The organism is Bartonella sp. CM86QHHN (genome assembly GCF_042194695.1).
In the GTDB taxonomy this organism is placed as follows: domain Bacteria; phylum Pseudomonadota; class Alphaproteobacteria; order Rhizobiales; family Rhizobiaceae; genus Bartonella.
The window spans coordinates 57,672-115,342 of the sequence record NZ_JBHIND010000024.1; the positions used below are offsets into that span (position 1 = coordinate 57,672).

The following is a 57,671-nucleotide window of genomic DNA, read 5'->3' on the forward strand; positions in this document are numbered from 1 at the left end:
AAAATGGATAAGGTGGATATCATGGTGACGCGTGCAGATAGAGATCCAATTGCTAATTGGTGGTGGACGATTGATCGCTCTGTCTTTGCAGCTTGTTTAATTTTAATGGGGATTGGCATTATGTTGTCTTTTGCTGCCAGCCCCACGATTGCAAAAAAAATCGGAATTGCTGATAGTTTTTATTTTGTTCGGTGGCATATCATTTTCAGCATTTCAGCATTTTTTACGATGGTGACTATTTCTTTTTTTTCAATTCCTAATATTCGTCGTTTATGTGCTCTTTTGCTTATTGTAACGCTTGCTTTTATGGTTGCAACCTTATTTTGGGGTCCAGAATTAAAGGGAGCACGGCGGTGGATTGTGCTCTTTGGTTTTTCTGTACAGGCTTCAGAGTTTATGAAGCCAGCTTTTGTGGTTATGTCCGCTTGGCTTTTTTCGGAACAGATACGCAGGAGGGGAATTCTAGGTTATACGTTAGCGATTGTACTTTATGGCATTTGTTGTGTGCTTCTGGTTTTGCAGCCTGATATTGGACAAACACTTTTAATAAGTGCAACATGGGGTGGTTTGTTTTTTATTGCTGGTGTGCCTCTAGCCGTTATTTTTCTCTTTCTCATTTTAGGTGCTGGAGGAATTGTTTTAGCTTATCTTTTTCTGTATCATGTGCGTGAGCGTATCAATGGTTTTTTGACAGGTGAAGGAGACACCTTTCAAGTAGATGTTGGACGTGAGGCTATTTTGAATGGTGGTTGGTTTGGGCAAGGTCCTGGGGAGGGAACAGTAAAACGTATTATTCCTGATAGCCATACAGATTTTGTATTTTCCGTTGCTGCTGAAGAATATGGTATTATTCTTTGTTTATTAATTATGATGCTTTTTGGTTTTATCGTTATGCGTTCATTGTATATAGCCATGAATACACGTGATTGCTTTATACGTCTTGGTATTACTGGCATAGCAATGATGATTGGCTTTCAATCAGCTATTAATATGGCCGTTAATCTTCACTTAATTCCTCCAAAAGGCATGACATTGCCTTTTATTTCTTATGGTGGTTCTTCGATGGTGGCGATTGCGTTTTCAATGGGCATTTTGCTTAGTTTAACACGTCGTTGGCCAGAAGCGCGCCTTTCAGCTTTTTCTTCCTCTTCTGCCTTGGATACTCCTTATGAATGATAAAAAAGTTATTGTTTTGGTGGCTGGTGGTACAGGTGGACATCTTTTTCCTGCTGAAGCCCTTTCTGTTGAATTAAGGCAGCGTGGATATGATGTTCATTTAATAACAGATGAAAGAGCACGCCCTTTTGTTCGGTGTTTTGATGAAGAGCATATTCATATCGTTTCATCGGCAACATTTACACGACGCCATCCTTTTGCTCTGATAAAGACGTTTTGGTCTTTGCTAAGGGGTATGGGGCAATCGTTGGCGTTGTTTTATAAATTACGTCCTGTTCTTGTTGGAGGATTTGGGGGGTATCCGAGCTTTCCTCCTCTTTTTATTGCGGCTTTAACGAGGCGTGTGACATTTATTCATGAACAAAATGCTGTTATGGGGCGTGCCAATCGGATGTTGGCAATTTTTGTGCGTGCAATCGCTGGTGGTTTGTTGTCACCAAATGGCGCTTATGCTCATAAAATACTTTTGACGGGGAATCCTGTCCGTGAGGCTGTGTTGAAGGCGGCCAAAATTCCTTATCATTCTTCAGAGGGAGAAAAGCCATTTAATTTTTTGATTTTTGGAGGTAGCCAAGGGGCTTCTGCTTTTTCACATATTGTTCCAGAAGCTATTGCTTTATTTGATGATAAGAACCGTAAACGTTTACGAATTGTACAGCAAGTCCGCGGTGAAGCAGGAAGGTTGATCAAAATCTATCGTGATATGGAGGTACAAGCAGAAGTTGCTCCTTTCTTTGATGATATGGCTGAACGTATGGCACATGCTCATTTTATTTTGTCGCGCGCTGGGGCTTCGTCCGTTTGTGAGATAGCGGTGATTGGTAGACCTGCTCTGCTTGTTCCCTATCCCCATGCTTTAGATCATGATCAGGCTGCCAATGCAGCTTTGCTTGCTCGTGTGGGGGGAGCGCAAATTATATCAGAAAAAGATTTAAATGCACAAAAGCTTTCTTCTCTTTTAATGCACGCTTGTTGTGCGCCCCATTTATTGGAAAAACAAGCGCTTGCTGCAAAAAAAGTTGGACAACCTCATGCAACCCGTCGCCTTGCTGATATGGCTGAATCCTTAATTGCAGGGCGATTGTTGTCAAATATAAAAGAGGAGCTTTTTAATGAAAATGCCACTTGATATAGGCGTTATCCATTTTATCGGAATCGGGGGGATCGGTATGAGTGGAATTGCGGAGGTTTTTTATAATCTTGGCTATAAAGTTCAAGGGTCAGATCAAGTTGAAAGTGCAAATGTTGAACGTTTGCGGAAAAAAGGAATTAACGTTCATATAGGTCATTGTGCTGAAAACTTAGGGAATGCAGAGGTTGTTGTTTTTTCTACTGCCGTTAAAAAAACAAATCCTGAGTATATTGCTGCAAAGGAAAGACATTTGCCGCTTGTCAGACGTGCAGAAATGCTGGCGGAGCTGATGCGGTTTCGGCGTGCAATTGCGGTGGGTGGTACACATGGTAAAACAACAACCACATCAATGGTCGCAGCCCTTCTTGATGCTGGTCATTTTGATCCAGTGGTGATTAATGGCGGTATTATTAATGCTTATGGTACGAATTCTCGTACAGGAGATGGCGATTGGATGATTGTTGAAGCTGATGAAAGTGATGGTACATTTTTAAAGCTGCCTGCTGATATTGCTGTTGTTACCAATATTGACGCTGAGCATTTGGATCATTATGGAAATTTTGATGCTGTGCGTGAGGCTTTTCGGCAATTCGTAGAAAATGTTCCTTTTTATGGTTTTGCTGTTTTGTGTCTTGATCATCCAGAGGTTCAGTCATTGGCGGGCCGTATTGATGATCGTTGGGTGATCACTTATGGTGAAAATCCACAAGCGGATGTTCGTTTTCTTAATCTTTCGATGGATGGTCAAAAAACGCATTTTGATGTTCTTGTTCGCTCACGCAAAACAGGAAGAAAGATTGAGTTAAAAAATTTGCTTTTGCCCATGGCAGGGCAGCATAATGTTGCCAATGCAACGGCGGCGATTGCTATTGCGCATGAACTTGGCATTTCAAATGAAGCTATAAAAAGGGGCTTAGCAGAATTTGGCGGAGTAAAACGGCGTTTTACGCGAACAGGAAGTTGGCGTGGCATTGAAATATTTGATGATTATGGACATCATCCTGTTGAAATAAAGGCAGTTTTGCGTGCTGCACGTGAGAGTGCAAAAGGGCGTGTTATTGCGATTGCACAACCCCATCGGTATTCGCGTTTGTATCATTTATTTGATGATTTTGCTGCTTGTTTTAATGATGCAGATACAGTGTTGATTACGCCCGTTTATGCGGCTGGTGAAGAACCTATTGTAGGATTTGGTTCTCAAGAATTGGTAGAGCATATTAAAATGGCTGGTCATCGTGATGTGCGCTTGATACATGGTCTGGAAGATGTTGTGTCTCTTGTCTCAACATTTGCTCAGGCAGAGGATTATGTGGTTTTTCTTGGTGCTGGCAATATCACACAATGGGCGTGTGCTTTGCCTCATCAGTTAGCGGTATTGGATGGTCATGATAAATTTTCAGCACATTGATGGTGAGGCGCTATTGGCGCAATTGCAACCACTGTTAGGGGGTATAAGAGGCAAGCTTACACCTAACGTTGAGATGCGTAAGGTGACGTGGTTTCGCACTGGTGGGTTGGCAGAACTTTTTTATCAGCCTGTTGATGAGGAAGATTTAGCTCTTTTCCTTCAAAATTTGCCTGAATTTATTCCTGTCACAATTGTCGGTATCGGTTCTAATCTTCTGGTGCGTGATGGGGGGGTTCCTGGTGTTGTGATTCGTCTTTCGCCAAAAAAATTTGGGCAAGTGAAACAAGTTTCTCCAAAAGGCTTTTTAGTTGGTGCTGGTACGGCGGATAAACATTTAGCTGCTGCCGCTTTAGAAGCTGAGATTGCAGGTTTTCATTTTTATCATGGTATTCCTGGAGGTCTTGGGGGAGCTCTCAAAATGAATGCGGGTGCGAATGGTGTTGAAACCGCAGCGCGTGTTGTCGAGGTCTATGCGCTGGATCGTAAAGGGCAACGTCATATCTTGAGTGTGAAAGATATGCATTATTCCTATCGCCATTGTGATATTCCTAAAGATTTTATTTTTACGGCTGCTTTATTAGAAGGAAAACTCGGCAATAAAGATGATATTCGTGCTGCTATGGATGAAGTTGCCCTCCACAGAGAAACAGTGCAACCTATTCGCGAAAAAACAGGGGGATCAACTTTTAGAAATCCTGAGAATGGATCTGCGTGGCGCGTGATTGATGAAGCAGGGTGTCGTGGTTTACGGATTGGTGGCGCTCAAATGAGTGAAATGCACTGTAATTTTATGATCAATACAGGGCAAGCAACAGGATATGATCTTGAAGCATTGGGAGAAACAGTGCGTGCGCGTGTTTTTGCAAATTCAGCCCACCTTTTACAATGGGAAATAGAGCGTATTGGTCAATTTGAGCGTGGTCGAAGTGTTCCTCCTTTTGATCCATTTCATTGATTTATTGTTCACTAAAAAAGTGAAAATAAAAAATTGAGTCATTTCAAAGAGATAATAAAAAATTTCTATTAAGAATCAATAAATTAACAAAGAATCTCTTGCATCAAGCTTTTGAGTCTGATTCATTATGCAAAATGCTAGGTTATTGATTCGCAAGGATAAACTTTGTTTTTCCTGTATGTAGTGCTGATGTATTCTATATAGACTACATATAGTATGCGAAAGAGGGTGATTTATTATGAAAGATAAACATATAGCTGTGTTAATGGGAGGTTTTTCTTCTGAACGGTCTATAAGTTTATCTTCAGGGGCGGCGTGTGCTGATGTTTTAGAGGTGCAGGGGTATCGCGTGAGCCGCGTGGATGTTGATGCTCATATTGCTTCTGTTCTTGAACAGTTGCAGCCCGATATTGCCTTCAATGCGTTGCATGGTCCATTTGGTGAAGATGGCCGGATTCAGGGGATTCTTGAATATTTAAAAATTCCTTATACTCATTCTGGCGTGATGGCATCTGCTTTGGCAATGGATAAGGGACGTGCAAAAATTATCGTTGCAAATGTTGGGGTTTGTGTTGCTCCTTCTCGTATCATGAGCCGCTTTGCTTTGGGTCGAACGCATCCCATGGAGCCTCCTTATGTAATTAAACCTGTGTGTGAAGGATCAAGTTTTGGTGTTGTCATTGTTCAAGGAAATGAAATTGCGCCGCCACATAATATTGGGGGAGCTGAGTGGGGGTATGCCGATGAGGTGATGATTGAAAAATATATTCCTGGTCGTGAATTGACTTGTGCTGTTTTGGGGAACGAAGTGCTGGATGTGTGTGAAATTCTTCCCGATAAACACTTTCCATTCTACGATTATGACTCAAAATATAAAACGGGTGGTTCTCTTCACATTTGTCCTGCACAACTTTCACTAAATATTTACCAAAGTGTGCAAAGAATGTCTTTAGCAGCCCATCAGGCGATAGGGTGTCGAGGTGTTAGCCGTTCTGATTTTCGTTTTGATGAAAAAACGGGAGAATTGGTTTGGCTTGAAATTAATACGCAACCAGGTATGACCTCGACGTCTCTTCTTCCTGATATTGCAAAAGCGAGCGGCCGTACTTACGGCGATATTGTTCAATGGATGGTGGAGGACGCATCATGTATGCGTTGAATGTTAATAAAACAAATGTTCCGATGGAGGTGCTTTCAGTGCCGGCTTTGCCACGTCTTTATCGTCGTTTTCTTCGGTTTATGTTTGAGTTTGTTTTTGTCAATATTCATATTCCACGCCATTTTGGCTCTTTTGCTGTTGTGTGGTTTTTCTTTGTTACGGCTTTTTATGGACTTTCATCAAGTGGTCAGATGGCTGTGATCGTAAATACGATCATATTGGATAGTAGTTTTGTGGTCACTCATGTCGATATAAGCGGTAATAAGCGCTTGGCAAAGCAGGATATTTTTAAAATTTTAAAACTTGATGTTGCGCCTTCTATATTCACTTTTGATGTTGAAAGAGCGCGTTCTCTGTTGGAAAAACAGGCTTGGGTGCAATCGGCTAATGTTCAGAAAATTTATCCCAATAGAATGCGCATTTCCATCGTGGAGCGTGAACCCTATGCCATTTGGCAACATGATGGCATAATGGATATTGTTGATAATACAGGTCGTGTCATTGTGCCTTTTAAAGGGGAAATTGTTCGGGATTTACCTCTTGTGGTTGGGCAGGGTGCACAAAATGCTGCTAAAGTGTTTATTCAAGCGCTGTCAGTCTATCCGGAAGTATATGATCGTATTCGTGCTTTTGTGCGGGTAGGTGATAGACGTTGGGATCTTGTTTTGAATAATGGAATGCGCGTTATGTTGCCTGAAAATGGTGCTCTTGAAAGGCTTTCTTCTCTTTTTTCGTCCGGTATAATGCAAGATCTTTTATCTCGCGATATTCTCAGTGTTGATTTACGTCTTGCTGATCGAATTACTGTTTCTTTATCAGATGAAACGTTGGAGCGTTATCATACTACTGTAGCAGAAGAAGAACGTATTTTAAAAGCGCGAAAGGCAGGAAGCCTATGATGCTACTCAGATCACATCATTTGAAGGGGCGTAAAACACGTTTTTTAACGGTACTTGATGTCGGTTCAAGTAAGATTGTTTGTCTTATTGCTTGTTTGCGTCCTTTGAAGCATGCACACTATTTACATGGTCGTACACATTCTACGGAAATTCTAGGCTTTGGAGTGCAGCGTTCACGTGGTATTAAATCCGGTGTTGTCATGGATATGTTTGCAGCAGAACAATCAATAAGATTGGCTGTTGATGCGGCAGAAAAAATGGCGGGTTTGGTGGTGGATTCAGTGATTGTGAATTTTTCCTCAAGTCGATTACAAAGTGCTTTGATTAATGGAAAGGTTCATTTGAATGGTCGTGAAGTCACCAAGCGTGATATGCGTATGGCCTTTTCAGATGTTTCGCGTAAAGCCTTTGATGCTGAACGTCATGTTATGCACTCAGTTCCAGTTTCTTATGTATTGGATGGAGATAAAGGAATTTTTGATCCTATTGGCATGGCAGGGGAAACATTTGGTGTCGACGTGCATGTGGTAACAGCAGAAACAGCCTCTTTGCGTAATTTGGAAACTTGTATTAATCGTGCACATTTGAGTGTTGAAGCAATGGTTGCTACTCCCTTTGCAAGTGGTCTTGCTGTCTTGATGAATGATGAGGCGCGTTTAGGGGCTGCATGTATTGATTTTGGTGGTGGAACAACAACATTTTCAGTGTTTTTTGAGGGGAAATTTATTCATGCAGATGCTCTTGCTGTTGGGGGGCATCATGTCACTCTTGATGTTGCGCGCGGATTTTCTATGTCTTTAACAGAGGCGGAACGTTTAAAAGTTGTTTATGGTTCAGCACTTTTAACAAGTGCTGATGAGCGGCAAATGATTAATGTAGCAGAAATTGGGAGTGAACAGCGTGAAACTCAATATCCTCGCGCGGTTCTTGGGCGTATCATTCGTGCGCGTGTTGAAGAAATTTTAGAAATGGTCCGTGATTGTTTAAATCGTTCTGGTTTTGGTCACATCATTGGTAAACGTGTTATTTTGACTGGGGGAGCAAGCCAGTTAACAGGATTGCCAGAAATGGCACGTACTATATTAGGAAGAAATGTTCGTATCGGGCGGCCTTTAGGTATTTCGAGGCTTCCTTCTCTTGCAAAAGGGGCGGCGTTTACATCTGCTGTTGGGTTGTTAATTTATCCGCAATTGGTGGGTTTTGAAGAAAAAACAATGCAGGCGGCAGGAAATCATTTATCGATGGGCACGCGTGGATATTTTCAGCGTGTTGGTCAGTGGTTGCGTGAGAGTTTTTAGTTAAGTCTAGTTGGATAAATTTCATCGCTTTGGCTTGCGGTGTCTTATGAGAAGGAAAAGAAAATGACGATTAATCTGCATCGGCCAGATATCGCGGAATTGAAGCCACGCATTACCGTTTTTGGTGTTGGAGGTGGTGGCGGGAATGCCGTGAATAATATGATAAATGCTGGTCTTCAGGGAGTTGACTTTGTTGTTGCAAATACGGATGCACAGGCTTTGGCTATGTCAAAGGCTGAACGTGTTATCCAACTTGGGGCAGCTGTGACAGAAGGTTTGGGTGCTGGGGCTTTGCCTGAAGTTGGACAAGCGGCGGCGGAGGAATGTATTGATGAAATTATTGATCATCTTGCAGACTCTCATATGGTTTTCATTACTGCTGGTATGGGGGGAGGAACTGGAACAGGGGCTGCTCCCGTTGTTGCTCGCGCAGCGCGTGAAAAAGGTATTTTGACTGTTGGTGTTGTGACAAAGCCGTTTCAGTTTGAAGGCGCACGTCGTATGAAAACGGCAGAGGCTGGTATTGAAGAATTACAAAAGTCTGTCGATACATTGATTGTTATTCCCAATCAAAATCTTTTCCGTATTGCAAATGATAAGACAACGTTTGCTGATGCTTTTGCTATGGCTGACCAAGTGCTTTATTCTGGTGTCGCTTCCATTACGGATTTGATGATTAAAGAGGGTTTGATTAACCTTGATTTTGCTGATGTTCGTTCTGTTATGCACGAAATGGGTCGAGCCATGATGGGAACGGGTGAGGCATCTGGTGATGGGCGTGCTTTGGCTGCGGCTGAAGCTGCTATTGCAAATCCATTGTTGGATGATACCTCTATGCGTGGGGCGCGTGGTTTATTGATTTCTATTACGGGTGGTCGTGATATGACTCTCTTTGAGGTTGATGAAGCTGCTAATCGTATTCGTGAAGAAGTAGATGCTGATGCGAATGTGATCTTTGGCGCTATTGATGATGAGTCATTGGAAGGTGTTATTCGTGTTTCTGTGGTTGCCACCGGTATTGATCGTGAAGTTAGTGATGTGGTTCAGTCCTCTCATCCTCAGATTCAAAGGCCTGCTTCTTCAATACGCAAGAGCGATCCTGGAACGTCACATAGTTCTTTTCATGTTCAATCATCGCCTCTGCGTTCTGAGTCAATGGTAGAAGTGATCGAATCACTTGAAATAGAGAAGGGTAAATCAACCGGAGAACAGTTCCGTCCCAAAAGTCAAATTTTTGCACAACCTGCAGAAGCAATGACGACACGAAGTGCCACGAATGCTGTTGCGTATGGTTCAAATGCTGTTCAGGAACAGAGATCAAATGTGCCTCGTATGCAAGTAAGCCGTGGTTCTCAACAGGCGATGACGGCTCCTGTGAGTATGGAGGCAACAGCGCATGTTCTTGATGAGATGACAGGGCTTGTGAAGCAAAAAGAAAAGCCAGTGCAACCAAAACAAATGCAACAAATGCAAGCGCGCGCTCCAATGCGTATGCCTGAGTTAAAGGATTTTCCTCCTGTTGCTCATGGACAAAGCCAAAGAACATTTGTGACGGATCAGGGTCCTCGTAATCTTTGGCAGCGTTTGAAACAGAGCTTGACACATCGTGAAGAAGCTGAGCCAGAAGCGAGGCTGGAGCCTGCTGTTAGATCGTCTCAGCAGAAAGATTCTCATGTTTACAATAAAAACTCTCAGGCGCTTTCTCAAGATGCTTCTGTTTATGTTCCACGTCGATCTGGTGAGCTGCATCCTCAGGTACCACAAGATCAGCGTACTTTTATAAGTGAAGAAGATCAGTTGGAAATACCAGCATTTTTACGTCGTCAGGCAAATTAATTGATGAAAAATGAGGTAAAGTAAGAAATTTTATTATTTCTTTAATGCTCAGTTAAAAATTATACAGTAAAATATATTACTGTTTTTGGATAAAATACTTTGTTTTAAAAAGACCGCTTACAATAAGCGGTTTTTTTTTATTATTTACTATGAATATTTTTTATAGTTTTATAAATTTTGTTAAAAGATGTACAAGCAATTTAATAAAATGATATGATGAATTTAGTACCAAAATATCAGTCTACTCTTAAAAAAGCAGTAACATTTAAGGGGATTGGCGTTCATAGTGGCTGTTTGTCAGTGGTAAAGGTTTGTCCAGCGGATGTTGGGTGTGGTATTGTTTTTAAGCGTTGTGGATTAGACGGAACAGAGAAAATATTTCAAGCCCATGCATCGCAAACAGGAGAAACTGAATTATCAACAGTACTTGGAGATGGAGATGTAAGGGTTGAAACAATTGAACATTTGATGGCGGCAATTGCTGCTTATAATTTGGATAATCTTGTTATTGAAGTGTCACATAATGAGATTCCTATTTTGGATGGTTCAGCGTGGCTATATTGCCAAGCTTTTGAAGATGTTGGTATTGTACAGCAAAATGCGTTGCGTTCTTATTTCATTATAAAAAAGCCGGTGCGGGTTGAAGGAGCTCATGGTGTTGCAGAGCTTTTGCCATTCGATGGACGTCGTTTTGATATAACGATCTCTTTTCCTTCTTCTGTTATTGGTAAGCAACATTTCAGTTTTGATCTTACCACACGAGGGTTTAGGGATGATTTGTCACGTGCGCGCACTTTTGGTTTTATCAAAGACGTGGAAGAATTAAGGCTTTCTGGAAAGGCGAGAGGCGCTTCTTTGGAAAATTCTCTTGTTATCGACCTTAATGATAAAATTTTAAATCCCGATGGTCCTTATTGGGAGAATGAATGTGTTCGGCACAAGATGCTTGATGCGATTGGTGATACTGCTTTGCTTGGGGCACCTTTTATTGGATTATTTCGTTCTTATTGTAGTGGGCATAGAATTAATGCGCAATTGGTGAAGGCTGTTTTGGCAGACGAATCATATTATGAAAAAAGCTTTTTAGAGAAAAAGTAAAAAAATTGGCAAGATTTTTTTATCGTTTATTTGATTTTTAAGGGGATGATTGACCTAAACTGCTAAATTGGTTATGTGGATTTTAAAGTGATATGGTATAAAACCTTTGATAAATTGTTTTTGCTACAAGGTGATATTCTGTGGAGGCCGGAAAAACTATGAAAAAATCTCATGTGTGCATTGGAAATATGACATATAGAAAATCTAACATTGTACGCAAGATATTGGGGGTGGTGCTTTTGGGAAGCACCTGTATGTTAGCGGGATGCCTCTTTAAAGAGAAAAATACCCTTGATCCATCTGCTTATGTTTTGAAAATAGAGCCACCAGATGTTCTCTATAATCAGGCGCTTGCTAGCCTTGAAAGTGGGCGGCTTGGGGATGCATCGAAGAAGTTTTTGAAGATTGAAAAACAGTACGCTTATACAGACTGGGGACGTAAATCTTTGGTCATGGGTGCTTTTACTAATTATCGACTCGGAAAGTATGATGATTCAATTAGTATGGCTCAACGCTATATTACTCTTTATCCAGGGTCGACTGACTCGGCTTATGCATACTATATTATTGGTCTTTCTTCTTTCCGTCGGATTCCTGATGTTACACGTGATCAACGTGATACGAAACGTGCTATTGCTGCTATGCAGCTTCTTATAGAGCGTTATCCTAATTCTGAGTATGTCAAGGATGCTAAGGATAAAATCCGTTTTGGTCGCGAACAGCTGGCTGGTAAAGAAATGCAGATTGGCCGTTATTATGAAGAGGGGCGGCGCTATCTTGCGGCAAGTAGACGGTTTCGTACCGTAGTTGAAGAGTATTCTGATACAAATCAAATTGAAGAAGCACTTTTCCGCTTGACTGAGGTTAATCTTGCTCTCGGCTTAACGGCGGAAGCACAGACGGCAGCAGCTATTTTAGGACGTAATTATCCCAAAAGTGAGTGGTATAAATTTTCTTATAATCTCTTGCAGAAGAATAAAATATCACCACGTGAGCATAAATCTTCTTGGATCTCAAATGCTTTAGGTGGTGACAAGAAGAGGGTACGTTGATTCTCTATGTTGGTACAGCTTTCGATTCATAATATTGTTTTGATCGAAACGCTCGATATTCATTTTACAGCGGGGTTGACGGTTTTAACTGGAGAAACGGGTGCGGGGAAGTCTATTCTCCTTGATGCTTTATCACTTGCTCTAGGGGGGCGGGGTGATGCTTCGCTTGTGCGTCATGGGGCTGACCGCGGGCAGGTCACAGCTGTTTTTGATGTGTCTGTTTCACATCCTGCACGTCAACTTATTCGTGAGAATGGTCTTGATGATGAGGGTGATATTATTTTACGACGTGTGCAATCAAGTGATGGACGTAGCCGTGTTTTTATCAATGATCAGGTGTCTAGTGTTGCATTGATGCGGAGTGTTGGCCGTTTGCTGGTTGAAATCCATGGACAACATGATGATCGTGCGCTTGTTGATGTTGCTACACATCGCCAATTATTAGATGCCTTTGGTGGTCTTGAAGATGAAGTGGAAAATTTGCGTCAGTGTTATCACACATGGCGTGAATGTGAGGAGCGTTTGCAACAGCAGCGTCTTAAAGTAGAGAGCGCTGTACGTGAGGTTGATTATCTTCGTGCGTGTGTAGAAGAGCTTGAAAAGCTTGATTTTCAAGTTGGTGAAGAAGATGCTCTTTCTCTTCGCCGTGCAGATATGCTTAAATTAGAAAAAATAGCAACGGATATAAAAGAAGCGGATGATCTTTTAACGGGTCAAAAATCACCAATCCCAGTGCTTTCCAATTTGGTGAGGCGTTTGGAGCGGAAAATTCCTGAGGCGCAAGAACTTATTGCACCAGTGGTGAAATCTATTGATGAGGCATTGCATGCACTTGCAACAGCACAAGAAGGTATTGAGGTGGCAATACGAGCATTGGACTTTGAACCTGATGAATTGGAACGGATAGAAGAACGTCTTTTTGCTCTTCGGGGTTTTGCTCGTAAATATCAAGTTTCTGCGGATGAATTGGTTCAGTTACGCGATAAAATGGATGCTGAACTGGCTGATTTTGAAGAGGCTCAGACCATATTGACACGTTTTGAAGATGAGGCAGAGCAGGCAAAGAAAAATTATGATACATTGGCGCAAGCCTTAACAATAAAGCGTCGGGAGACAGCAAGGCATTTATCTGAAAGTGTTATGGCTGAGTTGCCGGCATTGAAGTTAGAGAGGGCTGAATTTATTGTTGAAATGCAAAGTGATATGGAAAAGCGGAGTGCAGAGGGATGTGATCGTATTGAATATTGGGTGCGGACAAATCCTGGAACACGTGCTGGGCCGATGCTTAGTGTGGCTTCTGGCGGTGAATTATCTCGTTTTTTGCTGGCATTAAAAGTTGTTTTATCTGATCGAGGATCAGCACCGACGCTGATTTTTGATGAAATTGATACAGGCGTTGGGGGGGCTGTTGCAGCGGCTATTGGGCAACGGTTGCAACGCTTATCAGAACATGTCCAAGTTTTCGCTATTACGCATGCTCCACAGGTTGCATCGAAAGCGCATGGTCATTTTCTTATTTCAAAAATTGAGAGTCATGATAAAGGACGCTTTGTTACTGCGATTCATAAAATGAAAGAACATGAGCGTGCAGAAGAAATTGCCCGTATGTTGGCTGGAGAACAGATTACTGAAGAAGCGCGTGCAGCGGCTCAAAAGCTTCTCGCATAAAGGTAATTAGTCAGCGATAAAAATACTAGAAAGCTTATATTTATTGAGATTCACTTGATGAGGAGGCGTGAGAGGCCCATGTGGCAGCGCTTGTAATTTGGAATAGATTTTATGAACAAAGATGCATATAAAAATCTCACAGCTGTTGAAGCAGAACGTGAATTAGAGTGGTTGGCAAAAGAGATTGCACGTCATGATGTGCTTTATAATCGTGATGATCAGCCTGAAATTTCTGATGCAGAATATGATGCTTTACGTCGTCGTAATGCAGAAATTGAAGCTCTTTTTCCAGAGCTTATACGTATTGATTCTCCTTCACATAAAATTGGAGCCCCAATTTCTGAAAAATTTGAAAAATCTGTTCATGCACAGCCTATGCTTTCACTTGATAATGCGTTTAGCTCTGAAGATGTTACTGAATTTGTTGAGCGTATTCGTCGTTTTTTACGGCTTCCAGAAACACAAGTGTTGGAAATAACAGCGGAGCCAAAAATTGATGGTTTATCTTTGTCTTTGCGCTACGAAAAGGGGCAGCTTGTGCGTGCGGCAACGCGTGGGGATGGAACTGTCGGTGAAAATGTGACGGCAAATGCCCGAACAATTGCTGATATTCCACAAGTTTTGCAAGGTGATTTTCCTGATATCATTGAGGTGCGTGGTGAAGTTTATATGGGGCGGGAAGATTTCCAAGCACTAAATATCAGCCAACAAGAGAAGGGCAAGTTAACCTTTGCCAATCCTCGAAATGCGGCGGCTGGTTCTCTCCGTCAGCTTGATTCACGGATAACCGCTAGCAGAAAACTTCAATTTTTTGCTTATGCTTGTGGTGAGGTGAGTGAAATATTGGCAGAAAGTCAAATGGAGATGATGAAAAAGCTAAAAGAGTATGGCTTTGTTATCAATCCATTAACAAAAGTCTTTAAGACAGTAGAAGATATTATTTGCTATTATCACGATATCGAAGAATGCCGTCATTCTTTAAGCTATGATATTGATGGCATTGTTTATAAGGTTAATGATTTGATGCTCCAAAAGCGCTTGGGGTTTGTTTCTCGTTCGCCGCGTTGGGCTATCGCCCATAAATTTCCAGCAGAAAAAGCGATAGCGCTTTTGGAAGATATTGACATTCAAGTTGGTCGCACGGGAGCTTTGACACCTGTTGCACGTCTTACGCCTATTACTGTTGGTGGAGTGGTGGTGACCAATGCTAGTTTGCATAATGAGGATTATATTAAGGGAATTGGTCATAAAGGAGAGCCCATTCGTGAAGGACGTGATATCCGTGTAGGTGATAGCGTGATTGTACAACGTGCTGGTGATGTGATCCCTCAAGTTATTGATGTTATCATTGAAAAACGCCCGAAAGATGCTGCTGTTTTTATTTTTCCTCATTTGTGTCCAGCTTGTGGGAGTCATGCTGTTCGTGAAGTGGGAGAAGCCGTGCGTCGCTGTACAGGGGGGCTTATTTGTCCTGCACAAGCAATTGAACGTATTCGTCATTTTGTTTCACGCAATGCTTTTGATATTGAAGGCTTGGGTAAAAAACAGGTAGAGTTTTTTTTCTATGCTCAAGATGAGGCGCTTTGTATTCATACACCAGCCGATATTTTTACTTTACAACGGCGCCAAGAAAAGTCTTTGATACGTTTGGAAAATATGGAAGGTTTTGGTACTGTTTCAGTGCGAAAATTGTATGATGCCATTAATGCGCGCCGAGAAATTCCTTTGAGCCGTTTTTTGTTTGCATTGGGGATTCGTCATGTTGGCGAAGTGAATGCACGCCGCCTTGCACGTGCTTATAAAAATTATACAGCTTTTGAGACTGCGGCTATGGAAGCATTTATGCCATGTGATAAGGAAAATGAAGAAGGAAATGAGGCTTGGATAGAGCTTACCAATATCGAAGGAATTGGACCACAGGTAGGGAGCGCAATTGTTGATTTTTATCAAGAAGAGCATAACCGTGAGATTTTATCTGTTTTGCTTGAAGAAGTAACTCCTCTTGATGAGGAGCCTATCATAGCAGATTCTTCACCTATAGCGGAGAAGATCATTGTTTTTACAGGAACTTTGGCGCATATGTCACGCGATGAAGCAAAAGCATTGGCAGAGCGATTAGGGGCTAAAACATCTGGTTCACTTTCTAAAAAAACAGATCTTCTTGTTGCAGGACCTGGAGCGGGCTCCAAATTGGCTAAAGCTGAGGAATTAGGTGTTGAGGTTATTGATGAAGAGGCTTGGCTACAGCTGATTGAGAAACATAATGTTTAGAGGATGTTTTCTAGAAGATGCATATGCTGTTTGTGTGGTTATCTCTCTTACATTTGGGGGAGCTGGAATCAAAAAGGAGATAAAGGGGCTATTTTTTGCAAACATAGAATGCCAATATATTTTGATATTTATTAAGTTATTAAAAATGATTAACGCTGAGCTTAAATATTAAACTTAAACTATTATGATGAAGAATATGCAAGGTTATTATTAGTAAAAGATATAAATTATTACTGTGAAGAAAGGTAAAATTTTTGAACAAATATGTAGAATTTAATCCAAAATGCCGTAATAAACCGATTATAATGACGTAATAGAAATGTAACGCGGAAGATTACAAAATATAATAAAACATTCCGCTATAAATGAATAAGGGATATAAATGCGAGTTGTTTATTATGTTGAATTTATAAAAGATTACTGGTACCTATACTTATCAGGCATTATTAGATGGTACACTTGTCCAATTTCATTACAAAATTTCGGATATTCGCTAATGCGTCTATTCGGATATTCGCTAATGCGTCTAGCAGCATAATTTTTTTCCTGACTTCCTTCATCTCTCTCAAATTTCTCAGCATAGGAAATTTCATTTATTAGAGCTAGTATTTGGACTGAGAATATTTCAGAATTAAATACCATTCGTGCATATCCAAACATTGGATCTGTCGAGTTCATGACCAAATTTTTTGCCCAAATGAAATCGCTTTCTTTCCAATTATATTGAGAACGTAGCTTATGTATGTAGGTAGGGATAATGCTGGAAATTTTTTAGTATACTCTCCCTGTAATAAGTCCACAAGGCATGCACACCAAACAACTTTCGCATGGATAAGATTTATATTTTCAGGAATTAGCACTATCATACCAGGGCTTAGAACATGATATACACCATAACTCTTATTATCTAGATATTTTTTCGCAATTTCTAGGCGTTCTTCGTATATATTATCAGGATATTGTGTCTTTACGTATTCTTCATATAATTTATCGTACTGATTTGGAGTAATGACTTGATTTTCAGAAAATACAGCAATAGGAACTCGCTTAAATTTAGTAATTTCATTCAATACAGAAGGTCCAATATAGTATCCAAATAATAATATTACGGAACAAAATAAAATTACACGCATTAGGATAATCACTTTATTTCTAAAATACTGGATAAGGAAAGGATATAGATTACTAAGATCTGTGCTTAAGATTTTGTTAACTAATAAGCTATAAGACACACGTTTTATTGTGTATTTTTCAGAGCATTTGTAAAACTCTGTAGAGAATTTGAATCTTCTTTATTTACGTGACTGTTTTTGTGTTATCTAGTTTTTATATCCTCTGTTATTGTTGTTAATTTTTAGCTGAATAACACATTCAGGTAAAAACACATGCCTCCATATATGTTGTTTTTATACTGTGCAGTTGGAAACTATCTATATTGTGGATAACGTTTTTTCAACAGTAAGTAATAGTCTAGAAAATAATATTGTATTGTTAACTATGCAAATAAATAAAAAACCTTAACGCTGATGTTATCATCATGCTCCTTCTTTTAATTCTAAATACTTAATTTTATTTCATGGCAGATTCTATTTCATTGTAGCAATATGTATTATAATGAATTACAGCTATTGTAAATGATTCAAGAATTAAAATAATATAAATTATCATTGTGAAGCAAACAAAAAGGTAAAATTTATTCGAATAAATATGCAGAATTTTTGAATCCAAACAGCGTAATAAGCTGGTTATAATAGGTGTTTTAGAAATACGATGCGGAGGGTTACAAAATATAACGAAAGTTTCCATATAAAGAAACTAGGGATATGAGAGTGTCTAGATGGAGATCGCCAAGATAAGTATTACCGCGTATAGGTGTATCTCATCTTGCTTCACCGAGGTTAGCGTTTACCGTACCAGCAAAAAACTTGAAGTATCTTGTAGAAATATTTTTTGTGTTTGCTGATGGTAAATTCGCACTTCTCTCTTTAAAAGAGAAGGGTGTAGTGTTTTGTAGAAAGGGTAAAAGTTATAGGTTGCTTCATTTAAAGGGGCATTGTTGCTTCTTTTGCCCATTTTTTATCTTCTTCATTTAAGTAAGGTGCATTCATCTGATAAACGCGCGCATGGTAATCATTGAGCCATTGTCGTTCTTCTTGTGTCAAAAGCTCTGGAAGGATTAACCGTCGATCAATGGGGCAATGTGTGAGTGTTTCGAACGAGAGCATTTCTATATCTCCACCATCAATTTTTTGTGCTGGCTTCACAATCATCAAATTTTCAAGACGGATACCAAAAGCGCCTTCGCGGTAATAGCCTGGCTCGTTTGAAAGAATCATACCGGAGATGAGTTCTTGGCACCCTTTACGAGAAATATTTTGCGGTCCTTCATGGACAGAAAGATAAGATCCAATACCATGACCGGTGCCATGGGCATAATCAAAACCAGCTTTCCACAATGCAATGCGTGCAAGAGCATCAAGGTCTTGTCCACGGGTTCTTTTGGGAAAGCAAGCAGTTGAAAGAGTAATCATGCCCTTGAGAACAAGAGTGAAACAGCGTTTTTCTTCTTCTCCAATATTCCCAATTGCTACTGTACGTGTGACATCAGTCGTGCCATCACGATATTGTCCACCTGAATCAACGAGGTAAAGTTCACCGGCTTTGAGTGGTTTATTTGTTTGCGTTGTTACACGATAATGAATAATGGCACCATTTTCTCCTGCTGCTGAAATTGTATCAAAAGAAAGATCTTCAAGTTTTTCTCCCATTTCTTTTGCTGTATTTATGCGAAATTCTTCTAATTTTTGAGCAGCAGAAATTTCACTTATTGACCCTGGTATTTGTTTATCTAACCAAGAAAAAAAACGGGTTAGGGCAACACCATCGCGTAGATGCGCTTTGCGTGCGCCATTGAGTTCTGTGTCATTTTTAATGGCACGTGGTAGAGCAGCAGGATCGGTAAGTGTGATAAAAAAGCTATTTTTTTCTTCAATAACAGTTCGTAATTTTTCGCATGTTAGCTGTGGATCTAAGGCAAACACTGTCCCTTTTTGAACATACTCTTTGATCTTGGGAATAAGCTGTTCTGGTTCATATAATTTTGCATAACGTTCTAGATATTGTTTCTGTTCTACACCAAGTTTTTTGCTGTCAATGAATAAAGCTGGTGTTTTGTTAAGTGGAATGAGAGCAAAACAAAGGGAAAAAGGCGTGTTGGAAACATCATTGCCCCGTATATTGAATGTCCATGCAATGGAAGAGGGGTCTGTAAAAATAAAAGCATTTGCATGAGTTTGCTGTATATCTTTGTAAATCAAAGCGAGTTTTTCATCTGTATCGCACCCAGCATATTTGAGAGGGTGAATTGATAAGGCAGATTGTGGTAATTTTGGTTGATCATGCCAGAGCAGATCAATGGGATTATGTTGAACTTCTACAAGTTTTCCACCTGCTTTCATTTCTAATGCGTTTTTTAATGCATCGGTGGCAGCAATCGTGTGGAGCCATGGATCAAAGCCAATAGAAAGTTTTTGACCATTTTTTTCAAGCCATTGTGAGGGAGGACAAGTTATGAGATCTTCATAATTAAAAATATCAGGATCAGTTTGTTGGCGAACTTGGAGCTTATATCGCCCATCTGTAAATATGATGGCTTTGTTTTTTAAAATCAGTGCAATCCCAGCTGATCCAGTAAAGCCGGTTAACCAGCTAAGGCGTTGAGCATGAGGAGGGACATACTCTCCTTGGTGTTCATCGCACCGCGGAACAAGAAAACCATCGAGTCCAAGGTGATCGAGTTCTTTACGAAGGCAAGAAATGCGTTCTGCTGCATAAGCAGGATTTGTTGTCGCCTCAAAAGATTGATACATAACGACGTCCTTTTCTTTTATTTTATTTCAGGTGTATCGTAACCCATCCTTGCCGGTGGTATGTTTCGATATGCTTCAGTCCTTGTTTTATATAAGTCTCCAAAACATGGGCATGTTGTTCTTCAAGAATTCCAGAGAGTATAAGTGATCCCCCTTTTTGAAGTGCCGTTACCACTTCTTGCGCAAGTTCAATAAGCGGATTAGCAAGGATATTGGCAACAATGAGATCAAAAGGGGCTCGTGATGCAATTGCATCATGGGCAAAACCTGTTGCTGTAATAGCTGTAACATATTCATTGACACCATTGAATTCGATATTGTGTTGTGCAACTTGAATAGCAATTGGGTCAATATCGGATGCAAGCACAGTAATTGGTTTGAGCATTGCTATGCCAATGGCTAGTACACCGCTCCCAGTACCAAGATCAAGGGCATTTTGGGGATTTTCGTGTTTCATGACTTTGGCAATCATTTCTAAACAACCGGCTGTTGTTCCATGATGTCCGGTGCCAAAAGCTTGATTAGCTTCAATTTCAATAGGGAGAACATTTGCTGGAATGGCGTTTCGGTTGTGACTTCCATGAAGGAAAAAAGGACCGGCTTGCACAGGTTTTAGTCCTTCTAGGCTTTTTTGTACCCAATCAATGTTGGGTAAAACTTCCATATTAATTTTATCAAAATCTATAGAGAGAACGCTTGCAAAATGTTTTAATGCGTTCTCTTGATTGTCTTGATCGACATATAGAGAAAGCTCATATACAGCATTTTGTTCATCTATCTCTGTAAGAGCAAGAGGATAACCTTCTTCGTCAAAGGCTGTTTCTATAAGGGTATAGAACCGTTCTGCTTCATTTTTAGAAGCAGTATAATAGAGGCGAATTTGTTGCGACATGCTGTTCTTTCTTTTGATCGGCTTTTTTTAGTTTAAGATGAGTTTTTTTAACCGTTCAATGGCGATTTCATCTTTTAATTCGCTATCGCTTTCTTTCGTGTCATAACGAATAACGCCAGCTAATTTTCCACCTTTTTTGAGTAAAAAAATTGCTGCTGTATGGTTATATGTATAGTTTCCATCTGTTTCAGGGACTTTTTCAGCAACGATGTTGAAAGAATTGACCATTTTATGAACTTTATCAGGATCTCCACTAATGCCAACAATTTTATTGTTAAAATTACTGAGATAATCATGGAGTACTTTTGGTGTGTCACGTTCAGGATCAACAGTCACAAACCATATACCTAATTTATCAGCTTCAGGCCCAAGGGCTGTAAGCCATCGATCAAGATTCATCAGTGTGGTAGGGCAGCTTTCAGGACACATAGTGAAGCCGAAAAAAATTATTGAAGGCTTGCTTCGAACATCAGCCTCAGTAATATTTTTTCCATTAGAATCAGTGAGAGTAAAGTTATCACCTAAAGGCTTATTTGTCAGCGTATCATAAATAAAAACACCTGCAAGAAATATGATTGTCAGCCCCAAGATGCGTATTACATTTTTCATAGTTTGACTCTCTTAGATAGATCGAGAAATTGTAACATCGGCAGGTTTGTTTTGCAATGTTTGTTTCATGGTTGATTTTATTGGCTTGATTGGTATGTCTTTCCATATCTATTGATAAAACATTGGTGAAAGATGTATGAATATTGAGAAAGATCTTCGATTTCATGAAAGTGAACCTCGTATCCATACGACAGCGCGGCTGCATGGTTGTAAATTAGGGCGCTATGTGGAAATTAATGAGCGGGTGATTTTACGGGATGTAACCGTTGGAGATTTTTCTTATTTAGAGCGTAATAGTGAGGCTATTTATAGCGATATTGGGCGTTTTTGTTCTATTGCATCTCATGTACGGATGAATGCGTTGGAGCATCCTATGGAGCGCGTTTCAACGCATAAAATAACCTATCGTCCAAACGAATATTTTCGTTATATGGCATTAGATAGTGGTTTTCGTGAAAGGCGTTGTGCAAAACGTGTTATTATTGGGCATGATGTGTGGATTGGACATGGTGCGGTTATTATGCCTGGAGTGACAATTGGTCATGGCGCTATCATTGGCGCGAACGCTGTTATAACGAAAGATGTTATGCCTTATACGATTGTCGTTGGGGTGCCTGCTAAGCGATTGCGGATGCGTTTTCCCAATCATGTGATAGAATGCCTTTTAGATATGGCTTGGTGGGATTGGCCACTTGATAAAATTCACGACGCATTGCCTGATATGCAAAATTTGCCCATTGAAGCCTTTGTTCGCAAATGGAAATGATAGTCAGAATAAAACAAAATGATCTCTTGGAAAAACGGATCATGGTTTGCTTGTAATTAAGCTTTGTTTACAAAATTATCTAGTACACGCTTTTCTCCGGCTTTTTCGAACATTATTGTCAATTTATGATCGTCTATTGCTGTAATATAACCATAACCAAATTTTATGTGAAAAATCCGATCATTGACAGAAAAATCTGATGGTGTATGAGAGATTGATTGAGAGATAACTTTCCCTTCAATATTCTTGTTTTTTTGTGCACGCTTTTGTCTTGCTGTTGCATAGTCATTATAAAAGGAATCGTGATGTTGAAAGGAAGATTTTCCATAACCACCATAGGATGTTTCCATTTCTACAACTTCTATATGTTCTGCTGGTAATTCATCTAGAAAACGGGAGGGAAGAGCAGGTTGCCAAAGTCCATGAATTCTTCGATTCGATACAAACCATATATGCAAATGTTTTTTTGCTCTTGTTAGACCTACGTAAGCAAGACGCCGTTCTTCTTCTAATCCTGAACGTCCACCTTCATCTAATGAGCGCTGGTGGGGAAAGAGTCCTTCTTCCCAACCTGGAAGAAAAATTGTTTCAAATTCAAGCCCTTTGGCTGAATGAAGTGTCATGATGTTGACTGCATCCATATTTTCATTATTTTCCGTTTCCATAACGAGTGCAACATGTTCCAAAAAACTTTGAAGATTTTCAAATTGTTCCATGGAACGAATCATTTCTTTAAGATTTTCTAGTCTTGTAGGAGCCTCTGGTGAACGATCTTCTAACCACATGGTTGTATAACCAGAATCATCAAGGACGATCTCGGCAAGTTCTCTATGAGGAGTGTCTTGAAGCATATTTTGCCAGCGGCGGAAGTTTTCAATAAGGCTTCGTAACGCACTGCGTGCCTTAGGCTTTAATTCATCTGTTTCAATGATGTCAGCGGCAGCAGAAAAGAGAGGAACAGCACGTGCACGTGCACTCTCATAAAGAATGCGCAGGGTTGCATCTCCTATGCCGCGTTTGGGTGTATTAATAACACGCTCAAAAGCTAAATCATCAGTGGGTTGGACAACAACGCGTAAATAAGCCATGGCATCACGTATTTCCATTCGCTCATAAAAACGAGGACCACCAATAACGCGATAATTAAGGCCAAGTGTTACAAAGCGATCTTCAAATTCACGCATTTGAAATGATGCGCGTACCAATATAGCCATATGATTTAATGCATGACCGGTTTGTTGTGCACGTTCGATTTCTTCTCCAATTGCTCGTGCTTCTTCTGCCGAATCCCATGCTGAATGAATTTTTACCTTTTCTTCCTCGCTCTTTATTTGAGCAGAAAAAAGGACTTTTCCCAGTCTTTCTTCATTATGCGCAATGAGATGGGAGGCGGTTTTGAGAATATGAGATGTTGAGCGATAATTGCGTTCTAGACGAATAATTTTAGCAGAAGGAAAATCTTTTTCAAAACGTAATATGTTTTCGACTTTTGCACCACGCCATCCATAAATGGATTGATCATCATCGCCAACACAACAAAGATTAACATGTTGACCTTGAGGATGTTGAGCCAAAAGGCGAAGCCAAAGATATTGTGCTGTATTTGTATCTTGATATTCATCGACAAGAATATAACGAAATTGAGAATGATATTCGCGAAGAATATCTGGATTATGTTGGAAGATAGAGATAGAATGAAGTAGAAGGTCACCAAAATCACAAGCATTAAGATCTTTTAATCGATTTTGATAACTGTGATAAAGTTCACGTCCCATGCCGTTACCAAAGGAATGAGCATCACTTTTTGAGATATGTTTTGGTGAAAGTCCTTGATTTTTCCAAGAATCAATCATCATGGCAAGGTTTCGTGCGGGCCAACGCTTATCGTCTAATCCTTCAGCTTGAATAAGTTGTTTTAAAAGTCGAAGAACATCATCGCTATCAAGAATTGTAAAGTTTCTTTTTAAATCAACAAGCTCTGCGTGACGGCGTAAAATTTTAGCTCCAGTGGAATGAAAGGTTCCAAGCCAAGGCATACCTTCAACAACTTCTCCAATAAGTTCACCAATACGTATTTTCATTTCACGTGCTGCTTTGTTGGTGAAAGTGACAGCAAGTATTTGCTGAGGAGAAGCAAGTCCAGAGCGTAAAATGTGAGAAATACGGGTTGTTAAAACGCGTGTTTTTCCTGTACCAGCACCTGCAAGAACTAAAAGAGGTCCCTCAGTATTCATAACAGCTTGTTGCTGTTCTGGATTGAGTTGTTCTAAATAGTCTGTGTTATATGATTTTTGTTCTTTTAGAGTATGGGAGAAAAAACCAGAGCTCTTCTTATCATGGTCTGGAGGGGAATCTTCTTCAAAGAAAGGTATGGTATGATCAGAAAAATTACTCATTATCTCTCTTTTGTAGTCTTTTTTTTATTGAAGTTCTAGATTAAAAAAACTTCTCTTAAAAAGTCACAACAGTTTCAGTTGAACAGACAGAAAGAGAACGTAAAAAAATAAGCACAAATATTAAAGGCTTTGGGTGAGAACGCTTTGAAGGGCATAAACGCGTAACGAAGCCGAAAGATTTACTTGTTGTGGTCTTTTGCTATCAATATCGGTAATAATAAAGGCTAAAGATTGTCCTTTTTTGCGGGCTATATCTTTTAGAATATCTAAAAATGGTGGTTCTAAAGAGACGCTTGTTGCGTGTCCATCAACGCGAACAGATATCTTTCGTGGAATGACTTTTGACCAATCGATAGAATTATTTTCGTGCATTTTTCCACCTTTATTCGTCGTTTCGCAAACGATTTTGATCAAGAAATTTTTGCATTTTTAAAGATTTTTGCTGCTCAAAATTTTTTTCAGTTTTTGTTCGTCCAAAACGATAACGATTTTGCTCAGCACAAAGAGATTTTTCTGTACGTTTTTTTTGTTTTCGAAATTGGCGAAGATTAATCAATTCAGTCATGAGAAAAATTATTTTTTCCGAAAGGAATCTAAAGAGACAACATCAGCACTTTGATTTTGTTTTGCATCGTTATTTGAAGGTTCTTTATTTGTACTGAGATTTTGTTCTTTTGTAAGCGTATTTTCTTTTTTTTGTTTGTTTGATAAGGTAATAGGCGTAGTTGAGGTATTTTCTGAATTTTCACTTTCTCCAGAGGTCAGATTTGAGGGCAGATCAAATGCTGCTTCAAATGCTGCTACAGGATCATAAAAGACCTGAATGGAAGTAAAAGGAATCACGAGCTTTTCGGTTATTTCCCTGAAAGAGAGGGTTACTTCGAAAGCTGTTTCTGAAACACTGAGATCTCTAAATTGATGTTGTAAGACGATTGTCATTTGCTCGGGATAGCGATTTTTTAGCCGAGGAGAAATTTTAACGCCTGGGGCATTTGTCAAAAAAGTTATAAAAAAATGATGATTTCCCGGAAGACCTGCTTTGGCAACTTCCGATAAAACTTTACGGATAACTCCACGAAGCGCATCCTGAACGAGAATATCGTAACGGATTTGATCTTTAACCATCGAAGTTTATTCCTTTTATTTCACGTAGCAGAATGGGGCGTATTGATATTGTGTGACAGAATATATTTTAAATTAGCAGATTTTTTCTACGATGCACCTCAATAAATCGAATAAATACGAAACTCTATGGTAAATAATGTCTGATAATGTCTGAAAGATCAATCAACAACATTTAAAAAAGTGAAGGCTTCTGTTGCCAGGTGCCTCCGAACCCCGCTTAAACCTGCGACGGTTTAAGACTTAAATTGAAACATTCACACCACCTTAAGCAGCGAGACGTGCTTCCGCATAGTTGTCATTTGCAACTACTCATTTAGCCCGATAACGGTGGTACAATGCCGAGTAAAAGAGCGATCTTTACACCCTTGTCGATCCTATTTCGCCCCCACCAAAATATAATTTTGGTTTCTTATATTTTGGTGGAGGCGCCGGGTACCGCCCCCGGGTCCAATAGGTTTATTTCACCGTCCATTTATTACCATAGCTGGTAAACCAGCCCTCTAAATATAGATGAAGAACAGTCTTAGGAAAAGGGGGGGTTGTTAATATTTTTAATCCTCTAATTATTTATGGAGCTATATGATGCGGCTGTAAAGTATAGTCCGCTCATTTTTGGAGAGGAGATGATGCAAAATGACAAATAATTTAGCAGATATTAAACTATATGATTCAAATCCCGATGAGGCAGCAGTAGAACGACTTAGCCGTCGTTTAGCTTTAGTGATGAAAAAGCAGGATGCAGCGCTTGTTGCTACATCGGATCCAAAAGAGTTAGAACGTGTTGAAAAATGGGTTCAAGATGTTTTAGAAGCCAATGAGAAGAGTGCTAAAATGGCTGTTTCAAAAGTGGCTGAGATGATGTCTGGAGAGCGTAGAAAAAGTCGTATGACTTTTTATTATCTAGTTGCTAAGCAACTTAATGCACTTCATAAAATTTAAACAATATTAAATTTGTGATAATGATAAAAAAAGCCCAATTTCTTGGGCTTTTTCGTTGATAAAAAGGGTTAATGTTTTTCATCCTCTTGGAGGTAGCCTCCTTTACGCATACTCGGGACAAAGAGAAGAGCAATGAATGCCATGATCATCACGACGGTTATATAAAAATAAAAGAGTGATTCATGACCGTACTTTTTTAATCCAAGCGCAACGTATTCAGCAGAACCACCAAATAAGGCGTTGCCAATGGCATGAGAGATGCTAACGCCTAATGCGCGTATTGAAGAGGGAAACATTGCTGATTTGACGACACCAGAGATGGATGTATACATGCTCATAATGAAGAGCAAGCCAATAATGACGGAAAAGGCAACCCATATACTATGCGTATTACCGATTATCCAGAGTCCAGGAAATGTAAAGATGACAGAGAGTATACTCCAAATGATAAGTAAAGTTTTTGTTCCAATTTTATCGGCTATGATACCAGCTATGGGTTGGAATAGGATGAAAATAAATAGTACAGCTGTCATAATCGTTGTTGCGGTATGTTTATCAAAGCCGGTGGTTGTGATCAGATATTTTTGCATATAAGTCGTAAAGGTGTAAAATGTGAGTGATCCTCCTGATGCAAAGCATGCAATTACGACAACGGCTTTTGTATGCTTGGTGAGAAGTTCCTTAAGACTGCCAGAGTGTTTGTGAGAGCGGCTTTCTTTCGTGGTTGTTTCGTGGAGAGAACGACGCAGATAAATCGCAATCACTGCTCCGAATCCACCAATTACAAAAGGAATGCGCCATCCCCATGCTTTTAACTGATCTTCAGAGAGATAAGATGCTAGAATAAATATAATGAAGCTGGCAAGAAGTTGACCTGTAATAAGGGTGGCAGATTGGAAAGAAGCAAAAAGCCCACGATGTTTTTTGAGGGCAACTTCGCTCATATAAGTGGCTGCTGTACCATATTCACCACCTGCTGAAAGTCCTTGCATCATCCGAGCTAAAAGTAAAAGGATTGCTGATGTTACTCCTAAGGTTTCATAGGTGGGAAGTATGGCGATGAAAAAAGAGCCACCACACATCATAAAAATGGATATAAGCATCGAGCGTTTACGTCCATAACGATCGGCGACAAACCCTAAAAACCAAGCTCCAATAGGGCGCATAAGAAAGCCAATAAAAAACACACCTGCGGTTTTTAACAGTGGCGTAATCGTATCACCATCGGAGGGAAAGAATTGTGATGCAAAATAAATTGATGCAAATGAGTAAACGTAAAAATCATACCATTCTACGAGATTTCCTGATGCGCTTGCTATAATAGCAAAAACACGTTTTCTTGCATCCTGTGATGCTGAAGTTGTTTCATTTTTCATGAATTGTTCCCCTTTTGGATTTATAGTTCATATTTTCTAAACATAATTGTTTATGATTTCCAGAAAAATTCAATGGTATTATAATAATTTCTTAGGGAAACTCTTTAAGATGATTTATTAGAGTTATGTTGTCATTCGTTTTAAGATTTTTACTTGTGTTGTAGAATAAAAAGTTATCACATTGCATTTAAAGGGAGAGAACATTGAAAAGTAGATCAAGATACCTTTAAACTTGATGAGAAGAATGCAATTATTGGAATCATACCGGAAGATTATAGAAGAGATGGTCTTTATGAGCAGAAAGCCCAAAAACTGAAGACATTTCATAAAGCTTAAATAACGTAAAAGGGGATTTTTGTGTCCTTACTTATCTTGTTGTATCATAACACATCATCATTTAGGAGGGTGAGGTAAGCCTCAGATAAGGTTTTCCGTATGAGGTGTTTTTTAGATATCGTGATAAATATTTAGGGTAGGGCTGCCCATAGAATCTTATCAAGTAAATTACATAAAGAGGGCAGTAACTATAGACAATTTAAGAGAAACTAAGTTGTTTGTAAGACGAATGTAGGGCGGGCTTTTCGTTCTTTACTAGGGTGGAGAGGAGATCAAAAAAAGCCCAATTTCTTGGGCTTTTTTATTCAGAAAATAAGTTTAATGAAGTCTATCGTCTTTATCGAGATATCCTCCTTTATCTATATCGGGCATAAGAAGAATAGAGATGAGTGCAATGACCATCATACCAACGATGTAAAAAAAGAAAACAGATTCGTATCCCATATTTTTTAATCCAAGCGCTACATATTCAGCAGAACCGCCAAAGAGTGCGTTGCCAATGGCAAAAGCAAATCCAACACCAATTGCTCGGATTGAAGCAGGGAACAATTCTGCTTTTATGATACCAGCAATGGACGTATAAAAACTCATAACACAGAGTATTCCAATAATAATTAAGAGTGCTGTCCATGGATTATGGGCATTACCGATCATTTTAAGTACAGGAATGGTGCAGATAATGGATAATGCCCCCCAACTAATGAGTGAAGCTCTTGCTCCAATTTTATCGGCTAGGGAACCAAAAAGGGGTTGGAGTAGCACAAAAACAAAGAGGGCGGCAGTCATTATCGTTGTTGCGGTTTGTTTATCAAAGCCCGTGGTTGTGATCAGATATTTTTGCATATAAGTGGTGTATGTATAAAATGTGAGAGATCCACCAGCTGTAAAGCCAACAACCAAAAAGAAAGCTTTTTTATGATTGCGAAAAAGTTCTTTAAGACTACCAGCGTGTTGTTCAGAGCGGCTTTTGTGGGTTGTTGTTTCATGGAGCAAACTACGCAGATAAATTGCAACGATTGCTCCAAAGCCACCAATGACAAAGGGAATACGCCATCCCCATGCTTTTAACTGATCCTCGTTAAGGTAAATGGCTAAAATAAATATTATAAAACTTGCGAGAAGTTGACCTGAGATCGTTGTTGCATATTGAAAAGAAGCAAAGAGCCCGCGACGATTTTTGGGTGCAACTTCGCTCATATAAGTTGCTGCTGTACCATATTCACCGCCAACGGAAAGTCCTTGAAACATACGGACTAAAAGGAGAAGAAATGCTGCTGTTATTCCCAAGGTTTTATAAGTGGGAAGTATGGCAATGAGAAAAGAGCCACCACACATCATAAAAACAGAAATAAGCATTGAGCGTTTACGTCCATAACGATCCGCAATGTATCCAAAGAGCCATGCTCCAATTGGACGCATAAGAAAGCCAATAAAAAAGATTCCTGCCGTTTTTAACAGTTGTGTAACAATATCTTCATCTTCAGGAAAAAATTGTGATGCAAAATAAACCGATGCAAAGGAGTAAGCATAAAAGTCGTACCATTCTACCAGATTTCCTGATGCGCTGGATATGATAGCAAAAATACGTTTCCTTGTATCATGTGGATCTAAAGTTGTTTGATTATTCATGAAGTATTCCCCTTTTAGATTTATAACTTTTCTTCTTTTAAAGCTATTTACGATGTGCATTATAAAAACGCCATTGTATCATGATAATTTTTTAGGGAAACATAAAGATTTTTTCTAGAGCTATCAGTGGTGTTTTGGGCTCATGGTGTTGTTACATTGCGTAAATCATACGCTTTTTACTATCCTTAAGGAAATATTATTTTTTGTTTGATTGTGAATTATTTGCATATGCAGAGTGTTTATGAAGATATGATACTCTTTAGTTTATATGCTTGATGTTGTTTCGTAAAATGATGTTATTGACTATTTCATGCGAGGTTGGTGTATCTGTTAAAATACTTTTTATGAATGAGCTTAAGTGTTAAGGGGGAGTACAATATTAAGAGTTCGTCAAAAGTATAATGATAGCGGCTTGCACTTTTATTAAGTGTAAAGAGAGTAATGTTCATGTTTATATTTTACGGGGCTTTTACGTTATGTCCTTCATGGGTGCCGTTGTGAAATGGAGTTGGGTGCATTGAGAAATGTTTCTCAAAAAAGTGTGCGAATTCATAATATAATGGTATTTTCTATTTTCATGAAAGAATTTGTTTTGCATGAGGGGTACCATTAAGAACGTATTAAACAAAATCATGAGTGTAATCTTTATTATTGATAAAATTATCTTGAAAGATAATCACTTTTCTTCGATTTTGAGTGGGCATGGGAATATTAAAATAAATCAAACGTTTTTTATCTTCAGTGAATTAAATTCAGCTAAAGAAGTATTTATTACATAATAATATGAAGCCATTTATTTTTATAAGCGGCGTGTGCAGGAGGGAACATTGCTTCTTTAGAGTGTTTGAAGGGATAAAAAATTGTGAGCTTTAAACTTCTATCGGAAAGAATATAAAAAAAAGCCCAGTACTCTGGGCTTTTTTGTTAAAATCCTTGTTTGTTAACATTAAAGGTTAATGAATATCGTCTCCTTGTAAATACCCTTTTTTGCGAGCATCTGGCATTAAGAGAACAGCAATGAATGCAATAATCATCATGCCGGTTATATAAAAATAGAAGACAGATTCATATCCAAGATCTTTTAATCCAAGTGCGACATATTCAGCAGAACCGCCAAACAGTGCGTTGGCAATAGCATAAGAGAGCCCAACTCCTATTGCTCGTACTGAAGCAGGAAACATTTCTGATTTTACAATGCCAGAGATAGATGTATAAAAGCTCATAATGCAGAGCATTCCAGTAATGACTGATAAAGCAATCCATGTACTATCAGTACTACCAATCATATTAAGTCCAGGAATGGTAAAGATAATAGATAAGACACTCCAAATAAGGAGTGAAGTTCTTGTTCCAATTTTATCTGCAAGAGCACCAAAGAGGGGTTGGAGTAACATGAAAACAAAGAGTGCAGCTGTCATGATTGTTGTGGCTGTATGTTTATCAAAGCCAGTGGTTGTGATCAGATATTTCTGCATGTAAGTCGTATAGGTGTAGAATGTGAGCGATCCTCCAGCTGTAAAGCCAATAACCAGAAAGAAAGCTTTTCGGTGGTTGCTCAGAAGTCCCCTAATACTACCAGCTTGTGCACTAGAACGACTTTCTTTGGTCGTTGTCTCATGGAGTGTGCGGCGTAGATAAATCGCAACAATTGCACCGCATCCACCAATGGCAAATGGAATACGCCAGCCCCACGCTTTTAGCTGATCTTCGGTGAGATAAAGCGCTAAAATGAATATAACGAGACTGGCTAGAAGTTGACCACCAATCAGTGTGGTATATTGGAAAGAGCTAAAAAATCCGCGGCGATTTTTGAGGGCGATTTCGCTCATATAAGTTGCTGTTGTACCATATTCACCACCGACAGAAAGCCCCTGAAGCATTCTGAGTAAAAGTAAAAGAATTCCTGCTGCCATTCCAATGGTTTCATAGGTAGGAAGTAGGGCGATTAAGAACGAACCACCACACATCATAAAAACAGAGATAAGCATTGAGCGTTTGCGTCCGTAACGATCGGCAATGAAGCCAAAAAGCCATCCGCCGATTGGGCGCATAAGAAAACCAATAGCAAAAACACCCGCCGCTTTTAAAAGTTGCGTAACGTCATTGCCATCTGAGGGAAAGAATTGTGATGCAAAATAAATAGATGTAAAGGAATAAACATAAAAGTCATACCATTCTACTAGATTACCTGATGCACTGGACACGATAGCCCAGATACGTTTTCTTGTATCATGTGGTTTTAAAGCTTCTTGTTTTTCCATAGTCGATCCCTTTATTTGATGTTCATCCATCTTTGTTCATTTATGTCATTTTTTTAGAAGCTGTCTATAGTATTTTATCTTTTGCATCAAAAATTTAGTTAGATCATGATAATTTCTTGTGTAAGATGTTTTTGGAAAAAGATTTGAATTATGTTTGTACGGATTTTACAGTTTTTATTTTCTATAATAAGAAGAATCGGACATAATACCCTCATGAAATCATATCTTGCTCTTTTATCTCATGTTTTAAATCAGGGTATTGATCGGACAGATCGAACGGGTGTTGGAACGCGATCTATCTTTGGGTATCAGATGCGTTTTGATTTACAAGCAGGATTTCCGTTGTTGACAACAAAGAAACTACACTTACGTTCAATTATTTATGAACTTTTGTGGTTTCTTAAAGGCGATACAAATATCGCTTGGTTGAAAGAGCATGGTGTGTCAATTTGGGACGAGTGGGCTGATGAAAAGGGAAATCTTGGTCCTGTTTATGGTTATCAGTGGCGTTCTTGGCCCGCTCCTGATGGACGCCATATTGATCAAATTAACAATCTTTTAACGATGATTAAGGAGACGCCAGATTCTCGTCGCTTGATTGTATCAGCTTGGAATCCTGCATTAATAGAGGAAATGGCGTTGCCTCCGTGTCATTGTCTTTTTCAATTTTACATTGCGGAGGGGAAATTATCTTGTCAACTTTATCAGCGTTCGGCGGATATTTTCTTAGGTGTTCCATTCAATATTGCATCCTACGCATTGCTAACGATGATGATTGCGCAAGTAAGCGGTCTTAAAGTAGGCGATTTTATTCATACTCTGGGAGATGCTCATCTTTATTCTAATCATTTTGAACAGGCAAAATATCAATTGTCTCGTATACCAAATGCTTTGCCATGTATGCGCATAAACCCAGCGGTAACAGATCTTTTTTCTTTTCAATTTGAGGATTTTGAGTTGCTTAATTATGAAGCACAACCCCATATTAAAGCGCCGGTAGCAATATGACGATTTCCATTTGTTTAATTGCTGCTGTTGCAGAAAATGGTGTTATCGGTCGTGAAGGTGCCATGCCGTGGCATTTATCGACGGATTTGCAACGCTTTAAAGCTTTGACGTTGCGTAAGCCCATTATTATGGGAAGAAAAACTTGGGATTCTATTGGGAGACCTTTACCAGGGCGTACAAATATCGTCATTACGCGTGATTGTACCTTTTGTGCTGAAGGGGCTGATGTTGCTCACTCTTTATCGCAAGCTTGTTCTCTTGCAACAAATGTTGCTTCTCAAAATGATGTAGAGGAAATTTTTATTATTGGTGGGGGTGAAATTTTTCAACAAGGGTTGCATATGGCTGATAAAATATTCCTTACAGAAGTTTTAGCTTCTATAGAAGGTGATAGTTTTTTTCCTGTTTTTGATAAAGAAAAGTGGACTATTGTGCAAACACAAGATATTCCAAAAGGGGATAAAGATAGTCATCCGACACGTTTTGTTGTTTATGAGCGGAAATAATTTTTTGTAATATGAAGTGAAAGGGTTTATCAGTTGTATTGTAATGAGGTAAGAGACACCCTATAAGATCAAGCAAATGGTTGGTGTTCGAGTAGTGGTAATCAGTTAAAGAGGTGATAATGCCCTGGACAAATCAAAATGGTGGTGGCCCGTGGAGTGGCGATAAAAACAGTGGTGACAAAAAGACACCAGCTAAGAATCTCTTTGGTTCTGGTGGCGAAAATGGTCCTAATCTTAATGAAATTTTGCGCAAAGGGCAGGATCAGTTTAAACAATTCGGGAGAAGCAGTTTTTCTGTTTTATTCCTTCTGCTTATTGTGTTTTTTTGGCTATACCAGTCAATTTATATTGTTCAGCAAAATGAACAAGCGGTAGAGTTGCGCTTTGGCATCCCTAAAGAAGGCATTATTGGTGATGGGTTGCATTTTCATTTTTGGCCAATTGAGACCTATATGAAAGTACCTTTAACGGAAAAAACAATCGCGATTGGTGGGAAGCCCGGTCAGGCGCAACAAAGTGATGGTTTAATGCTTTCGAGTGATCAAAATATCGTTAATGTTAATTTTTCCGTTTATTATCGGATTTCATACCCTAGTCAGTTTTTATTCAATGTGAATGATCAAGAGGGAACTGTCCGCCAAGTTGCTGAGAGTGCAATGCGTGAGGTCATTGGTTCGCGGCCGGTTGATGATGTTTTACGTGACAAGAAAGAAGAAGTTGCTAATGACGTTAGAAAGATTATCCAGTTGACTGTGGATAAATATCAACTTGGTGTCGAAATAAGCCGTGTTTCTATCAGTGAAGCTGCTCCTCCGACAAAGGTTGCTGCTGCGTTTAATTCTGTTCAGCAGGCGGAGCAGGAACGTGGAAGAATGATTGAAGAGGGGAATCGTGTGCGTTTTACGAAAATTGGTTTAGCAAATGGTGAAGCTTCACGCACACGGGAAATCGCAAAAGGTGAAAAGGCACAAATGGTTGAAGAGGCAACAGGGCGTGCTGAACGTTTTCAGGCGATAGCTCGAGAGGCTGCGATTTCACCAGAAGCTGCTCGCTACCGTCTCTATATGGAGACGATGGGGCGGATTCTTTCTTCACCAAATAAGCTGGTTCTTGATCAGGCAAATTCTCCAGCGGTGCCTTATTTACCTTTGAATGAATTGTTGCGTAGCAAGTCATCGGAAAAAGTAAAGGCAACAGCAGCGCGTCCTGCGTTACTCTTAGATTCTCGTATTTCTGGAGGAGATTAATTATGCAGCAATCTCGCTTTTTGTTTGTTTTTAGTGCTATAGTGTTTGTTTTGATGATTTTGTGGATGTCCGTATTTATCGTCTATCCTCGTCAACAAGTAGCAATTAAGCGTTTTGGACAAATTGTTCAGGTAGAATCTAATCCTGGAATCTATTTCAAGGCGCCCTTTATCGATAAGATGATCATTGTTGATAATCGGTTATTGCGTTACGATGTTCCTACACAATCTGTACAGGTTCGTGGTGGTGCGTATTATGAGGTGGATGCGTTCTTTATTTACCGTATTACAGATCCTAAGTTGTTTTTACAGCGCATTGCTTCTGGGCGTCCACAAATTGCGGCACGTGAAAACCTTGCACCACGGTTTATTGACGCTTTGCGTGCTGTTTATGGTAAGCGAGAATTTAAAGCAGCCTTATCGGATGAACGAGGCGCGATGATGGCTGAAGTACAGAAGCAATTTTCTGTAGATGCAGGTTCGTTGGGTATTGCCATTGTTGATGTGCGTATTCGTAAAACCGATTTGACTGATGCTGTTTCAGAAGATGTCTATCGGCAAATGGCAGCTGAACGTGAAGCTGCTGCGGAAAATATCCGGGCTCGTGGTCAGCAGGAGCGAGATCGTATTGTGGCAGAAGCTAATCGTGAATATGAAGAAATTGTAGCAGCTGCAAAGCGTGATGCTGAAATTACCCGTGGTGAAGGTCAAGCTGAAAGTATTCGTCTTTTATTGAATGCGAGGGAGGCTAATCCGTCTTTTTACGATTTTTGGTTGGCGATGGAACAATACAAGAATTTAGAGAAAACACCGATGGTGATTTCTCCAAATGAGGATTTCTTTTTCTATTTTCGTAATCCGCCGCAGGCAAATAAAGCATTCTTACCGACAATGAATACTGGCCTCAGTAAAACTGATCCAAAATCGGGAGAGAATAGATAAAATAATGGATTGCAGATACGAGATTTTGCATGAAAAGAATGATCTGTGACCATTTTCTTTTATGGTAAAAGTGGTAGAGAGTATCGAGCCGTGCTGGTTTTACGTAGATAAATTTAGTGGGGCTCTTTGCATCTTTGATTAAAGGCATGTCATGGATAGAAGTGTCGTGAGTAAAAATACGTTTTTAAAGTTTTTTATCACAAGAGTTGTTTTTTGTGTGACTTTGTTTCTATCAGGATCAGTGAGTTTGTCTTGGGGAGCCGAGACAAGCAAGGCATTGCTTTCTATTCCTGATTTAGCTTCTGAGCTTTTGGAAACAGTTGTGAATATTTCCACGGCGCAGACTGTTGAAGGAACAGAACAGGATGCAAACACCTCGGTACCCGTTATCCCAAAAGATTCATTGCTGGAGGAATATTTCAGTGATTTTTTTACACCCAAGGATGGTCAAAAAGATAGTCAATTTCAAAAGGTGCGTTCTTTAGGGTCTGGTTTTGTGATTGATGCGCAAAAAGGGATTATTGTTACAAATTATCATGTTATTGTAGATGCTGATGATATTGAAGTTAATTTTACGGATGGGACAAAACTAAAGGCAAAGCTTCTTGGAAAGGATAGCAAAACTGATTTGGCGTTGCTTCAAGTCGATGCAGGAAGTAAAAAATTAAAAGCTGTGCGTTTTGGTGACTCAGAAAAAGCACGTATTGGTGACTGGGTTATGGCTATTGGTAATCCTTATGGTTTTGGTGGAAGTGTGACGGTTGGTATTATTTCTGCACGTAACCGTGATCTTAATGCTGGTCCCTATGATAATTTTATTCAAACAGATGCAGCAATTAATCGGGGAAATTCTGGTGGGCCGTTATTTGATAGAAATGGTGAAGTCATTGGCATTAATACAGCAATTGTTTCACCTTCGGGAGGATCTATCGGTATTGGATTTGCTATTCCATCGGATATGGCTCTTTCTGTTATTAATCAATTGCGTGATTTTGGAGAAATAAGGCGTGGTTGGTTGGCTATTCGTATTCAGCCGGTAACAGAGGATATTGCAAAAAGTTTAAAATTGGACAATGCTGTGGGAGCATTGGTGGCTGGTAAAATAGAACAGACGGAAGAAAATAATGTAGATAATAGCCAGTTACAAACTGGAGATGTTATTCTTTCCTTTGGTAATTCCAAAATTAAGCATGCACGTGATTTGCCGCGTTTAGTTGCAGAAAGTTCAGAAGGAAAAGTGGTGGACGTTACTATTTTACGCAATGGGCAAGAAGCAACAGTAAAAGTTAAGCTTGGACGTTTGATTGAAACAGATCCAAATGAAGATACAGAAGAAGTTGATGATAAAAAAAATCAAGATCTGTCGAAAAACGTGACAATGCAATTTATGGGAATGACGTTATCTGAACTGACAGAGGATTTGCGTCATCGTTATTCAATTTCAGATAAACTTCGAGGACTAGTGGTGACATCTGTTGCACAAAATAGTGCCGCGGATAAAAAGCGTATTCGCGTTGGTGAAGTGATTGTTGATATCAATCAGAGTTCTATCACAACAATTGATGAGGCTAAAAAACGTATTCATAAATTACGTGAAGCTGGACGCAAAAATGCTCTATTTATTGTAGCGCGTCCAGATGGAGAGTTACGGTTCGTAACGCTCCTAATGGATTGATCCTTAAAAAATTATTTTTTGTTTTTTATCAGCTTTAGTGTGTGGGATATTTTGCAAGTCAGCCATGTGATGTCCAATATTTCTTAAGCTCATTTCACGATAGAGAGCATGGGGTGTGCAATATAAAATCCATTGGAAATCATTATATCTTTATGCTGAATATCAAAGTATAAATTGGTGTCATCATAGTATTTTTCAGTTCTCAATATTGTAACAGCCTAGACTTTGAAATGCTGCATAAGAGATATTGGTACACCTTTCTTAAGTCCATTTTTATCTCTGCTTGTGATGCGCAAGTAAATGGTATTGATATGATACTTTATGAGGCTCTTATTATAAACCGGCGTAGCATGCTATTTTTATAGGAAAAAATAAAGCTATTTGATTGTATAGATTAAACTTAGTATTATTTTCATAAATGATGACAAAGAGTATATTTTTAATGGCCTTAACGGACAGAATTATTATAGCTGTGGTTTGTTATTGAATTATGATAGCAAAAAATGCTTGGAAATTCCTTTGGTGTTGTTATTAAGTCCATTTTTTCTTTTTTATAAGTTTCATAAGGGGCTTTGTCTTAAGGGGAATTTGTGTTCGTATTTTTGTTTGAAGTATTTACTCTATGATAATGGAGAGAAAATACAGGAAGGCTTTGGGGGTGTCTGCATGTTGCAATAAGTTATTGATTGGGAGAAATTGCTATTCATGACACAGAGAACAGTTACATTAATAGCAGGGCCAACGGCAAGTGGGAAGTCAGAACTTGCCTTGCAAATGGCTCAAGAAAAAAATGCTCTCATTATTAATACTGATTCAATGCAGGTTTATGATGTTTTAAATATTTTAACGGCACGGCCGAGGGAGGCTGACACCGCGATTGTTCCCCATTATCTTTATGGTCATGTGAGTCCTACTTTGAACTATTCAGTAGGGCAATGGTTGTGTGATGTCGAGAAGCTATTGGCTACTTTTTCTTTAAGATCAGTTATTTTTGTTGGTGGAACAGGACTTTATTTTCGTGCTCTTTTAGAGGGGATTTCGGAAGTCCCTCATGTTCCAGATGTTGTGCGGCAGAAGTGGCGTTTGCTGCTTGATAAAGAGGGACCTGAAAGTCTTTATCGCCAGTTGTTGCAGATTGATGCTGTTGTTGCTGAAAAAATTTCTTCGCACGATAGGCAGCGTATTGTACGTGCTTTGGAAGTTTATGATGCAACCGGTAAGTCGCTCAGTTGGTGGCAGAAACAAAAAACAACACCTCTCATTGCGCCAAATTTGACCGAAAAAATTCTTCTCATGCCACCACGTCCTCTGCTTTATGAACGTATTCATAAACGCTTGGATTCTATGATTGAAAGAGGAGCTTTAGAAGAAGTGGTGGCTATGAAAAAACTTAAACTTTCCCCTTCATTACCAGCAATGAAGGCTATTGGTATACCTGAGTTTATGGCTTATTTGGATGGATATAGAAGCTTTGAGAGTGCTCTTGAAGCGGTGAAAATACAAACGAGGAGATATGCAAAAAGACAAATGACATGGTTTCGTAATCAATTTGATGAAGAATGGATGCTTACTTTTTGATAAAAGAGTTAGAGCTTTGCAAAGAAACTTATCGAAAGATAAAAGATAATTCGTGAAAAAGAAATTTTTTAGAAAATATAATTTTTTATTGACGAATGGTATCAATGGAATTAGAAATCTCTCTACAAGGAATTTTTTATATATTTTATACGTTGGAATAATGGGGGTAATCATACAGTATGTGTTGTGTAATGGGCTCCTTTGGGGGCTTTTTTTATGGGCTCCTTTGGGGGCTTTTTTTATGGGCTCCGTTAGGGGCTTTTTTATTGTCCTATAAAGTAGGTGAGTGGGAAAAATGAGAAATGATCCAAGAAAGCAAGAGAGTGCAGATGGAAAAATAATGTCGGGCGCTGAAATAGTGGTTCAAGCTCTTATAGATCAAGGCGTTGAACATATTTTTGGTTATCCTGGTGGGGCTGTTTTGCCTATTTTTGATGTTCTTTATCACCAAGATACACTCCAGCATATTTTGGTGCGCCATGAACAAGCCGCAGGGCATGCAGCTGAAGGCTATGCACGCAGCACAGGGAAGGTAGGGGTTATGCTTGTGACTTCTGGTCCAGGGGCAACGAATGCTGTTACACCTTTGCAAGATGCTCTTATGGATTCGATACCTCTTATTTGTTTTTCTGGGCAGGTGTCAACAACGGTGATTGGAACAAATGCTTTTCAAGAGGCTGATACAGTTGGAATTACAAAGCCTTGTACGAAGCGTAATTGGCTGGTTAAAAATGTCAATGATCTTGCGGCTATTATTCATGAAGCTTTTTTTCTTGCTCAATCAGGTCGTCCTGGGCCGGTTTTGATTGATATTCCTAAGGATGTTCAATTTGCTTCAGGATTTTATAGAGCACCTCAAGTTCAGGAGTCTTTACATTCTTTTCCATCGTTGAAAGGGAATACTAAGGCTATTGAATCTGCCGTTTCTCTTTTAGTTGAGGCAAAACGCCCTATTATTTATTCTGGTGGTGGTGTTATTTCATCGGGGATGAAAGCTATACAGCTTTTACGTAATTTGGTTCAATTGGGGGATTTTCCGATTACTTCAACATTAATGGGACTTGGTGCTTATCCTGCTTCCGGTAAAAATTGGCTTGGAATGCTTGGAATGCATGGAACCTATGAGGCTAATATGGCCATGCATGATTGTGATGTCATGTTAGCTGTTGGAGCACGATTTGATGATCGTATCACCGGGCGCCTTGATGCATTTGCACCTCATGCGCGTATTATTCATATTGATATTGACCCTTCTTCTATCAATAAAATTGTAAAAGCAGAAGTTCCAATTATTGGTGATGTGGCTTGTGTTTTAGGAGATATGACGCAACTCTTAAAGATACAGCAACCAGCGTTTAACAGTGAAGTCCGTGAGGCGTGGTGGACGCAAATTAACCGTTGGAAGGCTCGTAATTCATTAGCATATGCGGAGAAAAAAGATGTCATTATGCCGCAATATGCTCTTGAACGGCTGTATGCTTTTACCAAAGATGCGAATGCTTATATTACAACGGATGTCGGGCAGCATCAGATGTGGGCAGCGCAGTATTACCATTTTGATGAACCAAAACATTGGATGACTTCTGGTGGTCTTGGAACGATGGGGTATGGTTTACCTGCTGCTATAGGTGTTCAAATAGCGCATCCTGATGCGCTTGTTGTGTGTATTTCTGGTGATGCCTCCATTCAGATGAATATTCAAGAGCTTGCAACAGCTATTCAGCATGACACACCGGTGAAAATTTTCATTTTAAATAATCAGTATATGGGAATGGTCCGCCAGTGGCAGCAATTGCTGCATGGTAATCGTCTTTCTCATTCTTATACGGAATCTATGCCTGACTTTGTGAAATTGGCACAAGCTTATGGAGCCGTGGGAATTCATTGTTCAAAACCCGATGAACTTGATGATAAAATTCAGCAGATGATTGACTGTGATAAGCCTGTTCTTTTTGATTGTCGTGTTTATCATTTAGAAAACTGTTTTCCTATGATCCCATCGGGATGTGCTCATAATGAGATGTTATTACCCGATGAGGCAAGCGAAGAAGCTATTGCAAATGCTATTTCTTCCGAGGGAAAGATTCTTGTATAAAATGAATATGTTAACAAAATGGTGAAGGATGGTGATGATGAAGTCTTTGGAGTCTTCATCTCTGTCTCTTCTTTGTGGAGAGTTTCTATTATCCTTAGAGCTCATTTTATGATTTTCATTCTTTGTTTAAAGACATGGGGTGTATTATTATTTGTTCATCTAAAAAATGTTATAAGTCGTGTGCACAATTATGTTTGAATTTATTTGTACGCGATGTTTGTTTTTTTAATTCATATGTTCACATTAATAGCTATTTCGTTGCATTTTTTAGATAATACATTGAATTATCTGTTATAAATTAATTATGTTGTCTCATATATGAATGATTTCATCGTGCAAGAAAAAAAGCCACACTGCTTGAAGGGTGCAACCATGCAAGCCATTATGCCTATGAAAACAATAGAAAAGTTTGTTACTATGTTTTGGTTTTGCATTATGAAATTACTCCAAATAGCTCTTTCAGGGGCTTGATAGGAAAATCCCCCTAGCGGTTTGAAAGGAAGGGAAAAAATAACAAAAATCAAATGCAGCCATAGAAAACCAATAGGTCACCATAGCTTATAATCAGGTATGATTATGCGGGAGAAACCTATACATATGAGATGTATCGTCAATATATAAACCAGAATAATACTCAACATCATATCATTATCAGGATATTAACATTGAAAATTAAATATTCTTTCTTTTATTTGTTCTATATATCTATGATTCCATAAATCTGCAGACACAAACACTCTTTGAATCCATCGCATTGGATTTTCATAACTATCAAATGATCCAAAAAATTTATCTCTAGAGTGTAGGGCCATTCTATTATCAATGTATAATAATCTTCCTGGTTGTACATCAATTCCAAAAGATATAGCCTTAATAGCTTCATAAAAATGATCTAAAGCTTCCTTGGCTTTTTTTGACTGTGGCTCTAACATGCCTGGATAAAAAACAGCGCTGATATCTGGGAATTCACCGTCCCCTTGAACGAGGGGCACTTTACTTGTAGAAGTTACCCCATTTTTTCTCCATCTATAGGGAACATTAATTATATATAAATTATCCCTGAAGCTCCTCAAATCCTCCTCACTTAAAAGTTTTAAAGCTAGACGTGCATCATCGTTAACGGACCATCAACACCATTGCGAACACCAGATAAAAGTATCCCCTTTAGGAGATAAATTTAAATCCGTTATAAATTTTAGTACAGCATTTTCATATGAAAATCTAACTCAACTTCAGATCCTAATCCTGTATAATCTTTTTTATTATCCTCTAAAAGAACTAGGTTATTTACTATATGTTCGCCTTCAAACTTAATTGAATAAGGCTCTCCGATCAATAAAGAAAACATCATAATTAAATTTTCGCTAATATAGCCACTTTTACAAGACGCATCTAAATTGTAAGGATTAGGTGACATATTAATTTGTCTATCAACAGGAAGGTTTTCAAAGATTAAATATGGTCTAGGGGTAATAGACACCTTTTGGTTCATAAGAATTGTCAATATTCTATGTGGTAGCAGCGAAAATGCTATTTTTTTAACTCAACCGAATATTCAATACCACCGTATGGATCATAAATAACATGGTCTAAAGCCTCTCAAAGTTTGTCTCTTTCGACATTGCTCAACTAAAAAGTATTTTCCATTTATCATTATAATTTCCCCCAATTATATTTCCCTACTTTTTTATTAAAAAAGTGAAAAAACAATAATTAAAATCAGCCATGTTAGTAAATAAGTGTCTGTAAAATCTTGGATTAATCCAAATAATGGTGGAGTAGTAATAATTGCGATTTGATTTACAGATATTGCTAAACCCAGAGAAAACACAACGCTTTCTTTCGGCTTAAGAGTCTACAATATAAGCAGCCCAAGGGCCATACCATTCCATTCCCAAAAAACTAACCAAGCAGATAAAATAGTTAAATAAATTATGGATCCACTTATGCCCAAAATTAATATTAAAAATCCAAAAACGACTGCAATCATGCAAAACAAGACAGGAAAAAATTGTCCTTTTTTACAATGATCACACTACGCTGCTAAAATAATTCTTCCTAAGGCACCAGAAGCCTGTGAAACAAAAAATAAATAAGCACTTTTATCTAGAGACAGGTGATAGATTCTATAAAAATAGATCGTTATAAAAATGGTTAAAACATATTGAACGATCACAAGTGAAACGCTTGGAAAAATAATATTCTTCATATGAGGCGCAGCCAACATTGCAAGACGAGATCTTACATTTGCATAGAACGAAATTCTTGCCTTGCTTTTTGGAACGATAGCGATAACTTTTGCTGGTGAGTGATAAAAAATAATAAATATACATCCCCCTAAAAAAGAAACTATGGCACCGACCAAAACGCACCTTGTATGCCATAGACAAGCACACTAGCAGGAAGAACTATTCCAGCTAATGCCCCCACAACCTAATGTTAACCCCGCCTGCCTTATTCCCATTGCAAATCCGCGCTGCGATTGTGGAAACCATGAAGAAACAGATTTAGCGCCGAAACAGATTTAGCGCCACCGGATTGAGCAGAACTATAAAATTCCCCTATAATTAGCAAACAAACCAAAAGGGAAATATAGTTATCTGCGATTGCTCCCAACAAAAGAGCGACAGAAACGCCGATCGCGCCAACTCCAATAATATAGCGCTCGTTAAACTTGTCTAGTAATTCACCAGCTACAAGTAAGCCAATAATAGGTAGGAACTGCGCTGCTGAAGACAGCAAACCTATCTGAGAGTTACTAAGCGAGAAATCTTTCTTAAAAAATTTAGCTAAAGGACCAATCCCTTGAACAAAGAAGCAGGCTGATGCTTGAGCGATAGTGGCAACAAGCAATACAATCCATCTATAATAATTTTTTCTATAAATTTATTATTGCTCACTCAGCCCCCTCCAATTAAAGTGTATTCCAATGAGGTAGCCTTTTTTAATGATTGCAATAATAAATTGTGTATTTTATGCTGATTACATAAAAATCTGTCCATACTATTGGTATTAATATGAAAACTAAGGAATATGCTTAATTTAAGGAAATAAGCTATTATGTGTCGTGCAAATTTGATACGCTAGCGATATAAGATAAATTTTACAAACATTGGCTCAGCCGGCATTAAGCGCTCTTTATAAAAGAAGCTATATTTTGGCAAGCTTTTTCAAAATAATTCTCAAAGCTTTCTTCAGTCACATAGCCCAGATGCGGTGTGCAAAGAACTCTATCTGATTGCAATAATTTGCTCTCATATACTGGCTCGCTGTCATAAACATCCAGTGCAAAGTAAGTTGAATTTTCCAAACTTAGTATTTTTTCTATCGCCCCTTTTTCAACCAAAGCTGAACGCGCTGTGTTAACAAAAATAGCATGTGGTTTCATGCTCAATAGATTATCTAATTTTATGATTTCTCTGGTTTTATCGCTTAAACGTAAATGGACAGATATAATGTCAGGACGTGTAAAAAATTCATCTTTTGAATGCGTAAAATGATAACCTAAATTTTTTGCTTCTTGCGTTGAACGCTCGCTCCCATAAACCAAAATGGACATGCCAAAAGCTTGAGCATATTGAGCAACCATTTTACCAATACGGCCAAACCCGAATATTCCAAGAGTAGCCCCTTTCATTTGGTTGCCAAATGTTGTTTGCCATCGTCCTTTTTTCATATCAGACACAGATTTATAGAGTTTTCTACGCGCAGACATAATTAAGAGCCAGGCAAATTCAGCAGCAGAAGTTGGATCTCCACCACCGTCTAATATTTCAATTCCTAAGTCTCTACAAGCTTCTATATCAATATGTGAACCTATAGGGCCTGTTTGGCAGATTAATTTTAAATTTGGCAGTTTCAGGAGAAGATTTCTATCAACTATAGTCCGCTCTCTGATTAAGATAAGAATATCTATCTCTTTGAGCTTATCTTCTAAATCACATTCTTTAGCTAAATTATTTATAACCAGCACTTCATGCGATTTCATTAATTTTGTAATAGACTGTAATGTTAGGGTGGCTTTTTGATAGTCATCTGGAATTAATATTTTCAATTTAAACCTTCCGTTTCATTCATCAATATTTGAGCTCATTATTTCATTTCTAAAACAACCAAAAAGCAATCTCATCGCTGATATTTTGACATAACACCAAGCCTATTAACAAATTATACCCCTTGATTTATTGTTATTTCTAGCAATAAGAATAGCATTAATCAGTTAGTTTTTATAAACTTTAAAACATTGCGACAAAAAGAAAAAGTTTAACTCAATAGATGGAGAATTGCGCTTTTCTCATATTCTAGAGGATGAACCTGAAGTGCTACGCTGGACTGAAGCCATGTCCCAGTTTTCTATAATAGACTACCAAGAAGGCCATACTTACGAACCATATTTTATTGTTGAAACAGAAAAAGCTACATATTTGTGCGAGATAAAGCGTGCTTCATATAAGTGTGATGTCTCTCTTTATTCGTTGAGATATCACTTATTTGTAGCATGAAGAGTAAATTTATTAAAATCATGATAAGAGGGAGATAGGAACTTTATAGGTGTATCATCATAGGATTAAGTCGTTTTGTTGAGAGCTATTTCTATTTTTGCCAAAAGGTTTTTGATATATTTAATTATAATTTCATAATAGTGGATGTACTTTATTTTTATGTGCAAGAAAGCTGATTGATTGTGTAAAATAGTATTCATAAAATTACATTATTCTTATCCTGTTAAGGACATTTTTTCTAGTGAGGGTTTTGCAATTGCAATGCTCTTTTTCTCATTCTAAATTTTGGTTAGAAAAAGCGTATAGAGGTGTTATTTTAAATTTAAGATATGCATCTTCCATTGTTGGTGTTACTGTTGTAAAAAATGATATTTTATTTGATACGCATAAGGTGTTACCAAGAAGATCGATGTATAGATAAAATTTAGATTGTTACAATATCTTGAAAAAACAATGGGTAAATAATTGATAATTGTGCTACGAAAGTTGTTAGATGGGTGTGTGTCAGCAATTCTTAATAAAAAAATTTTTCTTGATAGTTGGTTTTTTTCAAAATACTGCTCTTTTTATGCAAATCTTATGTTGGTAAGCTATGCAGTTTTCACGGGAACAGGATAATGCATTGAAGGCTGTTGCCGCGTGGTTGAAGGAAGGGCGTTCTCCTCTTTTTCGCCTTTTTGGCTATGCGGGGACGGGTAAGACGACGCTTGCGCGCTATTTTGCAGAGACAGTTGATGGTTCTGTTCAATTTGCTGCTTTTACAGGGAAGGCGGCGCAGGTTTTGCGTTCTAAAGGTGCAAGCAATGCTTGTACGATTCATTCGCTAATTTATTGTCCACGTGGTGAAGAGGAAGTTTCCGATGAAATAACAGGAAAAAAATCTATTGCTCCAACATTTACGTTAAATCGAAGAAGTGCTGCTGCACAAGCTAAACTCATTATTGTTGATGAGTGCTCGATGGTAGATGAAAAATTGGCCCGTGATTTAATGAGTTTTCGAACGCCAATTCTTGTTCTTGGTGATCCAGGTCAATTGCCTCCTATATCAGGTGGAGGCTTTTTTTCTAATGGAGAACCAGATTTTCTTCTTTCAGAAATTCATCGGCAAGCGCGAGATAATCCGATTATACGTCTTGCTATGGATGTACGTGAAGGACGCGATATTGCTTATGGTGACTATGGAGAAGCGCGCGTTGTGACACGTAAAGAGGTCAATCAACAATTGGTTTTGGATGCTGATCAGGTCTTGGTAGGGGTTAATCGTACACGCCACCTTTATAATCAGCGTTTGCGTGTGTTAAAGGGATTTACAGCAGATTATCCACAAGCGGGAGATAAGCTGGTGTGTTTGCGAAATGATCCGATTAAAGGTTTGTTGAATGGCTCTTTATGGAAGGTGATGACTTCACAGAAGGAGACCGTTAAACCAAGTATTAATCTTCTTGTGAAACCAGAAGAAAGTGAGCGTGGGGTAGCAAAGATTAAACTTTTAAAAGCAGCGTTTGAAAACCCTGATCAAGAAATTTCATGGCAATTAAAAAAGCGATATGATGATTTTGATTATGGGTATGCATTAACGGTTCATAAGGCGCAAGGTTCTCAATGGAATAATGTCGTTTTGTTTGATGAAAGTTTTGCATTTCGTGATATGTATGCGCGCTGGCTTTATACGGGAATTACCCGCGCAGCAGAACGTTTAACGATTGTTCGATAGAAAAAAGATGTGTATATCATCTAAGTTTCAGATGGAAAATGCCTTTTTTCTATCTTGTTACACACTATAAAAAAATGGAAATGGGCATGGCGGTAAAACTTTCGGTTAATCTTAATGCTGTTGCTGTTTTGCGTAATCGACGTAATCTTCCGTGGCCAAGTATAACGAATATTGGGCATATAGCGCTTGCTGCTGGAGCAGCAGGTTTGACGGTTCATCCGCGCCCTGATGAAAGGCATATTCGTTTTGCGGATTTACCAGATATATACTGTTTAATAAAGAACACTTTTCCTACTGCTGAGTTTAATATTGAAGGTTATCCCAGTGATCAATTTTTGGATATCGCTAAAAACTATGCGGATCAGATTACCCTTGTTCCTGATGATCCAGATCAGTCAACGTCTGATCATGGTTGGAATTTTGCTCATGATGCAGAATTTTTAGCACCTATTATTCAGAATTTAAAAAACAGAAAGATTCGTGTATCCCTTTTTGCTAATCCTACTGTCGATGGTCTTGATATTGCTAAAGCAATGGGCGCTGATCGTGTGGAATTTTACACGGGACCTTACGGTGGTGCATTTCAGGATAAAACAAAACAAGATCAAGAGCTCAATAAACTTGTTTTAGCAGCAAGAAGAGCAAAAGAATTGCAGTTAGGTATAAACGCAGGGCATGATCTGACACTTATGAATCTTCCTGCTCTTGTCAAAAATATTCCTTGGCTTGATGAAGTTTCTATTGGCCATGGGCTCATTGCTGATGCATTAGAGTATGGAATACATGAGACTGTTCAGCGTTTTATCCGGTTGTTATCGTAATCTTTTTCTCTCTATAAAAATTGGAAAAGAAATTTTTATAGAGGTTTGCCAATTTATCTTAAAAAACAATTTTATATATGTTGATATAAATAGCACTATTATCGTGCATTATAAATATTCTATTGTTCCTCTATTTATTGGTTGCTTTCTATCTTTTGTTTTTGAGTGCATGCGATGTTTTTTATTTGTACTATCCATTATGAGGAAGTTTTAAAATCTTCTTATTATAATTTCTTTGAATGGAGAAGAAGTAGGGTTTTGAAAGTATTTCCCTTATAAAGGAGTGCGTAGGATTTTAATGGATTAATACACAAATTTTCTTGATATTGGAGCTCATTTTTGGGTTATCTGTAAATAGTATAACGTAAAATCTCCTTATGAATAAGCTTAATGCAATAGGAGCTGTTAAATAGAATGATGATATCGACTTGTAGCTTTATGAAGTAAAGAGAGTGATGTGCAATAAATCTTACACTATTATAGGGAATTCTTGAAAAGGGCTTGAGCATATTAAAATTTTTTTATAAGGCGCCATAAATGGATAACATAATAGCCGTATGGGGGCTTCTTCGTGTGAGAGGCGTGGATATTAAAAGAACGTAAAAAGTAAAAACATCCTCTCTATTATTCTAAAGATATTGTTGTATATGCTTTTGAAGGTTGTATTAAAACAATACTTGTTATTTTGTAATTTTTCTTGCTATCCGTATTGATTTGGTTCATGTTAAAGATTGTATGTTGTATCTTAATTTTTAGAATATAGCGTTGTTGCACGATAAAAGAGTAGAATATTAGCTAAATTTTCTTTAGAAATCTTATTTTGTGTAATTATTGTTTTTGTAGAATAGCAGTTGAAGTTTATTTGGGGATCCGTATATGTTTTAGGAATGTTTGGGGACTACAGTTTTTTCTATGCAATATGTAAACTTTAAAATTATTCAATTGCTGTGTTCTTATAAGCGTTTTTTTTTGTCTTTATAAGTGTGTGATGCACTGTAGATAATGTTTCTTATTGAATAAAAATAATCTGAAATCCAGTTTAAATAGAGAAAGAAGGAATTTTTTATGCGTGTTTATTATGATCGTGATGCGGATGTTAATCTCATTAAAGGGAAAAAAGTAGCCATTGTTGGTTATGGTTCTCAAGGGCGTGCGCACGCTTTAAACTTGAAAGATTCTGGTGTTAAAAATGTGCAAATAGCTTTGCGTTCAGGGTCGGAAACAGTTAAAAAAGCCATGGCTGATGGTTTTGAAGTGGTGAGTGTTGCTGAAGCAGCAAAATGGGCAGATCTCATCATGATGGCAACACCAGATGAATTGCAAGCTGATATTTATAAGGAACATATTCATGATCATTTACACGATGGGGCAGCGATTGCTTTTGCGCATGGTTTGAGCATTCATTTTGGCTTGATTGAACCTAAAAAAAACGTTGATATTGTGATGATTGCTCCTAAAGGTCCAGGGCATACAGTTCGTCATGAATACCAACGGGGTTGTGGTGTTCCTTGCTTAATAGCGGTGGCGCAAGATGCTTCAGGGCATGCACATAATGTAGCATTATCTTATGCATGTGGACTTGGTGGTGGACGTGCTGGGGTGATTGAAACAACATTTAAAGAAGAGTGCGAAACTGATCTTTTTGGTGAACAAGCGGTTCTTTGTGGTGGTCTTGTTGAATTGATTCGAGCAGGTTATGAAACATTAACACAAGCAGGTTATGCGCCGGAAATGGCTTATTTTGAGTGTTTGCATGAGGTTAAACTGATTGTTGATCTCATGTATGAAGGGGGCATTGCAAATATGAATTATTCGATTTCTAATACAGCTGAATGGGGTGAATATATGTCTGGTCCACGTGTGATTACGGATGAAACCAGAGCAGAAATGAAACGTATATTGAAAGATATTCAAACGGGTAAATTTACATCGAATTGGATTCAAGAATATAAAGCTGGTGCTGCTCATTTTAAAAGTATGCGGCGTTTAAATGATAATCATCCTATTGAAGAAGTTGGTAAAAAACTTCGTTCTATGATGCCTTGGATAAAATCGAATGCTTTGGTTGATAAAGAGCGTAATTGAAGATTCTACAGAGATATTTTGTCAATAGCTTTTATAATTTTATAGATAAATATCAAAAAAAGGGTAACTTTAGTTACCCTTTTTTATATGTTTTTGGAAACATAAGCTTTATTTTTTAATTTTTTGCATAATTCTTTTTCCCAAAAAGAAAGTATACAATTCCTAAAAATATGAACCATGCTGGAGTGTATTTTAAAGCTATGGCAGTGTCAGCTTCTAATGACAATAAATAGATAATGAATGCAAAGAAAACAAGAAGCGCCCAACACATAACAACACCTCCTGGCATTTTATAAGGAGAGACAGTATGCTGGAGAGGACGATTGCGGCGATAGACGATATAGCTGATCAAAATGATAGACCATACAAATATAAACAAAGTTGCGGCAATTGTCGTAACAATTGTAAAAGCAGCTATGAGTGTTTGAGATAACGATACAACGGCATAACCAAATAAGATGCATATACATGAAAAGAATAATGCGTTGGCTGGAACGTGGTTACGAGAAAGTTTTCCTAAAAATTTAGGAGCACCTTTTTGTGTTGCTAGCCCATATATCATACGGCTGGTAGAAAAAATTCCACTATTTGCTGAAGATGCGGCAGCTGTGAGGACAACAAAGTTCATCAAACCTGCAGCAGTTGGGATACCAATAAGTGCATACATTGTTACAAATGGGCTTTTTTCTGGACTGATTTGATCCCACGGCGTCACAGACATAATCACAAGAAGAGAGAATATATAAAAGAATACAATGCGGATTGGTATTGAATTAACAGCCTGTGGTAAAGCTTTTTGAGGCTCTTTTACTTCAGCAGCAGCTGTTCCAGCGAGTTCAATGCCAACAAAAGCAAAAATAACAATTTGAAATCCAGCAAAAAAGCCTGTAATTCCTCGCGGAAAAATATTCCCACCGTTCCATATATGGTTAAGAGAAGCAACCGTACCGTTTGGAGAGACAAAACCGGTAAAGATCATATAAAATCCTACAACGATTAGGACTAGAATTGCTACGATTTTGATAAAACCAAACCAAAACTCAAGTTCGCCAAATAGTTTTACGGCGACGAGGTTAAGAATTAAAAAGGACATAAGACCAATTATAACAGGAATCCACGGATTGAGCTCAGGCCACCAAAAGTGTGTATAAGTGACAATAGCAATAATTTCAGCAGTTCCAGTGACAATCCAACACAACCAATATGTCCAGCCGATAAAGAATCCGGCACATGGCCCTAGAAGATCGGTTGAGAAGTCAATAAAAGATCGGTATTGTGTATTAGAAAGCAATAACTCTCCCATAGCACGCATGACAAAGTATAGAGCACAACCAATAATTGCATAAACGAGTAGAATTGAGGGGCCTGCTACACTGATTGTTTTTCCTGATCCCATGAAGAGACCTGTTCCAATCGCTCCACCAAGGGCTATAAGTTGTATGTGTCGGTTATGTAGTCCACGTTGCAATTTCTTCTTAGTTTTTTTTTCTAAATTTTGTTTGTTCATTTTTGGGGAGTTCTCCTTAGTTATTTTTAAATAAAAATTACCCTAAAAAAGGTAATTCCTTCTATCGGAACACGCTATGGTTAAGGAGTAAAGGAATTTTTTTCTATGACTATATGTGAATAAAGCAAAAACATTATTAATTAATGGAATAATTATTTTATATATAATTAAACAAAATATAAATTGTATTATATTTTTTTGATTTTTTATTTTTATACATAAGTAATATATATAATATATAATATAATTTATATTATATATATTGTTATTTGTATATAAATAATAATATATATTTATGTATATTTATTTATATTAATTTTTTATATAAATATCTTTATATTTAAAATTATTTATTTATTTATATTTTTAGCTATATAAAAATATAAATAAAATTGTAAATTTATTAAATATAAAACTTTGTATATAAATAAAATAAGTTTAAATAGTTAAACTATTGTTTAAAACATTAAAAAATATATTTAAATTTTACATTTGATTATTAATATTTAAAATTTATTACAAATAGAAAAATATTTTCATAGAATCTTTTTTTATTGCAGATAGCTATTAAGATATATTCTGTTTAGAGCTATATTTTTAATTTTGATAAAAAATTGAATATAAATTTTTTTGGGGGGGGAAGTTTTAGATAAATCTCATGTTTTATTAGTAAACAATGTCAGTGAAGTTTATAGAGAATTTTTTACAGAATAGCTCGTTTCTTATCCTATTGTGCAGTAAAATACTGTTGTGTAGAGTAGTGATATAAAGCATATAACATTTTACGCATTAAGTATTTTTAGAATGGGTGGTGAGTGTTCAGGGCAGGGCTAGCCCATAGAGCCTTATGTAGGTGAACCATATAAATGATCAGCAGCATTCCCCCTTAATAAGCCGGATTGTTTACAAACCGGTGCCGGTAGGAATCGTCGTTTTTTGATGTTTGGGGAGGAGGTTAAGTAGAAAAAGGGTAACTAAAATTACCCTTTTTTGAGATGTTTTTATGTATAGACTTTATTTGTTACCTTGAGTTATTTTTTTCTTTACAAACATAAAATACATTATACCTAAGAAAACAAACCAGAATATACTATATTTTAAGGCTAGTAGAGTATCAGCTTCTAATGTCAACAAATAGAGCATGAAAACAAAGAAAACTAAAATTATCCCACACATGATAACACCTCCTGGCATTTTATAAATGGATTCAGCGTGTAGATGAGGGCGATTGCGACGATACACAATATAGCTAATCAAAATTACAGACCATACGAATAAAAATGCAATAGCTGAAATGCTTGTCACAATTGTAAAAGCACTTATGAGGCTTGGAGAGAGTGAGGCAATTGTATACCCTATTAAAATACATAAACAGGAAAAGAATAGAGCATTGGCTGGAACATGGTATCTGGAAAGTTTACCTAAAATTGGAGGGGCACCTTTTTGTGTTGCAAGTCCATATATCATACGGCTGGTAGAAAAAATACCACTATTTGCTGAAGAGGCAGCTGAGGTAATAACGACAAAGTTTACCAAGCCGGCAGCTATCGGAATGCCTGCAAGCCAAAACATCGAGACAAAGGGGCTTTTATCTGGAACAATTTGATCCCAAGGTGTGACAGACATAATTACAGCGAGAGAAAAAATGTAAAAGAGTACAATACGGACCGGTATTGCATTAATTGCTTTGGGGAGAACTTTTTTAGGTTCTTTTACTTCAGCAGCGGTTGTTCCAGCAATTTCTATACCAACAAAAGAAAAAATGGCAATTTGAAATCCAGCAAAAAAACCTGTCATTCCTCGCGGAAAGATATTGCCATCGTTCCATACGTGATTGAGAGAAGCAACCGTACCATTGGGAGAGGTAAAGCCCGTAACGATCATATAAAATCCCACAACAATTAATGCTAAAATTGCGACGACTTTGATAAGACCAAACCAGAATTCAAGTTCACCGAATAGTTTCACGGCAAAGAGGTTAAAGATTAAAAAGACACTAATGCAGGTAAAAACGGTAAACCATGGATTGAGTGTTGGCCACCAAAAGTTCATATAAGTGATGATGGCAATAATGTCAGCAGCTCCAGTTACAACCCAGCTCAACCAATAGCTCCAGCCAACAAAGAAAGCGATTCCCGGTCCTAGCATATCGGTTGAAAAATCAATAAGAGATCGGTATTGTGAATTAGAAAGCAACAATTCTCCCATAGCACGCATGACAAAGTATAGAGCAAAACCGATAATAGCATAAACGAGTATGATGGAAGGACCTGCTACACTAATTGTTTTTCCTGCCCCCATGAAGAGACCTGTTCCAATAGCACCACCAATGGCTATAAGTTGTACATGTCGGTTGTGTAGTCCACGCTGTAACTTATTCTGAGAATTATCTTTTAAATTTTGTTTGTAGCTCATTTTTTGGGGGTTCCCTTTAATTATTTTGAGATTAAATTACACTAAAAAAGCATTATTTCGTATCGAAGCATGATATAAATGAGGTGTAAAGGAAAAAAACGTTTTTTATGATTTTGTGTGGATAAAGAAAAGAATATGTTTTAGGAATATGCTTTTGAAAAAAGAGAATGTTGTCCTCTTAAATAATGTAACAGATATTTGAATAGGGAGCTTTTTATTGTTATTAATAACAAATAAATTGTTCATTAAAAGACGTGGGGCTTTTAAAATTATTTCAGAAAGTTGTCAGGAGTTTTTATAATTTTTTGAAACTTATTATTTGTAATCAGTACATTATTTATTATTATTCATAATGGTGAGAGTTTTACTTTTTGCTCAAATAGTACTCGAGAGTTCTCATCTTAGTTTAAGAAACAATTTTTAATGGAAAATTAAAATGATTTTTAAAATCATTTTTTTGTTTGTATGGTGCTATCATAAATCAAAAAGTTACTTTTGTTTCATAAACGAAAAGAGGAATATCATAGCTTATTTTTTTAAAAGTGATGAATAAGGATTTTGTTTAGATATTGGTAACATTTTATAAAATATTGCGAGAAACTCACAAAGTTTACACAAACGTCCTTGAGAATATGATAAAGAAATGCAACGTAATTCAGTTATACAAAGAAAAAAAGAACTGGGGATTGTATAAGCTCTGTTAGAGATTGAGCTATTCACAGTGAGAGACAGAATCAGGAAAAGATTGCTTTATTAACTTTACAATTTGTTATCAAAGATAAAACTGTTCCTGTCGCAATGTTAATCGAGCCTTTTACCCGCTGCTTTTTTAAGGCGGTACTGGCAAATGATATAAAAATGGTCATTAAAGTAAACCATGCAAAGATGTTGAAAGAATGTATGGTTACAAGTTCAAAACCTTTTTTAATGCTACCTCCAGAAGCTAAGAATTTTGGAAAAGCTGCTATGTAAAATATAGATACTTTGGGGTTTAGTATTTGTGTCAAAAAAACGTCCATATAGCTGGTTAAAAGCTTTGTTTCACTCGTAGCATGCTTTTCATTCGTTGAACTTCTTTCTTTTGAATTTAAGCTGTGTATTCCAGATTTAATTGATTTAAAGCCCATGTATAATAAATAGCTGCCACCCATGAGTTTTACTAAAAAAAACAGCGTTTTGTTGTTGAGAATGAGCGCTGATACACCTAGTATGGAAAATGCCCCATGCACATATGTTGCTGTACACAATCCTAAAACGTTTACAAATGCGTTCTTTCTTCCCAATCTCGTTGCATTATCGATGATAAGGGCCATATTCGGCCCCGGTGAGATGACTAAAAAAAATGAAACAATGAAAAAGGTCAGTATTTGATGATTCATTTTACTTTTAGCTCTGAAATTAATTGATTTTCGAGATACAATTCTATTCTGTCAAACTGAGAAAGTTTTCCTACACCCTGTGGAGTGCCTGTGTATATGAGATCACCACGTCTTAGCTGAATGTAGTGACTTAAAAACGATATTATCTTCTCAAAGCTAAAGATCATATTTTTCGTATTGCCAACTTGTCTTGTTTCGCCATTCAACTTCATTGCAAAGGTTATTGGGTTGTTTATTTTTTCCTTGTTTATGAAGTCAGAGACGTATGCAGCGCCTTTAAATCCTTTCGATAAAAGCCAAGGAAGCTTTTTTTCTTTCAGTTTTGTTTGCAAATCCCGCGCTGTGAGATCAAGACCTATTGCTACGGCATCATAGCATTCTTCTGCTTCTTCCTCCATGATCATGAAAGCGTCCTTTGAGATTTTGAGCACAATTTCGGTTTCAAAATGTATTTCTTTGGAAAAATCAGGGAGATAAATTTCATTGCCTAAAACGAGTGAACTTTTGGGCTTGCTAAAGATAACAGGTTCATCTTCAACAACATTACCTAGTTCATGAACATGTTCAACATAATTGTATCCAACACAGTAGATGTCATTTATCATGGGAGCCCTCCAAATTTTTCATTTTCTCTTTGTATAGGCAAGAGAAAACTTTGCAAACAACATTTTTTCTTATATCGCGTTTTGCGTTTTCTGGAAAAGAAGCATTATGTGGGTTAATGACTAACCACGATGACAGCCCTTCGCATTATCCTCTTTTGAAGAGTGCTCAATCTTATAGTTTTTGAGATTATTTTCATTTTGATTGCTAATCTCCTGAAATTACTTTATTACTTAAAGAGTGATTTTGCTCGTCTACGCAGCGATTAGTAGGGTCTGAAAGCCCTAAAGTTCGATCATAAATGAGCCCACTCTGTGGGTGTCTCGGAATTATGGGATATTTTTCTATGTCTAGGTGCTATGAGCACTAAAAGTAAAAATCTGGTTCGTATTCAATACTTTCAGGCTCTCGGAATACTAATGCGAGGGTGCTCGCAACCGGCGGGGGATTTGAAAGTGAAAAGCAAAAAGCCACATTTTAACGACATTTCTATAGGCAAAAAATCGCTTTCAAAGAAAACTGAGAGGATAGGCATCCACCTCATCTAAAATCAGATAACGAATAGGCATGGAACGCAAACCAGCTGCACTGTTTGCTCCTGTAAGCATCAATGCCCCACCATCAAACTCTTTCGAAAACATGGTATTCCCGCTGTCACGTGCTCGTGCTGGGGCTATGCGTTCACTTAAAACTGCACTTGCCATAATCATAGGATCAAGCCGCGTCTTTGAAAGCTTTTTGGCTGTCTCAACCGTTGGCATCACATAAAGGGCAGGTCCTGGACTATAATGAATAGCATAACCGCAGAAATTTAATCCTGCCTCTGACATGCCAACTTGCGCCCCTTTCATGACAATAGTTGTTTCAATTGGCACGTAGGAGGAAAGATTATCCATGATTTCGCGCAAATAGGGGGTCCGCTTTGTTCTCCACAATCCAGGTTCAGCACTTGCTACGGTGCTAAGGTATCTATTCTTATCCGCCCATTGCGAAACCGTATACGGTGGGTCCGGTTGTCTTGCATTATTGGCATGGGCGAAAAATTCTTCGACTGCATTGTCATCCATTATTCGTTTCTTGCAAGTTCTCTAACTCTGGAGAATGAGGATCATGAAAAGGCACTGGAATATTAACCGCCTCAAGCAAAGCGGTTCTCATAGTGTAATCAATAGCACCAATAAGGCTGGCCGCATCACATCCAACTTGTGCAGCAATGCTTGCACCAAAACGATGAGGAAAATTCAACATAGCATCACGGTGCGCTCTTCCAAACTCACGAGCTGCCTTTTTCATTTCTTCTCGATCAACAGTGGTTTCGCGTAAGCGTTCAAGTGCAATCTTTTCGCTTTCAAGGGCAACTTGCATTCGCTCCAGTTTTATCTTGTATTCATTGGCTCCATCTGTAGAGGCTTGTTTGATCTTTGTCCGCGGTTGACCATCAGGCG

The 57,671-nt window shown here is 38.1% G+C and carries 45 protein-coding genes, 1 other RNA gene and 1 pseudogene (1 of these 47 only partly in view); 24 read left to right on the forward strand and 23 right to left on the reverse strand.

Annotated features, from left to right (window positions below):
* The first annotated feature begins 21 nt into the window (after nucleotides 1-21).
* The 12 genes from ACFIKX_RS02230 to ligA all read left to right on the forward strand — a co-directional run bounded on the left by ACFIKX_RS02230 (nucleotide 22) and on the right by ligA (nucleotide 15,952).
* Nucleotides 22-1,176, forward strand: coding sequence for an FtsW/RodA/SpoVE family cell cycle protein (locus ACFIKX_RS02230; protein ID WP_375628826.1), 1,155 nt, complete (start codon nucleotides 22-24; stop codon nucleotides 1,174-1,176).
* Nucleotides 1,169-2,305, forward strand: coding sequence for an undecaprenyldiphospho-muramoylpentapeptide beta-N-acetylglucosaminyltransferase (gene murG, locus ACFIKX_RS02235; RefSeq protein ID WP_375628828.1), 1,137 nt, complete (start codon nucleotides 1,169-1,171; stop codon nucleotides 2,303-2,305). The genes ACFIKX_RS02230 and murG overlap by 8 nt, the downstream gene beginning before the upstream one ends.
* Nucleotides 2,289-3,716, forward strand: coding sequence for a UDP-N-acetylmuramate--L-alanine ligase (murC, locus tag ACFIKX_RS02240; RefSeq protein ID WP_375628830.1), 1,428 nt, complete (start codon nucleotides 2,289-2,291; stop codon nucleotides 3,714-3,716). The genes murG and murC overlap by 17 nt, the downstream gene beginning before the upstream one ends.
* Nucleotides 3,694-4,671 (forward strand): UDP-N-acetylmuramate dehydrogenase, encoded by a 978-nt coding sequence (gene murB, locus ACFIKX_RS02245; protein ID WP_375628905.1) that lies wholly within the window; start codon nucleotides 3,694-3,696, stop codon nucleotides 4,669-4,671. The genes murC and murB overlap by 23 nt, the downstream gene beginning before the upstream one ends.
* Before the next feature lie 238 nt (nucleotides 4,672-4,909).
* Nucleotides 4,910-5,830 (forward strand): D-alanine--D-alanine ligase, encoded by a 921-nt coding sequence (locus ACFIKX_RS02250; protein WP_375628832.1) that lies wholly within the window; start codon nucleotides 4,910-4,912, stop codon nucleotides 5,828-5,830.
* Nucleotides 5,818-6,729 (forward strand): cell division protein FtsQ/DivIB, encoded by a 912-nt coding sequence (locus ACFIKX_RS02255; protein WP_375628834.1) that lies wholly within the window; start codon nucleotides 5,818-5,820, stop codon nucleotides 6,727-6,729. Before ACFIKX_RS02250 ends, ACFIKX_RS02255 begins: the two co-directional genes overlap by 13 nt.
* Nucleotides 6,726-8,027, forward strand: a complete 1,302-nt coding sequence (ftsA, locus tag ACFIKX_RS02260; protein ID WP_375613372.1) for a cell division protein FtsA — start codon at nucleotides 6,726-6,728, stop codon at nucleotides 8,025-8,027. The genes ACFIKX_RS02255 and ftsA overlap by 4 nt, the downstream gene beginning before the upstream one ends.
* A gap of 63 nt (nucleotides 8,028-8,090) precedes the next feature.
* A complete protein-coding gene (ftsZ, locus tag ACFIKX_RS02265) occupies nucleotides 8,091-9,863 on the forward strand; it encodes a cell division protein FtsZ (RefSeq protein WP_375612001.1) in 1,773 nt (590 codons plus the stop codon).
* Between the two features lie 213 nt (nucleotides 9,864-10,076).
* Nucleotides 10,077-10,961: a UDP-3-O-acyl-N-acetylglucosamine deacetylase gene (gene lpxC, locus ACFIKX_RS02270; RefSeq protein ID WP_375628837.1), complete on the forward strand. Its 885-nt coding sequence runs from the start codon at nucleotides 10,077-10,079 to the stop codon at nucleotides 10,959-10,961.
* A gap of 158 nt (nucleotides 10,962-11,119) precedes the next feature.
* Nucleotides 11,120-12,013, forward strand: coding sequence for an outer membrane protein assembly factor BamD (locus tag ACFIKX_RS02275; protein WP_375612003.1), 894 nt, complete (start codon nucleotides 11,120-11,122; stop codon nucleotides 12,011-12,013).
* 6 nt (nucleotides 12,014-12,019) lie between these two features.
* On the forward strand, nucleotides 12,020-13,681 hold the full coding sequence (gene recN / locus ACFIKX_RS02280) for a DNA repair protein RecN (RefSeq protein WP_375628839.1): 1,662 nt from the start codon (nucleotides 12,020-12,022) through the stop codon (nucleotides 13,679-13,681).
* Between the two features lie 111 nt (nucleotides 13,682-13,792).
* Complete coding sequence (gene ligA, locus ACFIKX_RS02285) at nucleotides 13,793-15,952, forward strand: NAD-dependent DNA ligase LigA (RefSeq protein ID WP_375613376.1); 2,160 nt, start codon at nucleotides 13,793-13,795, stop codon at nucleotides 15,950-15,952.
* Nucleotides 15,953-16,626: 674 nt separating this feature from the next.
* Here the strand turns inward: ligA and ACFIKX_RS02290 are convergent.
* The 4 genes from ACFIKX_RS02290 to ACFIKX_RS02305 all read right to left on the reverse strand — a co-directional run bounded on the left by ACFIKX_RS02290 (nucleotide 16,627) and on the right by ACFIKX_RS02305 (nucleotide 21,322).
* Nucleotides 16,627-17,085: a hypothetical protein gene (locus tag ACFIKX_RS02290; protein WP_375628841.1), complete on the reverse strand. Its 459-nt coding sequence runs from the start codon at nucleotides 17,083-17,085 to the stop codon at nucleotides 16,627-16,629.
* Between the two features lie 909 nt (nucleotides 17,086-17,994).
* Nucleotides 17,995-19,821, reverse strand: coding sequence for an aminopeptidase P family protein (locus tag ACFIKX_RS02295; RefSeq protein WP_375628843.1), 1,827 nt, complete (start codon nucleotides 19,819-19,821; stop codon nucleotides 17,995-17,997).
* Between the two features lie 22 nt (nucleotides 19,822-19,843).
* On the reverse strand, nucleotides 19,844-20,713 hold the full coding sequence (locus ACFIKX_RS02300; protein ID WP_375628845.1) for a 50S ribosomal protein L11 methyltransferase: 870 nt from the start codon (nucleotides 20,711-20,713) through the stop codon (nucleotides 19,844-19,846).
* A 27-nt stretch (nucleotides 20,714-20,740) separates the two neighbouring features.
* A complete protein-coding gene (locus ACFIKX_RS02305) occupies nucleotides 20,741-21,322 on the reverse strand; it encodes an SCO family protein (RefSeq protein WP_375628847.1) in 582 nt (193 codons plus the stop codon).
* Nucleotides 21,323-21,458: 136 nt separating this feature from the next.
* On the opposite strand from ACFIKX_RS02305, the gene ACFIKX_RS02310 reads away from it, so the two are divergent.
* The gene (locus tag ACFIKX_RS02310) at nucleotides 21,459-22,088 is read left to right on the forward strand and encodes a DapH/DapD/GlmU-related protein (protein ID WP_375628849.1); all 630 of its coding nucleotides are present in this window, start codon (nucleotides 21,459-21,461) and stop codon (nucleotides 22,086-22,088) included.
* Between the two features lie 56 nt (nucleotides 22,089-22,144).
* Here ACFIKX_RS02310 and ACFIKX_RS02315 read toward each other — a convergent pair whose 3' ends face one another.
* The 5 genes from ACFIKX_RS02315 to ssrA form a co-directional block, all read right to left on the reverse strand.
* Nucleotides 22,145-24,484 (reverse strand): ATP-dependent helicase, encoded by a 2,340-nt coding sequence (locus ACFIKX_RS02315; RefSeq protein WP_375628851.1) that lies wholly within the window; start codon nucleotides 24,482-24,484, stop codon nucleotides 22,145-22,147.
* Between the two features lie 120 nt (nucleotides 24,485-24,604).
* Nucleotides 24,605-24,856, reverse strand: a complete 252-nt coding sequence (locus tag ACFIKX_RS02320) for a ribbon-helix-helix domain-containing protein (protein WP_375612010.1) — start codon at nucleotides 24,854-24,856, stop codon at nucleotides 24,605-24,607.
* Between the two features lie 10 nt (nucleotides 24,857-24,866).
* A complete protein-coding gene (locus ACFIKX_RS02325) occupies nucleotides 24,867-25,049 on the reverse strand; it encodes a DUF4169 family protein (protein WP_375612011.1) in 183 nt (60 codons plus the stop codon).
* Between the two features lie 8 nt (nucleotides 25,050-25,057).
* Nucleotides 25,058-25,609: an SspB family protein gene (locus ACFIKX_RS02330; protein WP_375612012.1), complete on the reverse strand. Its 552-nt coding sequence runs from the start codon at nucleotides 25,607-25,609 to the stop codon at nucleotides 25,058-25,060.
* Nucleotides 25,610-25,788: 179 nt separating this feature from the next.
* Nucleotides 25,789-26,145: a transfer-messenger RNA gene (ssrA, locus tag ACFIKX_RS02335) on the reverse strand.
* A 97-nt stretch (nucleotides 26,146-26,242) separates the two neighbouring features.
* Between ssrA and ACFIKX_RS02340 the strand changes: the two genes are divergently transcribed.
* Nucleotides 26,243-26,548, forward strand: a complete 306-nt coding sequence (locus ACFIKX_RS02340; protein ID WP_375628854.1) for a DUF2853 family protein — start codon at nucleotides 26,243-26,245, stop codon at nucleotides 26,546-26,548.
* 68 nt (nucleotides 26,549-26,616) lie between these two features.
* Here the strand turns inward: ACFIKX_RS02340 and ACFIKX_RS02345 are convergent, their stop codons facing one another.
* The 3 genes from ACFIKX_RS02345 to ACFIKX_RS02355 all read right to left on the reverse strand — a co-directional run bounded on the left by ACFIKX_RS02345 (nucleotide 26,617) and on the right by ACFIKX_RS02355 (nucleotide 32,150).
* Nucleotides 26,617-27,924, reverse strand: a complete 1,308-nt coding sequence (locus ACFIKX_RS02345; protein WP_375612014.1) for an MFS transporter — start codon at nucleotides 27,922-27,924, stop codon at nucleotides 26,617-26,619.
* Between the two features lie 654 nt (nucleotides 27,925-28,578).
* On the reverse strand, nucleotides 28,579-29,889 hold the full coding sequence (locus ACFIKX_RS02350; RefSeq protein ID WP_375628856.1) for an MFS family transporter: 1,311 nt from the start codon (nucleotides 29,887-29,889) through the stop codon (nucleotides 28,579-28,581).
* A gap of 953 nt (nucleotides 29,890-30,842) precedes the next feature.
* Complete coding sequence (locus tag ACFIKX_RS02355) at nucleotides 30,843-32,150, reverse strand: MFS family transporter (RefSeq protein ID WP_375612016.1); 1,308 nt, start codon at nucleotides 32,148-32,150, stop codon at nucleotides 30,843-30,845.
* A gap of 213 nt (nucleotides 32,151-32,363) precedes the next feature.
* Between ACFIKX_RS02355 and ACFIKX_RS02360 the strand changes: the two genes are divergently transcribed.
* The 7 genes from ACFIKX_RS02360 to ACFIKX_RS02390 all read left to right on the forward strand — a co-directional run bounded on the left by ACFIKX_RS02360 (nucleotide 32,364) and on the right by ACFIKX_RS02390 (nucleotide 41,200).
* Nucleotides 32,364-33,158: a thymidylate synthase gene (locus ACFIKX_RS02360; protein ID WP_273722957.1), complete on the forward strand. Its 795-nt coding sequence runs from the start codon at nucleotides 32,364-32,366 to the stop codon at nucleotides 33,156-33,158.
* Nucleotides 33,155-33,664 (forward strand): dihydrofolate reductase, encoded by a 510-nt coding sequence (locus ACFIKX_RS02365; RefSeq protein WP_375628859.1) that lies wholly within the window; start codon nucleotides 33,155-33,157, stop codon nucleotides 33,662-33,664. The genes ACFIKX_RS02360 and ACFIKX_RS02365 overlap by 4 nt, the downstream gene beginning before the upstream one ends.
* 119 nt (nucleotides 33,665-33,783) lie before the next feature.
* Nucleotides 33,784-34,911 (forward strand): FtsH protease activity modulator HflK, encoded by a 1,128-nt coding sequence (gene hflK, locus ACFIKX_RS02370; RefSeq protein ID WP_375613382.1) that lies wholly within the window; start codon nucleotides 33,784-33,786, stop codon nucleotides 34,909-34,911.
* Nucleotides 34,912-34,913: 2 nt separating this feature from the next.
* Nucleotides 34,914-35,852, forward strand: coding sequence for a protease modulator HflC (gene hflC, locus ACFIKX_RS02375; RefSeq protein WP_375628861.1), 939 nt, complete (start codon nucleotides 34,914-34,916; stop codon nucleotides 35,850-35,852).
* Nucleotides 35,853-36,003: 151 nt separating this feature from the next.
* Complete coding sequence (locus ACFIKX_RS02380) at nucleotides 36,004-37,527, forward strand: Do family serine endopeptidase (protein WP_375628863.1); 1,524 nt, start codon at nucleotides 36,004-36,006, stop codon at nucleotides 37,525-37,527.
* A 705-nt stretch (nucleotides 37,528-38,232) separates the two neighbouring features.
* On the forward strand, nucleotides 38,233-39,105 hold the full coding sequence (gene miaA / locus ACFIKX_RS02385) for a tRNA (adenosine(37)-N6)-dimethylallyltransferase MiaA (protein WP_375613384.1): 873 nt from the start codon (nucleotides 38,233-38,235) through the stop codon (nucleotides 39,103-39,105).
* Nucleotides 39,106-39,400: 295 nt separating this feature from the next.
* Nucleotides 39,401-41,200 (forward strand): acetolactate synthase 3 large subunit, encoded by a 1,800-nt coding sequence (locus ACFIKX_RS02390; RefSeq protein ID WP_375613385.1) that lies wholly within the window; start codon nucleotides 39,401-39,403, stop codon nucleotides 41,198-41,200.
* Nucleotides 41,201-41,859: 659 nt separating this feature from the next.
* Here the strand turns inward: ACFIKX_RS02390 and ACFIKX_RS02395 are convergent.
* From ACFIKX_RS02395 to ACFIKX_RS02415, 5 genes are all read right to left on the reverse strand, one after another.
* On the reverse strand, nucleotides 41,860-42,273 hold the full coding sequence (locus ACFIKX_RS02395) for a TauD/TfdA family dioxygenase (RefSeq protein ID WP_375628865.1): 414 nt from the start codon (nucleotides 42,271-42,273) through the stop codon (nucleotides 41,860-41,862).
* A 122-nt stretch (nucleotides 42,274-42,395) separates the two neighbouring features.
* Entirely contained in the window at nucleotides 42,396-42,692 is a 297-nt protein-coding gene (locus tag ACFIKX_RS02400) for a hypothetical protein (protein ID WP_375628867.1), read from the reverse strand.
* Between the two features lie 543 nt (nucleotides 42,693-43,235).
* The gene (locus ACFIKX_RS02405) at nucleotides 43,236-43,565 is read right to left on the reverse strand and encodes a hypothetical protein (RefSeq protein WP_375628869.1); all 330 of its coding nucleotides are present in this window, start codon (nucleotides 43,563-43,565) and stop codon (nucleotides 43,236-43,238) included.
* A gap of 89 nt (nucleotides 43,566-43,654) precedes the next feature.
* Entirely contained in the window at nucleotides 43,655-44,053 is a 399-nt protein-coding gene (locus tag ACFIKX_RS02410; protein ID WP_375628871.1) for an MFS transporter, read from the reverse strand.
* 274 nt (nucleotides 44,054-44,327) lie between these two features.
* Nucleotides 44,328-45,254 carry a D-2-hydroxyacid dehydrogenase family protein gene (locus tag ACFIKX_RS02415; RefSeq protein ID WP_375628873.1) on the reverse strand — a complete coding sequence of 309 codons (927 nt, stop codon included), beginning with the start codon at nucleotides 45,252-45,254 and terminating at the stop codon, nucleotides 44,328-44,330.
* 1,040 nt (nucleotides 45,255-46,294) lie between these two features.
* Between ACFIKX_RS02415 and ACFIKX_RS02420 the strand changes: the two genes are divergently transcribed.
* The 3 genes from ACFIKX_RS02420 to ilvC all read left to right on the forward strand — a co-directional run bounded on the left by ACFIKX_RS02420 (nucleotide 46,295) and on the right by ilvC (nucleotide 50,322).
* Nucleotides 46,295-47,416, forward strand: coding sequence for an ATP-dependent RecD-like DNA helicase (locus tag ACFIKX_RS02420; RefSeq protein ID WP_375612026.1), 1,122 nt, complete (start codon nucleotides 46,295-46,297; stop codon nucleotides 47,414-47,416).
* Nucleotides 47,417-47,502: 86 nt separating this feature from the next.
* The gene (locus ACFIKX_RS02425; protein ID WP_375613393.1) at nucleotides 47,503-48,237 is read left to right on the forward strand and encodes a pyridoxine 5'-phosphate synthase; all 735 of its coding nucleotides are present in this window, start codon (nucleotides 47,503-47,505) and stop codon (nucleotides 48,235-48,237) included.
* 1,065 nt (nucleotides 48,238-49,302) lie between these two features.
* Nucleotides 49,303-50,322 carry a ketol-acid reductoisomerase gene (gene ilvC, locus ACFIKX_RS02430; protein WP_375612028.1) on the forward strand — a complete coding sequence of 340 codons (1,020 nt, stop codon included), beginning with the start codon at nucleotides 49,303-49,305 and terminating at the stop codon, nucleotides 50,320-50,322.
* A 115-nt stretch (nucleotides 50,323-50,437) separates the two neighbouring features.
* On the opposite strand, the gene ACFIKX_RS02435 is transcribed toward ilvC, so the two are convergent.
* The 6 genes and pseudogenes from ACFIKX_RS02435 to ACFIKX_RS02460 form a co-directional block, all read right to left on the reverse strand.
* The gene (locus tag ACFIKX_RS02435; RefSeq protein WP_375628875.1) at nucleotides 50,438-51,829 is read right to left on the reverse strand and encodes an amino acid permease; all 1,392 of its coding nucleotides are present in this window, start codon (nucleotides 51,827-51,829) and stop codon (nucleotides 50,438-50,440) included.
* Between the two features lie 1,014 nt (nucleotides 51,830-52,843).
* Nucleotides 52,844-54,244: an amino acid permease gene (locus tag ACFIKX_RS02440; protein ID WP_375612030.1), complete on the reverse strand. Its 1,401-nt coding sequence runs from the start codon at nucleotides 54,242-54,244 to the stop codon at nucleotides 52,844-52,846.
* Between the two features lie 734 nt (nucleotides 54,245-54,978).
* Nucleotides 54,979-55,623 (reverse strand): LysE family translocator, encoded by a 645-nt coding sequence (locus ACFIKX_RS02445; protein WP_375628877.1) that lies wholly within the window; start codon nucleotides 55,621-55,623, stop codon nucleotides 54,979-54,981.
* Complete coding sequence (locus tag ACFIKX_RS02450; protein WP_375628879.1) at nucleotides 55,620-56,228, reverse strand: fumarylacetoacetate hydrolase family protein; 609 nt, start codon at nucleotides 56,226-56,228, stop codon at nucleotides 55,620-55,622. The genes ACFIKX_RS02445 and ACFIKX_RS02450 overlap by 4 nt, the downstream gene beginning before the upstream one ends.
* A 516-nt stretch (nucleotides 56,229-56,744) precedes the next feature.
* A pseudogene (locus ACFIKX_RS02455) lies at nucleotides 56,745-57,293 on the reverse strand (phage terminase large subunit family protein); the annotation flags it as partial.
* Nucleotides 57,286-57,671, reverse strand: the 3' portion of a protein-coding gene (locus tag ACFIKX_RS02460; protein WP_375628881.1) for a hypothetical protein. It continues 196 nt past the right edge of the window; 386 of the gene's 582 nt are visible here — the last part of the coding sequence; its start codon lies off the right edge, out of view; its stop codon occupies nucleotides 57,286-57,288. The pseudogene ACFIKX_RS02455 and the gene ACFIKX_RS02460, both read right to left, overlap by 8 nt.

Bases quoted from the DNA above. Each gene is read 5' to 3' on its own strand.
- ACFIKX_RS02230 (WP_375628826.1), top strand. From the start codon at position 22: ATGGTGACGCGTGCAGATAGAGATCCAATTGCTAATTGGTGGTGGACG.
- murG (WP_375628828.1), top strand. From the start codon at position 1,169: ATGAATGATAAAAAAGTTATTGTTTTGGTGGCTGGTGGTACAGGTGGA.
- murC (WP_375628830.1), top strand. From the start codon at position 2,289: ATGAAAATGCCACTTGATATAGGCGTTATCCATTTTATCGGAATCGGG.
- murB (WP_375628905.1), top strand. From the start codon at position 3,694: ATGATAAATTTTCAGCACATTGATGGTGAGGCGCTATTGGCGCAATTG.
- ACFIKX_RS02250 (WP_375628832.1), top strand. From the start codon at position 4,910: ATGAAAGATAAACATATAGCTGTGTTAATGGGAGGTTTTTCTTCTGAA.
- ACFIKX_RS02255 (WP_375628834.1), top strand. From the start codon at position 5,818: ATGTATGCGTTGAATGTTAATAAAACAAATGTTCCGATGGAGGTGCTT.
- ftsA (WP_375613372.1), top strand. From the start codon at position 6,726: ATGATGCTACTCAGATCACATCATTTGAAGGGGCGTAAAACACGTTTT.
- ftsZ (WP_375612001.1), top strand. From the start codon at position 8,091: ATGACGATTAATCTGCATCGGCCAGATATCGCGGAATTGAAGCCACGC.
- lpxC (WP_375628837.1), top strand. From the start codon at position 10,077: ATGATGAATTTAGTACCAAAATATCAGTCTACTCTTAAAAAAGCAGTA.
- ACFIKX_RS02275 (WP_375612003.1), top strand. From the start codon at position 11,120: ATGAAAAAATCTCATGTGTGCATTGGAAATATGACATATAGAAAATCT.
- recN (WP_375628839.1), top strand. From the start codon at position 12,020: ATGTTGGTACAGCTTTCGATTCATAATATTGTTTTGATCGAAACGCTC.
- ligA (WP_375613376.1), top strand. From the start codon at position 13,793: ATGAACAAAGATGCATATAAAAATCTCACAGCTGTTGAAGCAGAACGT.
- ACFIKX_RS02290 (WP_375628841.1), bottom strand. From the start codon at position 17,085: ATGCGTGTAATTTTATTTTGTTCCGTAATATTATTATTTGGATACTAT.
- ACFIKX_RS02295 (WP_375628843.1), bottom strand. From the start codon at position 19,821: ATGTATCAATCTTTTGAGGCGACAACAAATCCTGCTTATGCAGCAGAA.
- ACFIKX_RS02300 (WP_375628845.1), bottom strand. From the start codon at position 20,713: ATGTCGCAACAAATTCGCCTCTATTATACTGCTTCTAAAAATGAAGCA.
- ACFIKX_RS02305 (WP_375628847.1), bottom strand. From the start codon at position 21,322: ATGAAAAATGTAATACGCATCTTGGGGCTGACAATCATATTTCTTGCA.
- ACFIKX_RS02310 (WP_375628849.1), top strand. From the start codon at position 21,459: ATGAATATTGAGAAAGATCTTCGATTTCATGAAAGTGAACCTCGTATC.
- ACFIKX_RS02315 (WP_375628851.1), bottom strand. From the start codon at position 24,484: ATGAGTAATTTTTCTGATCATACCATACCTTTCTTTGAAGAAGATTCC.
- ACFIKX_RS02320 (WP_375612010.1), bottom strand. From the start codon at position 24,856: ATGCACGAAAATAATTCTATCGATTGGTCAAAAGTCATTCCACGAAAG.
- ACFIKX_RS02325 (WP_375612011.1), bottom strand. From the start codon at position 25,049: ATGACTGAATTGATTAATCTTCGCCAATTTCGAAAACAAAAAAAACGT.
- ACFIKX_RS02330 (WP_375612012.1), bottom strand. From the start codon at position 25,609: ATGGTTAAAGATCAAATCCGTTACGATATTCTCGTTCAGGATGCGCTT.
- ACFIKX_RS02340 (WP_375628854.1), top strand. From the start codon at position 26,243: ATGACAAATAATTTAGCAGATATTAAACTATATGATTCAAATCCCGAT.
- ACFIKX_RS02345 (WP_375612014.1), bottom strand. From the start codon at position 27,924: ATGAAAAATGAAACAACTTCAGCATCACAGGATGCAAGAAAACGTGTT.
- ACFIKX_RS02350 (WP_375628856.1), bottom strand. From the start codon at position 29,889: ATGAATAATCAAACAACTTTAGATCCACATGATACAAGGAAACGTATT.
- ACFIKX_RS02355 (WP_375612016.1), bottom strand. From the start codon at position 32,150: ATGGAAAAACAAGAAGCTTTAAAACCACATGATACAAGAAAACGTATC.
- ACFIKX_RS02360 (WP_273722957.1), top strand. From the start codon at position 32,364: ATGAAATCATATCTTGCTCTTTTATCTCATGTTTTAAATCAGGGTATT.
- ACFIKX_RS02365 (WP_375628859.1), top strand. From the start codon at position 33,155: ATGACGATTTCCATTTGTTTAATTGCTGCTGTTGCAGAAAATGGTGTT.
- hflK (WP_375613382.1), top strand. From the start codon at position 33,784: ATGCCCTGGACAAATCAAAATGGTGGTGGCCCGTGGAGTGGCGATAAA.
- hflC (WP_375628861.1), top strand. From the start codon at position 34,914: ATGCAGCAATCTCGCTTTTTGTTTGTTTTTAGTGCTATAGTGTTTGTT.
- ACFIKX_RS02380 (WP_375628863.1), top strand. From the start codon at position 36,004: ATGGATAGAAGTGTCGTGAGTAAAAATACGTTTTTAAAGTTTTTTATC.
- miaA (WP_375613384.1), top strand. From the start codon at position 38,233: ATGACACAGAGAACAGTTACATTAATAGCAGGGCCAACGGCAAGTGGG.
- ACFIKX_RS02390 (WP_375613385.1), top strand. From the start codon at position 39,401: ATGAGAAATGATCCAAGAAAGCAAGAGAGTGCAGATGGAAAAATAATG.
- ACFIKX_RS02400 (WP_375628867.1), bottom strand. From the start codon at position 42,692: ATGAACCAAAAGGTGTCTATTACCCCTAGACCATATTTAATCTTTGAA.
- ACFIKX_RS02420 (WP_375612026.1), top strand. From the start codon at position 46,295: ATGCAGTTTTCACGGGAACAGGATAATGCATTGAAGGCTGTTGCCGCG.
- ACFIKX_RS02425 (WP_375613393.1), top strand. From the start codon at position 47,503: ATGGCGGTAAAACTTTCGGTTAATCTTAATGCTGTTGCTGTTTTGCGT.
- ilvC (WP_375612028.1), top strand. From the start codon at position 49,303: ATGCGTGTTTATTATGATCGTGATGCGGATGTTAATCTCATTAAAGGG.
- ACFIKX_RS02435 (WP_375628875.1), bottom strand. From the start codon at position 51,829: ATGAACAAACAAAATTTAGAAAAAAAAACTAAGAAGAAATTGCAACGT.
- ACFIKX_RS02440 (WP_375612030.1), bottom strand. From the start codon at position 54,244: ATGAGCTACAAACAAAATTTAAAAGATAATTCTCAGAATAAGTTACAG.
- ACFIKX_RS02445 (WP_375628877.1), bottom strand. From the start codon at position 55,623: ATGAATCATCAAATACTGACCTTTTTCATTGTTTCATTTTTTTTAGTC.
- ACFIKX_RS02450 (WP_375628879.1), bottom strand. From the start codon at position 56,228: ATGATAAATGACATCTACTGTGTTGGATACAATTATGTTGAACATGTT.